37 protein-coding genes, 1 tRNA gene and 3 pseudogenes (2 of these 41 cut by a window edge) are annotated in these 57,671 nt (G+C 64.1%); 16 read left to right on the forward strand and 25 right to left on the reverse strand.

What is annotated here, in order from left to right; translation table 11 throughout:
• Nucleotides 1-116, forward strand: the final stretch of a protein-coding gene (serA, locus tag FHY19_RS08050; RefSeq protein ID WP_259164286.1) for a phosphoglycerate dehydrogenase. 1,126 nt of this gene lie to the left of the window's left edge; 116 of the gene's 1,242 nt are visible here — the last part of the coding sequence; the start codon falls outside the window, past its left edge; its stop codon occupies nt 114-116.
• 235 nt (nt 117-351) lie between these two features.
• On the opposite strand, the gene FHY19_RS08055 is transcribed toward serA, so the two are convergent.
• Nucleotides 352-900 carry an NUDIX hydrolase gene (locus FHY19_RS08055; RefSeq protein ID WP_259159799.1) on the reverse strand — a complete coding sequence of 183 codons (549 nt, stop codon included), beginning with the start codon at nt 898-900 and terminating at the stop codon, nt 352-354.
• Nucleotides 901-1,078: 178 nt separating this feature from the next.
• Here FHY19_RS08055 and FHY19_RS08060 point away from each other — a divergent pair, with 178 nt between their 5' ends.
• The 6 genes from FHY19_RS08060 to FHY19_RS08085 all read left to right on the forward strand — a co-directional run bounded on the left by FHY19_RS08060 (nt 1,079) and on the right by FHY19_RS08085 (nt 8,312).
• Nucleotides 1,079-2,551: an amino acid permease gene (locus FHY19_RS08060; protein ID WP_259159797.1), complete on the forward strand. Its 1,473-nt coding sequence runs from the start codon at nt 1,079-1,081 to the stop codon at nt 2,549-2,551.
• Between the two features lie 73 nt (nt 2,552-2,624).
• Nucleotides 2,625-4,055 (forward strand): amino acid permease, encoded by a 1,431-nt coding sequence (locus tag FHY19_RS08065; protein WP_259159795.1) that lies wholly within the window; start codon nt 2,625-2,627, stop codon nt 4,053-4,055.
• A 742-nt stretch (nt 4,056-4,797) separates the two neighbouring features.
• Nucleotides 4,798-5,451: a methylthioribulose 1-phosphate dehydratase gene (locus FHY19_RS08070; RefSeq protein ID WP_104615450.1), complete on the forward strand. Its 654-nt coding sequence runs from the start codon at nt 4,798-4,800 to the stop codon at nt 5,449-5,451.
• Nucleotides 5,452-5,487: 36 nt separating this feature from the next.
• Nucleotides 5,488-6,054, forward strand: a complete 567-nt coding sequence (locus FHY19_RS08075; protein ID WP_259164300.1) for an acireductone dioxygenase — start codon at nt 5,488-5,490, stop codon at nt 6,052-6,054.
• Between the two features lie 2 nt (nt 6,055-6,056).
• Nucleotides 6,057-6,755, forward strand: a complete 699-nt coding sequence (gene mtnC / locus FHY19_RS08080; protein ID WP_259164307.1) for an acireductone synthase — start codon at nt 6,057-6,059, stop codon at nt 6,753-6,755.
• Nucleotides 6,756-7,271: 516 nt separating this feature from the next.
• Entirely contained in the window at nt 7,272-8,312 is a 1,041-nt protein-coding gene (locus FHY19_RS08085; RefSeq protein ID WP_259166338.1) for a C13 family peptidase, read from the forward strand.
• Between the two features lie 427 nt (nt 8,313-8,739).
• Here FHY19_RS08085 and FHY19_RS08090 read toward each other — a convergent pair whose 3' ends face one another.
• From FHY19_RS08090 to hisS, 11 genes are all read right to left on the reverse strand, one after another.
• Complete coding sequence (locus tag FHY19_RS08090) at nt 8,740-10,326, reverse strand: calcineurin-like phosphoesterase family protein (RefSeq protein ID WP_259164309.1); 1,587 nt, start codon at nt 10,324-10,326, stop codon at nt 8,740-8,742.
• 442 nt (nt 10,327-10,768) lie between these two features.
• A complete protein-coding gene (hisIE, locus tag FHY19_RS08095; RefSeq protein WP_259159787.1) occupies nt 10,769-11,389 on the reverse strand; it encodes a bifunctional phosphoribosyl-AMP cyclohydrolase/phosphoribosyl-ATP diphosphatase HisIE in 621 nt (206 codons plus the stop codon).
• Nucleotides 11,379-12,155 carry an imidazole glycerol phosphate synthase subunit HisF gene (hisF, locus tag FHY19_RS08100; protein ID WP_259159786.1) on the reverse strand — a complete coding sequence of 259 codons (777 nt, stop codon included), beginning with the start codon at nt 12,153-12,155 and terminating at the stop codon, nt 11,379-11,381. Before hisF ends, hisIE begins: the two co-directional genes overlap by 11 nt.
• On the reverse strand, nt 12,149-12,883 hold the full coding sequence (gene hisA / locus FHY19_RS08105; RefSeq protein ID WP_259159784.1) for a 1-(5-phosphoribosyl)-5-[(5-phosphoribosylamino)methylideneamino]imidazole-4-carboxamide isomerase: 735 nt from the start codon (nt 12,881-12,883) through the stop codon (nt 12,149-12,151). The genes hisF and hisA overlap by 7 nt, the downstream gene beginning before the upstream one ends.
• Nucleotides 12,880-13,482, reverse strand: a complete 603-nt coding sequence (gene hisH / locus FHY19_RS08110) for an imidazole glycerol phosphate synthase subunit HisH (protein ID WP_259159782.1) — start codon at nt 13,480-13,482, stop codon at nt 12,880-12,882. The genes hisA and hisH overlap by 4 nt, the downstream gene beginning before the upstream one ends.
• On the reverse strand, nt 13,479-14,606 hold the full coding sequence (hisB, locus tag FHY19_RS08115) for a bifunctional histidinol-phosphatase/imidazoleglycerol-phosphate dehydratase HisB (protein ID WP_259164323.1): 1,128 nt from the start codon (nt 14,604-14,606) through the stop codon (nt 13,479-13,481). The genes hisH and hisB overlap by 4 nt, the downstream gene beginning before the upstream one ends.
• Nucleotides 14,603-15,691 carry a histidinol-phosphate transaminase gene (hisC, locus tag FHY19_RS08120; protein ID WP_259159779.1) on the reverse strand — a complete coding sequence of 363 codons (1,089 nt, stop codon included), beginning with the start codon at nt 15,689-15,691 and terminating at the stop codon, nt 14,603-14,605. Before hisC ends, hisB begins: the two co-directional genes overlap by 4 nt.
• A complete protein-coding gene (hisD, locus tag FHY19_RS08125; protein WP_259164328.1) occupies nt 15,688-16,983 on the reverse strand; it encodes a histidinol dehydrogenase in 1,296 nt (431 codons plus the stop codon). Before hisD ends, hisC begins: the two co-directional genes overlap by 4 nt.
• The gene (gene hisG / locus FHY19_RS08130) at nt 16,980-17,894 is read right to left on the reverse strand and encodes an ATP phosphoribosyltransferase (protein WP_259164335.1); all 915 of its coding nucleotides are present in this window, start codon (nt 17,892-17,894) and stop codon (nt 16,980-16,982) included. The genes hisD and hisG overlap by 4 nt, the downstream gene beginning before the upstream one ends.
• Nucleotides 17,895-17,903: 9 nt before the next feature.
• Nucleotides 17,904-18,230 (reverse strand): YerC/YecD family TrpR-related protein, encoded by a 327-nt coding sequence (locus FHY19_RS08135; RefSeq protein ID WP_259164336.1) that lies wholly within the window; start codon nt 18,228-18,230, stop codon nt 17,904-17,906.
• 292 nt (nt 18,231-18,522) lie between these two features.
• On the reverse strand, nt 18,523-19,932 hold the full coding sequence (gene hisS, locus FHY19_RS08140; RefSeq protein ID WP_259164344.1) for a histidine--tRNA ligase: 1,410 nt from the start codon (nt 19,930-19,932) through the stop codon (nt 18,523-18,525).
• Between the two features lie 247 nt (nt 19,933-20,179).
• Between hisS and FHY19_RS08145 the strand changes: the two genes are divergently transcribed.
• Complete coding sequence (locus FHY19_RS08145; RefSeq protein WP_259164355.1) at nt 20,180-20,803, forward strand: helix-turn-helix domain-containing protein; 624 nt, start codon at nt 20,180-20,182, stop codon at nt 20,801-20,803.
• Between the two features lie 210 nt (nt 20,804-21,013).
• Here the strand turns inward: FHY19_RS08145 and FHY19_RS08150 are convergent, their stop codons facing one another.
• Both FHY19_RS08150 and thrC read right to left on the reverse strand, forming a co-directional pair.
• The gene (locus FHY19_RS08150) at nt 21,014-21,757 is read right to left on the reverse strand and encodes a murein L,D-transpeptidase catalytic domain family protein (protein ID WP_259159771.1); all 744 of its coding nucleotides are present in this window, start codon (nt 21,755-21,757) and stop codon (nt 21,014-21,016) included.
• A gap of 103 nt (nt 21,758-21,860) precedes the next feature.
• Nucleotides 21,861-23,165 carry a threonine synthase gene (gene thrC / locus FHY19_RS08155; RefSeq protein WP_259159770.1) on the reverse strand — a complete coding sequence of 435 codons (1,305 nt, stop codon included), beginning with the start codon at nt 23,163-23,165 and terminating at the stop codon, nt 21,861-21,863.
• Between the two features lie 158 nt (nt 23,166-23,323).
• Here thrC and FHY19_RS08160 point away from each other — a divergent pair, with 158 nt between their 5' ends.
• Nucleotides 23,324-23,638 (forward strand): EthD family reductase, encoded by a 315-nt coding sequence (locus FHY19_RS08160; protein ID WP_259164358.1) that lies wholly within the window; start codon nt 23,324-23,326, stop codon nt 23,636-23,638.
• A gap of 74 nt (nt 23,639-23,712) precedes the next feature.
• On the opposite strand, the gene FHY19_RS08165 is transcribed toward FHY19_RS08160, so the two are convergent.
• From FHY19_RS08165 to FHY19_RS08185, 5 genes and pseudogenes are all read right to left on the reverse strand, one after another.
• The gene (locus tag FHY19_RS08165; RefSeq protein WP_259166339.1) at nt 23,713-24,687 is read right to left on the reverse strand and encodes a homoserine kinase; all 975 of its coding nucleotides are present in this window, start codon (nt 24,685-24,687) and stop codon (nt 23,713-23,715) included.
• 11 nt (nt 24,688-24,698) lie between these two features.
• On the reverse strand, nt 24,699-27,206 hold the full coding sequence (thrA, locus tag FHY19_RS08170) for a bifunctional aspartate kinase/homoserine dehydrogenase I (RefSeq protein WP_259164365.1): 2,508 nt from the start codon (nt 27,204-27,206) through the stop codon (nt 24,699-24,701).
• 591 nt (nt 27,207-27,797) lie between these two features.
• On the reverse strand, nt 27,798-28,298 hold the full coding sequence (locus FHY19_RS08175) for a TspO/MBR family protein (RefSeq protein WP_259166341.1): 501 nt from the start codon (nt 28,296-28,298) through the stop codon (nt 27,798-27,800).
• A gap of 237 nt (nt 28,299-28,535) precedes the next feature.
• Nucleotides 28,536-29,660, reverse strand: a pseudogene (locus FHY19_RS08180) (IS3 family transposase).
• A gap of 84 nt (nt 29,661-29,744) precedes the next feature.
• Entirely contained in the window at nt 29,745-30,200 is a 456-nt protein-coding gene (locus FHY19_RS08185) for a hypothetical protein (RefSeq protein WP_259164369.1), read from the reverse strand.
• Between the two features lie 557 nt (nt 30,201-30,757).
• Here FHY19_RS08185 and FHY19_RS08190 point away from each other — a divergent pair.
• Nucleotides 30,758-30,901, forward strand: a pseudogene (locus FHY19_RS08190) (transposase); the annotation flags it as partial.
• Between the two features lie 130 nt (nt 30,902-31,031).
• Here FHY19_RS08190 and FHY19_RS08195 read toward each other — a convergent pair.
• On the reverse strand, nt 31,032-31,700 hold the full coding sequence (locus FHY19_RS08195) for a hypothetical protein (protein ID WP_276580801.1): 669 nt from the start codon (nt 31,698-31,700) through the stop codon (nt 31,032-31,034).
• An 82-nt stretch (nt 31,701-31,782) separates the two neighbouring features.
• Between FHY19_RS08195 and FHY19_RS08200 the strand changes: the two are divergent.
• Nucleotides 31,783-32,891, forward strand: a pseudogene (locus FHY19_RS08200) (IS3 family transposase).
• Here the strand turns inward: FHY19_RS08200 and FHY19_RS08205 are convergent.
• From FHY19_RS08205 to FHY19_RS08220, 4 genes are all read right to left on the reverse strand, one after another.
• The gene (locus tag FHY19_RS08205; protein ID WP_259164379.1) at nt 32,858-33,349 is read right to left on the reverse strand and encodes a hypothetical protein; all 492 of its coding nucleotides are present in this window, start codon (nt 33,347-33,349) and stop codon (nt 32,858-32,860) included. The pseudogene FHY19_RS08200 and the gene FHY19_RS08205 overlap by 34 nt on opposite strands.
• Before the next feature lie 313 nt (nt 33,350-33,662).
• Nucleotides 33,663-34,124, reverse strand: a complete 462-nt coding sequence (locus FHY19_RS08210) for a hypothetical protein (protein WP_259164381.1) — start codon at nt 34,122-34,124, stop codon at nt 33,663-33,665.
• Nucleotides 34,117-48,333 carry a hemagglutinin repeat-containing protein gene (locus tag FHY19_RS08215; RefSeq protein WP_259164391.1) on the reverse strand — a complete coding sequence of 4,739 codons (14,217 nt, stop codon included), beginning with the start codon at nt 48,331-48,333 and terminating at the stop codon, nt 34,117-34,119. The genes FHY19_RS08210 and FHY19_RS08215 overlap by 8 nt, the downstream gene beginning before the upstream one ends.
• A 69-nt stretch (nt 48,334-48,402) precedes the next feature.
• Entirely contained in the window at nt 48,403-50,103 is a 1,701-nt protein-coding gene (locus tag FHY19_RS08220) for a ShlB/FhaC/HecB family hemolysin secretion/activation protein (RefSeq protein ID WP_259164393.1), read from the reverse strand.
• A gap of 760 nt (nt 50,104-50,863) precedes the next feature.
• On the opposite strand from FHY19_RS08220, the gene FHY19_RS08225 reads away from it, so the two are divergent.
• The 4 genes from FHY19_RS08225 to pgaD are packed head-to-tail and all read left to right on the forward strand — an operon-like array spanning nt 50,864 to nt 56,402.
• Nucleotides 50,864-52,822 carry a tetratricopeptide repeat protein gene (locus FHY19_RS08225; RefSeq protein WP_276580802.1) on the forward strand — a complete coding sequence of 653 codons (1,959 nt, stop codon included), beginning with the start codon at nt 50,864-50,866 and terminating at the stop codon, nt 52,820-52,822.
• The gene (gene pgaB / locus FHY19_RS08230) at nt 52,804-54,702 is read left to right on the forward strand and encodes a poly-beta-1,6-N-acetyl-D-glucosamine N-deacetylase PgaB (RefSeq protein ID WP_259164404.1); all 1,899 of its coding nucleotides are present in this window, start codon (nt 52,804-52,806) and stop codon (nt 54,700-54,702) included. The genes FHY19_RS08225 and pgaB overlap by 19 nt, the downstream gene beginning before the upstream one ends.
• Before the next feature lie 3 nt (nt 54,703-54,705).
• Nucleotides 54,706-55,959: a poly-beta-1,6-N-acetyl-D-glucosamine synthase gene (gene pgaC / locus FHY19_RS08235; RefSeq protein ID WP_259164412.1), complete on the forward strand. Its 1,254-nt coding sequence runs from the start codon at nt 54,706-54,708 to the stop codon at nt 55,957-55,959.
• The gene (pgaD, locus tag FHY19_RS08240; protein ID WP_259164421.1) at nt 55,956-56,402 is read left to right on the forward strand and encodes a poly-beta-1,6-N-acetyl-D-glucosamine biosynthesis protein PgaD; all 447 of its coding nucleotides are present in this window, start codon (nt 55,956-55,958) and stop codon (nt 56,400-56,402) included. The genes pgaC and pgaD overlap by 4 nt, the downstream gene beginning before the upstream one ends.
• 740 nt (nt 56,403-57,142) lie before the next feature.
• Here pgaD and FHY19_RS08245 read toward each other — a convergent pair.
• Nucleotides 57,143-57,219: transfer RNA gene (locus FHY19_RS08245), tRNA-Arg, on the reverse strand.
• A gap of 135 nt (nt 57,220-57,354) precedes the next feature.
• Here FHY19_RS08245 and FHY19_RS08250 point away from each other — a divergent pair.
• Nucleotides 57,355-57,671 carry the start of an aldehyde dehydrogenase family protein gene (locus FHY19_RS08250; RefSeq protein ID WP_259164423.1) on the forward strand. The gene runs 1,216 nt beyond the window's last position, so the window shows 317 of its 1,533 coding nt (coding positions 1-317); its start codon is at nt 57,355-57,357; the stop codon falls past the right edge of the window.

Genomic DNA, 57,671 nt, shown 5'->3' on the forward strand with positions numbered 1-57,671 from the left:
ACGCCAAGGTCGGCTACGTGGTGATCGACGTCAGTGCCAGCGAGGCGCAGGCCACCGCGCTGAAGGAAGGCCTGGCCCTGATCGAAGGGACCTTGCGGACGCGGATCTTGTACTGATCCGTTGGTGCACGCGCGGCCCTCATCCGGCGCTTTGCGCCACCTTCTCCCGCACGCGGGAGAAGGCAGTGCAGGTCGTCCTTCTCCCCCTTGCGGGAGACAGAGAGTGCAGGTCGCCCTTCCCCCGCTTGCGGAGGACAGTGGGTGCAGGTCGCCCTTCCCTCGCTTGTTCCCTTCTCCCGCAAGCGGGAGAAGGTGCCCGCAGGGCGGATGAGGGCGCGCACCTCAGCCCCCATCACACGCCTCGGGCCATCCACTTCTCAGCCATGCGCCGCATCGACGGGTCCAGCTCCGGCTCGGCCAGCAACTCGGCGATCGGGCGCCACGCCAAAGCGAGCGACTCTTCGCTGACCGTGAAGGTCTCATCCGCACCCGCGACCACCACATAGCGCGCGTCGTAATGCCAGTGCCCGGCCACCTCGCCGCGCGCGGGGATCCAGTGGCGGTCCAGGTCTAACAACGCGGCGTCTGCCAACCGCAAACCGGTCAGACCGGACTCTTCTTCGGCTTCGCGCAAGGCCACCTGCGCCAGATCGCGGTCGCCGTCGGCGTGTCCGCCCAGCTGCAACCAGCGCTGCAGCTTGCGGTGATGGGTCAGCAGCGTGCGGCTGCCGTCGGCGCTGACCACCCAGGCCGAGCCGGTGAAATGACCTTCGACACGCTCGCGCACGAACGGATCGGTGGCATCGTCCAGCAGCTGCATGAACTGGTCGACCACGTCGGCCTCGTCCGGCCAGCGGGCGCGGTAGGCAGCCAGGTGCTGCCGCAGGGTTGCATCCACCATCTGTCGTTCTCGGTTGCGCATGGATCAGCGACCATTATCGCCATTCATGCTGCGTACGCGCTTGTCGTGAGCGTGTAGCTTTGGCAAGGTAGGCCGCTTGCCTGTCCCATTGGGATGCGGCGCACACCTTTCGCCCAGGCGCGCGCGCCTTCCGTTCTGCCACTTAGGGATGTACCGAATGCTGAAGTCTCTGTTGAGGGTCAAACCGATCGAGCCCGCTGGACATGTGGATGCGGGCGAACCGGTCGAAGGCAGCCTGCAGGGCGAAGCGACGCTGCAAAGGACCCTCACCGCCAAGCACCTGATCATGCTCGGCATCGGCGCGGTGATCGGCGCCGGCATCTTTGTCCTGACCGGCCAGGCCGCGGCCAATCACGCCGGCCCGGCGGTGATGTTGTCGTTCGTCTTCGCCGGCATCGCCTGCGCCTTCGCCGGCCTGTGCTACGCCGAGTTCGCGGCGATGATGCCGGTCTCCGGCAGCGCCTATTCCTACTCGTACGCCACTCTCGGCGAAGGCATCGCCTGGTTCATCGGCTGGTGCCTGGTGCTGGAGTACCTGTTTGCCGGTTCCAGCGTCGCGGTCGGTTGGTCGGCCTACCTCATCAGCTTCCTGACCGGCACGCTCGGTTTGCCGTTCCCGGCAGAGCTGGCGGGCGCGCCATTGACCTGGGACGGCCACGGCTTTGTCAGCTCCGGCAATCTCGTCAACCTGCCGGCCGTACTGATTGTCGGCGCGGTGAGCATGCTGTGCTACGTGGGCGTCACCCAGTCGGCATTCGCCAACGCGATCGTGGTGGCGATCAAGGTGGTGGTGATCTGCCTGTTCGTCGGCTTCGGCATCGCCTACATCGACCCGGCGAACTGGCACCCCTTCATCCCGGAGAACACCGGGCCGGGGCAGTTCGGCTGGGACGGGGTGTTCCGCGCGGCCTCCATCGTGTTCTTCTCCTATATCGGCTTCGACGCGGTCTCCACCTCCGCCGGCGAGACCAAGGACCCGCAGAAGAACATGCCGATCGGCATCCTGGTGTCGTTGGCAATCTGTACCGTCATCTACATCATCGTCTGCGCGGTGTTGACCGGATTGCTCCCGTATACCCAGCTTGGCACCGCCAAGCCGGTGGCCACCGCGCTGGAAGCGCACCCGCAATTGAGCTGGCTCAAGACGGCGGTGGAGATCGGCGCGATCGCCGGCCTGTCCTCGGTGGTGCTGGTGATGCTGATGGCGCAGCCGCGCATCTTCTACACCATGGCCAAGGATGGGTTGATGCCCAAACTGTTCGGCAAGGTGCACCCGAAATTCCGCACGCCATACGTCGGCACCATCTTCGTCGGTGTGGTCGCGGCGCTGTTGGCCGGGGTGATCCCGCTGAACGTGCTGGGCGAACTGGTGTCGATGGGCACCTTGCTTGCCTTCGCCACCGTCTGCGCCGGCGTGATGGTGCTGCGCTTCACCAAGCCCGAGCTGCCGCGCCCGTTCCGGGTGCCGTTGGCGATGGTGATCTGCCCGCTTGGCGCATTGGCCTGCCTGTTCCTGTTCTTCCAGGCCTTCCAGGAACACTGGAAAGTGTTCGTGGGCTGGACCGTGATCGGCCTGTGCATCTATTTCGGCTACGGCATCCACCATAGCCGTCTGGCCCGCAAGGCCTGACCCTCTCAAGACCGGCGTCCGCGCCGGTCTTCTCGTTCAACGATCGCGCGCAGCGCCAAGCCGGAACCGCTCCATGTTCAAACAACTTTGGGCCACCAAACACCCGCACGCCAGCCATGAGGCGGCCGACGGGCTGGGCCTGCAACGCGCGCTCGGTCCCTGGGGGCTGACTGCCCTGGGCATCGGCGCGGTGATCGGCGGCGGCATCTTCGTGATTACCGGGCAGGCCGCAGCCGACCATGCCGGCCCGGCGATCGTGCTGTCGTTCGTGCTTGCGGCGATCTGCTGCGCGTTCTGCGCCATGGCCTACGCCGAATTCGCCGCCATGGTGCCGGTGTCCGGCAGCGCCTACACCTACACCTACGCCACCTTCGGCGAATTGGCGGCCTGGTTCATCGGTTGGATGCTGGTGCTGGAATACGGCGTCTCCGCCTCTGCGGTGGCGGTCAGCTGGACCGGCTATTTCCTCAGCCTGCTGGAACACTTCGGCATCCATTTGCCGGCCGCCCTGGTCAGCGCACCGCTGGACGGCAAACTGCAGCGCACCGGCGCGATCGCCAACCTGCCCGCTGCCGGCATCGTGCTGTTGCTGACCTGGCTGTGCTATGTCGGCATCCGCAAGTCGTCGGCGATGAACATGGCGATGGTGATCCTCAAGACCGGGCTGATCATCCTGGTCATTGCGGCCGGCTGGAAGTACGTCGACCCGGCCAACTGGCATCCCTTCATCCCCGCCAACGAAGCACCGGGCAAGTACGGCATGGAAGGCGTGCTGCGTGGCGCGGCGATGGTGTTCTTCGCCTATATCGGCTTCGAAGCGGTATCGGTGGCGGCGCAGGAATCGCACCGGCCGCAACGCGATCTGCCGATCGGCATGATGCTGTCGCTGGTGATCTGCACCGTGCTCTACATCGCCATGGCCGCAGTGATGACCGGCCTGGTGCCATTTACCCAGCTTGGCACCGATGAGCCGGTGGTGACGGCGGTGGCCGCGCACCCGCAGCTGGCCTGGTTGCGGGTGGTGGTGGAAGTCGGCGCGCTGATCGGCTTGTCGTCGGTGGTGCTGGTGATGATCATCGGGCAGCCGCGCATCTTCATGATCATCGCGCGCGACGGCCTGCTGCCGTCGATCTTTACCCGCATCCATCCCAAGTACCGCACCCCGCACATCAACACCGTGATCACCGGCGTGGGGATCGCCCTGCTGGCAGCGGTGTTCCCGCTGGACGTGCTGGGCGAGCTGACCTCGATGGGCACGCTGATCGCCTTCGCCGCCGTGTGCGCAGGCGTGCTGATCCTGCGTTACACCCATCCGGAACTGCCGCGTCCGTTCCGCATTCCGTTCGCCTGGCCGATCTGCATCGCCGGTGTGCTGAGCTGCCTTGCCCTGCTGTCGGCCATGACCCTGCACAACTGGATGCTGATGGGGGTGTGGACGCTGGTCGGGCTGGTGGTCTATTTCGGCTACGGCTATCGCCACAGCCGTCTGCGCGACGGTCGCTGAGCACGCGCGCGCGTCAGCAGCCACTGACAAAACGACCGCCCGCCGGTGTATGGCAGAGCGGGTGACAGGTCTTCGGCTCCTGGGCGGCTGATCTATGACTTGGCTGCAGGACCCTGATCTGCGGTTTGGTTGCAGGGCCCTTGCCCGCCCACCATCGCGGGACACGCCGTGAATCCGTCCATGGAGGCTCTTACGCGGCATCCATGCCGCGTAAGGTCCCGCGACGGTGGGCGGGCAAGGACCTGTCGAGATGGTCGGTGTGCATCGTTGAAAGCAAAGGATGAGGTGCGATGGTCGAGCCACCGTGTCTCGACCCGCTTCTCGCCACCTTCCCATCGCAAGCCGAGCAGCAGGCAAGCGTTTAAACGCGCAACCTGCAAACGTCTCGCCTGCCGCCGCAGGCCGAGCGACATGCTTTCAAGAAAACAGCCGATCAATTGTCTGGTGCGGTGTCCTCGCCGGTTGCGGGACCGTGTGGCGGCATGGATGCTGCCACCGAGCCCCCAGGGACGGGTTCACGGCGTGTCCCGCAAGCGGTGAGGGCACCGCGCCCTCGACCGACTCAGCGTTTCACCTGGCCCTCTGACTGCCTCCGACAAGAGGCGGCTAACAAAAACCATTGCGTTCACCGCCTGACGCGCGCTCTTCATCGTCTGTCAGCCATTCGCGACCCGGGCGTGGCAGCAACAAACCCTGCTGCGCTGCACCTGACCGTAATCCGGCGGGGCAGTAGAATAGGTCCATGAATGCGACCACTGCCCCCCTGCCCTATAGCGCCGCCCGTCTGCACGAGCTGGCGCAGTTGCTGATCGGCAACATCCGCGAGCTGGCCCAGGCCGGCTGGACGCCAGCCACCAGCAGCAATTTCTCCCATCGCCTGGACGAACAGCACGCCGCGATCACCGTCTCCGGCCGCGACAAGGGCCGCCTGGTCGAAGAAGACATCATGGTGGTGGACTTCGATGGCCAGGCCGTTGGCCGCCCGTTGCGCCCGTCCGCTGAGACCCTGCTGCACACCCAGCTGTATCGCCGGTTCCCGGAGATCGGCTGCGTACTGCACACGCATTCGCCGGTACAGACGATTGCGTCCCGCCTGTATGCAGGCAGCGGGGTGATCCGCCTGGAAGGCTACGAACTGCTCAAGGCCTTCGAAGGCAATACCACCCACGAAACCGCGGTGGACGTGCCGGTGTTCGCCAACACCCAGGACATGCAGGTGCTGGCCGCGCAGGTCGACGCCTTGCTGGACAAACAGAGCATGTGGGGGTATCTCATCGAAGGACACGGCCTGTATGCCTGGGGCCGCAACATGGCCGAGGCACGCCGCCATCTGGAAGCGTTCGAATTCCTGCTGCATTGCGAACTCGAACTGCTGAAACTGCGCGGCCCGCGCTAAGTACCGTCCGCCCCCCCATTCGTGAGCCAGACCGCCATGAGCCGACTGCGTATCTTTGCCGACACCAACCCGACCACCCCGGAATTCGACAGCCGCGACGGCGAGTCGATCGCCGCCGAGCTGGTCAAGATCGGCGTGACCTTCGAGCGCTGGAAGGCCAGCCAGCCGGTGGAACCCGGTGCCACGCCCGAGCAGGTGATGGCTGCGTACCGCGCCGACATCGACCGCATCAGCGCAGAGCGCGGCTTCAAGACCGTGGACGTGGTGAGTATCGCCCCGGATAACCCCAAGCGCGACGAAATGCGCGCCAAGTTCCTGGACGAGCATTTCCACAAGGAAGACGAGGTGCGCTTCTTCGTCGCCGGCTCGGGCCTGTTCACGCTGCATGTGGACGACAAGGTCTACGAGATCGAATGCGTGAAGGACGACCTGATCGCGGTGCCCGACAGCACCTTGCACTGGTTCGACATGGGGCCGGAGCCGCACTTTGTGGCGATCCGCTTCTTCACCGAGCCGGACGGCTGGGTCGGCCACTTCACCGGCACCGAAATCGCCAAACAATTCCCCCGCTACGCCCCCGAGAAACCTCACAAGGCCAGCTGACGATGACACGACCGCAAGCGATCCTCACCGATATCGAAGGTACGACCAGCAGCATCTCGTTCGTCAAGGACGTGCTGTTCCCGTATGCACGCCGTGCCATGCCCGCCTACGTGCGCGAGCACGGCAACCACCCGCAGGTGCGTCACTGGCTCAACCAGGTGGCCGACGAGATTGGCGAAGACGTGCCGGACGAGGTGTTGATCGCCACGCTGCAGACCTGGATCGACGAGGACCGCAAGCACACCGCGCTGAAGGCCTTGCAGGGGCTGATCTGGGGCGACGGTTACAAGACCGCCGACTTCACCGCGCACATCTATGCCGATGCGGCGATCCAGCTGCAGGACTGGCACGCACAGGGCATCCCGCTGTACGTGTATTCGTCCGGCTCGGTGCCGGCGCAGAAGCTGTTCTTCGCGCATAGCGATGCGGGCGATCTGAGCGGCCTGATCACCGACTGGTTCGATACCGAAGTCGGCCCGAAGCGGGAGAGCGCCAGCTATCGCCGCATTGCCGAGCGCATCGGCGTGCCGGGCGCGGAGATCCTGTTCCTGTCGGACGTGATCGAAGAACTCGACGCCGCCCGGCGCGCCGGCCTGCGCACCGTGCTGCTGGACCGCCGCGAGGATTATCCGACCCCGCGCTCGGCCGAGGACGTGGGCAACCACCAGCGCGTGGAAAGTTTTTCGCAGCTGGTGTTTTGAGCCGGCAGGTTCGCTGAGACATCGGCTGTCGCGGTGCGGCAGCCGATGAGGGTGCAGGAGCGATGCGTCTCACGCGCCGGACTCGGCACCAGCGAGCCTTCGAGCCAGGCCTGATGCGAGTGGTCGACTCGTCTGCGACCACCGATCGCGGTCGCACGAGGACATCTCTTGCAGGCAGCAAGGCGGTGTCGAAGCCACTGCAGCGAGCTCGCCCGGCGCACACAGATTGCCAACGCATGCATGCGTCAGTGGAGCTGCCCGTTCGCCAGCTCCTGCATGCGCCAACGGGTTGGGCGACGGTGCGCAGCGTCTCGCAGGTCTGGACGTTGCCTTCTGGTCCGCGCATCGCCGCTGCCGGCTTGCGCAGTCGCCGCATCTGCCTGCGGGCAACCGCAGTCGCCTGACGGCAAGGTTCGTTCGATCGCTCCACGTACTCCCCTTCCCACCATCATCGAGGCATCGGCGTTGTCCCCATCGCTCCAATCACCCTTGGCGTCGCACGTGTTGGTACGCCGGATGCTGGTGCTGCTGGCCGTGGTCTTGCTGGTTGCCGGCTGTCATCCCGATGCGGGCGCGACCTTGCCGGCGCAGACCGCGGATGACGCGGCGCAGGTGGACCCGGTCGACCAGGCCGCATTGAAGAAGGCGCTGGTCGCGCTGCAAGCGCAGCGCCCCGGCGTCACCGACCTGTATGTCGTCGGCTTTGCCGGCGATGCCAGCGACGACGTATTTCGCAACGAAACGCTGTACCTCAGGCAATTGTTCGAACAACGCTTCGATGCGCGCGGCCGCGTGGTCACGCTGGTCAACAACCCGGACAACCTGGGCGAGCAGCCGTACGCACCGCTGGCGACTTACGACAATCTCTACGACACGCTCGCTGCGATCGGCAAACGCATGGATCGCAAGCAAGATGCGCTACTGCTGTTCGTCACCACCCACGGCACCGAGGACCACACGCTCTACGTCCAGGTGGATCAGAACGAAGAGGATTTCATCAGCCCGCAGGACTTGCGCAAGGCGCTGGACGATGCCGGCATCGACAACCGCATCATCGTGCTGTCGGCCTGCTATTCGGGTGGCTTCATTCCGGCGCTGCGCTCGCCGGACACGCTGATCCTGACCGCAGCACGCGCGGATCGGCCATCGTTCGGCTGTGGCAATACGTCCAATGCCACCTACTTCGGCCAGGCCTGGCTGATCGACGGCATGAACCACAGCGACGATCCGCTGGCCGCCTTTGCCATGGCCAAGACCGCGATCACCGCGCGCGAGAAACAGGACGGCGAGCTGCCGTCATTGCCGCAACAATCGCTGGGCCGGCGCATTGCGCCGGTACTGGCACGCTGGCGCGCCGGGCTGCACATCGGTCCGGCAGTTGCCTACCCGTACCCGCCGCTGGAGAACGCCCCCAACGCCGATGTGGACACCGACGCGCACGGCACAGCTGACGCCGAACCGGCAAGCGATACAGCCGAATCAGCGACGCCGGCACGGCCTGCGTCCCGACGGGAGGCCTCGCCCGACCAGACATCTGCAGCGCCGCCACAACGCTGAGCACTGAGACTAATTCTCATTTCGTCAGCGATGACGCCGCGTCGCTACACTCGCGCAGCCAGCCAGCATTGCGCCAGCCAGCACCGATCTTCGCCAGCGCGCCTTTGCCTGCCAGCCCGGATCTCAAGACGCCTCCTTCGTGGAGGCGTTTGCGTTTGTGGAACCCGACAAGGATTCCCTAGCAGCGCGCCGGTGCACGACGGGCCTCACCGCCACACACTGCAACACCGCCTTCCCGTAGGAGCGCACTTGTGCGCGAGGGCCCCTACCGCAAGACACTGCCGCACCACCTTCCCGTAGGAGCGCACCTGTGCGCGACGGGCCTTACCGCAAGACACTGCCGCGCCACCTTTCCGTAGGAGCGCACTAGTGCGCGAGAGGCCTTACCGCAACCCACTGCCACACCGCCTTGCACGCCCGCATCCGCTCAAGGGTCGGCACGCTGCAGGCGGTACACCGCGCGTGCGCTGTACTGCCCTGTCGGCAACGTAGCGCGCACCTCGATCGCATGTTCGCCAACGTCGAGCGTGGTGGGCAACGCGCTACGCCACAGATGCGTCGACACGGTGGCCTCGGGCGAGCGGTCGTAACCACGCAGCCCGGGCGCTGCATCGTCGCGCGCGTTCTCCGCAAGCAGGCCCGGGTCCGCGCGCTCGACACGCTTCATCGCCTGCCACGGCCCACCATCGATACGCGACTCCACCACGGTGGTGTCCTGCCCCATGAACACGTTTGCGTACACCCCCCAGGCCGGATACGCGCCCTGCCTCAGCACCTTGGGCGCAGACAGCGACAACTGCACATCGTCGGCCGCGCGTGCGACGTGATAGGCCAGCGTGTAGTCGCCGCTGGGCGCAACCTTCACCACCGCATACCCGTTGGGCGTGCCGTCGCTCATCGTCGCATCGGGAATGCCGTCGGCATCCTTGACCCCGGACCAGAACGCACCGCAGGCCGCACCGACATTGTATTCGTGCAGCGGGCGCGCGCCCTGCCAGCCTTCGTCCGCGCCATGATCCACCTGCCGCTGCGTATGGCTGTGCGCGCTGAGCACCAGCACATGCGGGAACTCGCTCAGCAGCGCGAACAGCCGGCTGCGGTCGGCGTGCCGGAAGGTCTCCTGCCCCGGGGCCGCATCGAACAACGGAATATGCATGCCCAGCACCAGCAGGCGATTGCGCGGCAGCTGCGCCAGATAGCTCTGCAGAAACACGAACTGGTCCTCGCGCAGACCACCCACATACGCCGGCTTGCCGCCCGGCATGTAGATCACATCGTCCACAAACACGAAACTGGCATTGGCTTCTTCCACCGCGTAAGTGTCCGGCCCGTACACCGCACGCCAGCTGTCGAGCGACTGCAGGTCGTCGCCGGCATCGATATTGAGATCGTGATTGCCGGGCACATGGAACCACGGCACGCCAAGCTGCGTGGTGACCTTGTTCAAGGCCGGATACAGGCTCAGATCGTCGCTGACGATGTCGCCCAGCGTGGTGCCGAGCCGGGCGGCAGTCTTGCCGACCAGCGGCGCCACGATATCGCGCTGGTAGTAGCCCACATCGGTCAGGCTGGCGGTCTGGCTGTCGGCGAATACCAGCATGTCGAACCCGGCGCCCGACGCCTCCGCACGCGGCGTCAGCGCAAAATCCCAGCCGTGCGTCTTGCGGCCAGTGGCGGCGATGCCGCGGTATTTGTGCTTGGCAGAGCCGCGCGGTGCGTAATGTCGCCAGAACCCCGGCAATCCGTCAGCGGTTGGCACAAACCGGCGATCGCCCGGCTTGATCACGAACACCGTCTGCCCGTCGCGCACCGGCAGGCGGTAGCGGCCCTGCGCATTGGTACGCACGATCTGCTCGCCGTTGGACACCGCCACATCGGCAAGGCCGGGCTCATCGGCAGCGCGGCCGGCACGCCCGTCGCGCTCTTCGTAGACGATGCCATCGACCACCGCATCGCGCGCATAGGCGCTGCCGCCGAACCCCACCAGGACTAGAAGAGCGAAGCGAAGCTGCATGCGTGTTCCCGCGCCAAGACCAGCGGAAATTGTACCTGCCAGGGCAACCGGCACGGCGCAGGCGTGCAAATCGCACCACACCACATCGCAGGAGCGCACCCGGGCGCGACGGGGCCTTATCGGTAACGCGTCGCGCCCAGGTGCGCTCCTACGCGGAGGCCGGCGAAACCCATACCTGCCGCGGCCACGGGAACGACGCGGCGGGCGTGCCGCACACCACGTCACACTGTAGGAGCGCACCCGGGCGCGACGGGGCCTTATCGGTAACGCGTCGCGCCCAGGTGCGCTCCTACGCGGAGGCCGGCGAAACCTATACCTGCCGTGGCCACGCGAACGAAGCGGCGGGCGTGCTGCACACCACGTCACACCGTAGGAGCGCACCCGGGCGCGACGGGGCCTTATCGGTAACGCATCGCGCCCAAGTGCGTTCCTGCCGACCCACTTACTTGTGCCGCGACTCCAGCAGGGCCACCGCATCGGTCAGGCCAAGGCCGCGTGCGCGCAGCAGCACGATCAGGTGATACAGCAGATCGGCCGATTCGCCGAGCAATTCCGCATCGCCTTGCACCACACCGGCCAGTGCGGTTTCCACGCCCTCTTCGCCCACCTTCTGCGCAATGCGGCGGATGCCTTGCTCGAACAGTTTGGTGGTGTAGCTGCCATGCGGGCGCTCGCGCTCGCGCGTGGCGATCAAAGCATCCAGGCTGCCCAGGAACTGACCAGGCGCGCTCGGAAAACAACTGGTGCGGCCCAGATGACAGGTTGGCCCGTGCGGACGCGCCAACACCAGCAGTGTATCGGCGTCGCAGTCGGCCTCGATGGAAACCACGCGCAGCACGTTGCCCGAGCTCTCGCCCTTGGTCCACAGACGCTGCTTGCTGCGGCTGAAGAAGGTGACATTGCCGCCCTGCTGCGTTACTGCCAAGGCCTCGGCGTTCATGTAGCCCAGCATCAGCACGCGCAGGTTGTCGGCGTCCTGCACGACGACCGGCAGCAAGCCGTCGCCCTTGCTCCAGTCCAGCGCCTGCAGCGCGTCGTCGGTTGCCACGGTGTCACTGCCCATCACGTACCTCGATCTGTTGCGCACGCAGGAATTGCTTGAGTTCCGGGATCGGAATCGCGCCGCTATGGAACACGCTGGCGGCCAGGGCGCCATCCACATCGGCCTGGTCGAACACATCGGCAAAATGCTGCATCTGCCCTGCACCGCCGGAGGCGATCAACGGCACGCGACACAGCGCACGCACCTGGCGCAATTGCGCGATATCGTAGCCGCGCCGCACGCCGTCGTTGTCCATGCAATTGAGCACGATCTCACCTGCGCCCAGACGCTGCGCTTCGGCCACCCAATCCAGCGTGCGCATCGGCAGCGCCTGGGTCTTGCTGGGGTCGCCGGTGTAGCGACGCACCCGCCATTGGCCGTCTTCTTCGCGAATGGAATCGATGCCGACCACCACGCACTGCACCCCGAAGGCATCGGCCAGTTCGGAGATCAGTTGCGGGCGGCCCAGTGCCGGGGAATTGATGGAAATCTTGTCGGCACCGGCATGCAGCACCGCACGCGCGGTTTCGACATCCCGAATGCCGCCGGCCACGCAGAACGGAATGTCGATCAGCCGCGCTACCCGCTCCACCCAGGTGTAATCGACCGAACGCCCTTCCGGGCTGGCGCCGATGTCGTAGAAGACCAGCTCATCGGCGCCCTGCGCGCGATAACGCAATGCGAGTTCGACGATGTCGCCCATGTCGATGTGGTCGCGGAACTTGACGCCCTTGACCACGCGCCCATCGCGCACGTCCAGGCACGGGATGATGCGACGGCTCAACATGCCAATGCGTCCTTGAGATCCAGGTGACCTTCGAGCAAGGCCTTGCCCAGCACGATGCCGGCGCAGCCCGATGCCTTGGCCGCGGCGACGTCGGCCAGATTGCGCGCACCGCCGGACACCTGCACCTGCAGCTGCGGCGTCAGTGCACGCAGATGCGCGTACAGCTCCATGTTCGGCCCGGACAACATGCCATCGCGTGCGATGTCGGTGCACAGCAGGTGTTGCAGGCCGGCCTGCGCATAGCGCACCGCCAATTGATCCAGAGTGGCCTCGGCCGCTTCGGTCCAGCCGTGCACCGGCAACTGCCACACACCCGCTGCATCCTGGCGCGTGTCCAGCGCAATGGTCAGGCGGTCCGCACCAAATTCCTGCAACCATGCAATGACCGTATCGCTCTCACGCACCGCCAGCGAGCCGATCACCACGCGTGCCGCGCCTGCGTCGAGGATGCGCGCCACGTCGTCGCGCGAACGCACGCCGCCACCGGTCTGCACCTGCACGCCGGTGGCGCGCGCGATCTCGCCCAGCGTGCCGGCCAAGGTATAGCCGCCAGCCTTGGCCGCATCCAGATCCACCAGATGCATCCACTGTGCCCCGGCATCGGCAAACGCCTGCGCACGCGGCACTACATCGTCGCCATACTGGGTTTCGCGCGCGTAATCGCCCTGCAACAAGCGCACCACGCGCCCGTTGCGGATATCCAGCGCCGGGTAGACGGTAAAACTCATGGGAAGCTCATCTCAAGAAAATTGCGCAGGATGCGGGCACCGGTGTCGGCCGAGCGCTCCGGGTGAAACTGCGCGCCGCAACGCAGGCCCTGCTGTACCACGGCAGTGAACAGGCCGCCGTGGTCGCAGGCGGCCACGGTGTCCGGCGTGACCGGCGCGGCGTAACCATGCACGAAATAGGCGCTGGCGCGTTCGGGCAGGCCGGCCAGCAGTGCCGATTCGCGCATCGGCACCAATTGGTTCCAACCCATATGCGGCACGCGGATGCCGAGCGCCGGCGTCATGTGGCGCACCACGCCCGGCAACACGCCCAGGCATTCCACATCGCCTTCTTCGGAACGCTCGAACAGCAGTTGCATGCCCAGGCAGATGCCGATCAACGGCACCTGCAACTGGCGCAGCGGCTCGATCAACCCCTGTGCGCGCAGCCGTTTCATCGCTTCGGGTGCAGCGCCGACGCCGGGCAGGATCACCCGATCGGCGCCCCGCAAACCGGCCGCATCGCGTACCAGCCGTGCTTCCACGCCCAGCCGCTCCAGTGCGTAGCGCACCGAGCCCAGATTGGCGCCGCCAGCGTCGATCAGCGCAAGATCGGTCATAGCGCGCCCTTGGTCGACGGCAGCGCCGTGCCTTCGCGACGGATCGCCTGGCGCAAGGCGCGTGCAAGCGCCTTGAAACACGCCTCGACCTTGTGGTGATCGTTCTCGCCACGCACGTTCAGGTGCAGGTTCAGTCCGGACGCATCGCAAATGGAACGGAAGAAATGCGGCACCAACTCGGTGGGCATATCGCCCACGCGTTCGCGCTTGAATTCGCCATCGAACACGAAGTAGGGCCGGCCACTGAAATCCAACGCAGCGCTGGCAATGGTTTCATCCATGGGCAGAGTGAACCCATGTTGCGCACCCTCGCCCGCCGCAAGCCACGGGCTTTCAGGCGGATCGAACCCGTAACGGCCAATCCCGCGCTTGTTGCCCAGGGCTTCGCGCAGTGCCTGACCCAGCGCCAGGCCGGTGTCTTCGATGGTGTGATGCTCATCGATATGCAGGTCGCCGTCAGCGCGGATATCCAGCGCAAAACCGCCGTGCTTGCCGATTTGCTCCAGCATGTGGTCGAAGAACGGCAGACCGGTGGCGGTATGCGGTTCGGCCACGCGATCCAGGTCCAGCTCGACGCGTATCCTGGTTTCTTTGGTATTGCGCTGCACCGTTGCGCGCCGTGGCGCATCGGCCAGCTCGTGGGCGATGCCGGGCCAGTCCCACTCGCCGCCGAACTCGTCGGTGCGCAGCTGAAAGCCGCGGATGTTGAGGTTCTGCGCAAACTGGATATCGGTCAGGCGGTCGCCCACCATCGCCGAACGTGACCAGTCGATGTTGCGGTCCTGCAGGTAAGGCACCATCAGGCCAACGCCGGGCTTGCGCGTCGGCGCATTGTCGGCCGGCCAGCTGCAGTCGATCAGCACCTCGCGGAACTCGATGCCCTGGCTGGCGAAGATCTGCAGCATCAGGTTGTTGGGGCCATCGAACGCGGCGCGCGGATAGCTCTCGCTCCCCAGACCGTCCTGATTGGTGACGATGACGAACTGATAGCCGGCATCGCGCAGCTTGAGCATTGCAGGGATCACGTTGTCGACAAAGCGCAGCTTCTCGTAGGCGTCGATCTGGTAATCGGCCGGCTCGGCGATCAGCGTGCCGTCGCGGTCCACAAAAAGAATCGGGGTCATGCGGCCTCCTGCTTGCGCTGCAGCGCGCCGAGCACGCGTTGGTTCTGTTCGACCGTACCCAACGTGATGCGTAGTGCATCGGACAGGCGCGGCACTGCGCGTTGATCGCGCACTACCACCCCGGCTTCCAGTAGCGCCTGGAAAGCGGCCTCGGCATCGTCGAAACGCACCAGCAAGAAGTTGCCTTGCGACGCGTACACCTGGCGAACGCCGGCCAGCTGCGTCAAAGCCATGCGCACACGTTCGCGCTCGCTACGTACCTCGGCAATGCGCCGGCGCGTGACTTCCAGTGCCGGTGCAGACAGCGCCTGCTCGGCCATCGCCGCGCATGGCGTCGGCACCGGATACGGAGCCTGGCAGCGCCGCAACAACGCGATCAGCTCTGCATTGGCGATCAGGCTGCCGATGCGTGCGGCCGCGAGCGCATGCGCCTTGGACAACGTCCGCAGCACGGCAAGATTGTCGTAGCGGCCCAACAGCGCAACCGCAGACGGCACGTCCGAAAATTCGCCATAGGCTTCATCCACAACCACCAGCGCCTTGCCCTGCAGTGCCTGCAATGCGACTTCGATGTCCTGCAACGAAATCGCCGACCCCGCCGGGTTGGACGGCGAACACAGGAACACCAGCTTCGCCTTCGAGGCCAGTGCCGCCTCGACGATGGCGCCGATGTCTGCGTGGAATCCATCGCGACCATCGACCAAGGGCACTTCGACCAGCGGCGCATTCTGCAAGCGCGCGCACACCGCATACATGCCGAACACCGGCGGCGTGACCACCACCGCATCGCGCTCAGGCACGCACAGGCCGCGCACCAGCAGGTCGATCGCCTCGTCGCTGCCGCGGCCGATCAGCAGCTGCTCGGGCGCGCAGCCATACAGCTCGGCCAACGCCACGCGTAGCCCTTTGGGTTGCGGATCGGGGTAGCGCCGCGTGCTGCCATGGGGATCGGCCGGATTGCCCCAGGCCGACTCGTTGGCATTGAGCCAGACATCGCCCTGCAGCGCGCTGGTGCGCGCCGACGAATAGCCGGCAAACGCACGCAGGTCTTCGCGTACCAGTTCAAGAATCGATGGCGTGCTCATGCTGCCACTCCCATGCGCAATGCCACCGCATTGGCGTGCGCATCCAGGCCTTCGGCACGCGCCAGGATCAGCGCGCATTCGCCGATGCCGGCGATACCGGCCTTGCTCGCCGCCTGTACGCTCACCATGTTCTGGAAGCTGGCCACGCTCACCCCGCTATATGCGCGCGCAGCGCCGCTGGTCGGCAGCACGTGGTTGGTGCCGCTGCAATAATCGCCCAGCGCTTCGGGCGTGTAGTCGCCGAGAAAGACCGAACCGGCCGCTTCCACCTGGCTCAACCAGGCGCGCGGTTCGCGCAGCGCCAGAATCAAGTGCTCGGGGGCATAACGGTTGCTGATCGCAAACGCCTCGTCCAGTGTCTGCACCTTGATCAGCCGCGACTGCGCCAGCGCCTGACGGGCGATATCGGCACGCGACAGCTGCGCCAGTTGCGCATCCAGTTCAACTTGCACGGCTGCAATCACCGCATCGCTGTCGGACAGCAGCAACACCTGCGAATCCGGGCCGTGCTCCGCCTGCGATAAAAGATCGGCAGCCACGAAAGCCGGCTGCGCGCCGGCATCGGCAATCACCAGCACCTCCGACGGACCGGCCGGCATATCGATCGCCGCCGCGCCGGATTGCGCCACCTGCTGCTTGGCTTCGGTGACATAGCTGTTGCCGGGCCCAAACAACTTGTCGCAGCTCGGCACCGATTCGGAGCCATAGGCCATCGCCGCAATTGCCTGCGCACCGCCGAGTTTGAACACGCGGCGCACGCCGGTCAGCTGCGCGGCCACCAGCACCGCTGGATCCACGCTGCCATCCTTGCGCGGCGGCGTACACAGCACCACTTCGCGGCAGCCGGCCAGACGCGCGGGAACCCCGAGCATCAACGCAGTCGACGGCAACGGTGCGCTACCGGCCGGCACATACAGCCCCACCCGGCCGATCGGCCGCACGATCTTTTCGCAGATCACGCCAGGCGCGGTTTCCACCGCGTAGCCGTCGCTCATGCCGGCGCGATGAAAGGTGTCGATGCGCGCGACGGCGTCCTGCATCGCCTGGCGCAGTTCCGGCGCCACGGCGGCTTCGGCGGCGGCGAATTCGGCCGCGCTCACTGCAAAGCTGTCCAGCGACACGCCATCGAAACGCGCGGTGATCTCGCGCAATGCCGTATCGCCACGGGCGCGCACATCGGCGATCAAGCTGGCGACCGCCTCGCGCGTCTGTGTGGCCACGGTCTGTACCGGGCGCGTCAATGCGTCGGTGCGCGACGCGCCATCGAGTTGGGACCAATCGAGAATGTTCATGCCAGCGAGCGCTCCACCGTCAATACCATCAAGCCTTGCGCACCTGCGCGTTCGAGCTCTTCCAGCCGCTGCCAGGTCACCGCGCCATGGCACATGGTCTGCAGGCGCAACGCGCCGTTGCCATCGTCGGGGAGTTGCACCAGTGGGTCGGCATCGGGCAGCAGGCGGCGCAGCGCATCCACGTTGTCGTGCTCGGCGCGGAACATCAGCAGCTTGCTGTCGCGCAGCTTGAGAACGCCGTCCATGCGCCGCAGCAGCATCGCCAGCAACGCCGCGCGTGCATCGGCCGGCTCGCGCACGGCGCCGGCCAGCACAGCCTCGCTTTCCATGACCAGCTCGACCGGCTTGAGCTGGTTGGCCGCCAGCGTGGCGCCACTGGACACCAGGTCGCAGATCAGATCGGCGGTACCCAGACGCGGGGCGATTTCCACCGAACCGGAGAGCTCGACCACCGTCGCGTCGATGCCCTGCCGCTCCAGCCAGTCGGCCAGGATCGCCGGATAGCTGGTGGCGATGCGCTTGCCGGCCAGTTGCGCCACGCCCTGCCAGTCCCATTCCTCCGGCACTGCCAGCATCAGCCGGCACTGGCCGAAACCGACCCCGCGCACGGCGTGGTACGCGGCCGGCAAGCCGGCGCGGCGACGCGCCGATGCCTGCTCGTCCAGCTCGTTCTGGCCCACGATCCCCAAGTCGCAGACGCCATCGGCGATCAGGCCAGGAATGTCGTCGTCGCGCACCAGCAGCAGGTCCACCGACAGCGATTCGCCGTAGCAGAACAATTTGTCGCGGCTCTGCCGCCAGCTCAGCCCGCAGGCGGCCAGCAGGCTGCGGGCCGGCTCGGCCAGGCGGCCGTTTTTCTGGATGGCAATACGCAACCGGTCACGTGCCGGCGCTGCCGTAGAAGCACTCATCTTGTTCTCTCAGTGGGAATCGACAGGGCGCGCGGCTTGCTCGCGCAGGGCCGCGGCATAGCCGCCGGCGCCGTGTTCCAGCGTGCGCGCAACGCGCCCGATGGTGGTGACGCTGACCTGGGTCAACTCATGGATTTCGCGGTACGGCACACCCTTGATCAGCAACGGCACCACCCGCCAACGGTCGGACATGGCCTCCAGCTCGGCAGGCGTGCACAGGTCGCGCAGGAAGGCCTCGACCGCACCCGGTTCTTTCAGGCACGCCAGGGCATCGGCCAGCATCTTGAGGGAGGCAGTGACATCGGTGGTTTCGCGGGGGGCGGGTCGTTGTTTCATTGCGTTAATGTAATAGCGTGTTAGTACATTAGCGCAAACGACATGAATTGTCACCGGCTGGACGCGGTGTTTGAGTGGTTACCTGGGCTGAGACGGCGGAACGCCCCTCATCCGGCGCTGCGCGCCACCTTCTCCCGTCAACGGGAGAAGGACGTGATTCCTGGAGTTCAGACTCTCACTGGCCTGTCCCGCTCAGCAGCTGACGGGCGCAGCTCGTCCAAGCCAGCCCCCCCCTTCTCCCGCCTTGCGGGAAGAGGTGCCCGTCAGGGCGGATGAGGGGTGGCAGCGCCGTTCACATCACCTTGGCCTGCTCCAGCTCCACCTGCAGCGTACTCGCCAACTCCTCGCGCGCCACATCGAACTGCTGCTCACGCACGAGATCCTTGACCGCCACCACGCCGCGCGCCAGTTCGTCGTCGCCGGCCAGCACCACAAAGCGGATGCCCGCGCGGGCGGCGTACTGGAACTGCTTGCCGACCTTCTTCGGCTCCATCTGCACTTCAGTGTTGATGCCGCCGATACGCAGGCGGCGCGCGATATCCAGCGCGTCGTCCAGGCGGGTTTCGTCCATCAGCGCCACCATGGCCTGCACGCTGCTCTCGGCGATGCCCTGGATCAGGCCGGCCTCGCGCAGCTGCCAGAACAACCGGGTCAGGCCGATCGAGATGCCCACGCCCGGCAGCCTGGACTTGGTGTAGTGGCTGGCCAGGCTTTCGTAGCGGCCGCCCGAGCAGATCGAGCCGATCTGCGGGTGATCGGTCAGCGTGGTTTCGTAGACGGTGCCGGTGTAGTAATCCAGCCCGCGCGCGATCGAGAAGTTCAGGCAGTACGCCGTCTCCGGCACGCCCAAGGCCTTGACCAGCTCCAGCACCTCGCGCAATTCGGCGATGCCCTCGCCCAGCGTCGCGCTCGCGCCTACCGAGGCTTCCAGCGCCTGCAGCTGCGCCAGCGCATCGGCATGCCCAGTCGAGCGCACCGCCACGAAGGCCAGGATCTTGTCGACCTGCTCGGCGGCGATGCCGAAGCCCTCGCCCACCAGCGTGTCGCGCACGTAATCGGCGCCGCGCTTGTCGATCTTGTCGACCTCGCGCAGCACCGCCAGCTGCAGCTCACCCTCGGCGACGCCCAGGCTTTCGAAAAAGCCGCGCAGCAGCTTGCGGTTGTTCAACTGCACCTTGAACTCGCCGATGCCCAGCTCGGCAAACACCGCGTGGATCACCGCCAGCACTTCGGCGTCGTAGCGGATGCTCAACGCATCCTTGCCGATCACATCGATATCGCACTGGTAAAACTCGCGGAAACGCCCGCGCTGGGCACGCTCGCCGCGGTACACGCGCTGCATCTGGTAGCGGCGGAACGGGAAGCTCAGGTCGTGCTCGTGCTCGGCCACATAGCGCGCCAGCGGCACGGTGAGGTCGAAACGCAACGCCAGCTCCGGCAGGCCGCCGCTCTCGGCACCCTCGTCGGCAGCGGCGGCGGCATTGGCCAGCGCGCCAGTGGACTGCACGAAATACACCTGGCGCTCGGTCTCGCCGCCGGACTTGGTCAGCAACACGTCGGACAGCTCGAACACCGGGGTTTCGACCGGCAGGAACCCGAACCGCTCGTAATTGCGGCGGATGACGTCCAGCATGCGCTGGAACGCGATCTGCTCGCGCGGCAGCAATTCCATGATGCCGGGCGGCGTACGGGGCTTGATCACGAGCGAAACTCCTGCAGGACGACTGGGCGAGCCGGCAATTCTACCGGCTGGGCGGCCATGCTGACCGCATGGCGTATCATCGATCTGCGTCCCAGGCAGTGCGTGACTCATGTACCGGCAGCTTTCAGACCCCAGCACGACCTGTCCGGCGCCCGGCACGGCAGCGGGCAGCGATGCGCGCGGCTCCGACTGTGCGCTATGCGCGGTCCGCGGCCGCGCGATCTGCGCGGCACTGTCGCCACAGGAAATGGACGCGCTCGATCAGGCCACCACCGCGTCCAGCTACGCACCCGGCAGTACGCTGGTGCGTGCCGGCGATCTGCGCCAGCATGTCTACACCGTCACCTCCGGCGCCTTGCGCATGGTGCGCACGCTGGCCGACGGCCGCCGCCAGATCACCGGTTTCGTACTGCCCGGCGACTATGTGGGGCTGACCGAAACCGCGCAGCACCGCCACGATATCGAAGCCATCGTCCAAACCCGCGTGTGTCGCACGCCGCTGGCACAGATGCGCCAGTTGCGCGATCGCTCCCCGCAGCTGGAACGCAAGCTGCTGCAACGCGCCAGCATGGAACTGGCTGCCGCGCAGGACACCGGCCTGCTGCTGGCGCGGCTGCAACCCAGCGAACGGCTGGCGCACTTTCTGTTGCGTCTGGCCGCCCGCTCCACCGAGCCTGGCGCCAGCGGCGACACCGTGGCGCTGCCGATGAGCCGCGGCGACATCGCCGACCATCTCGGCCTGACCATGGAAACGGTGAGCCGCACCTTCACCAAACTCAGGCAGCAGCAGCTGATCGCGCTACCGCAGCTGCAGTTGGTGCAGATCCTGGATTACGCCGCCCTGCGCCGCCTGGCAGGCGATACGGCCTGAGCGCTGTCTGGCCGATGGCGGTCGAACGGCTGGCTGGATTGCATGACCGCCCCGCTGCGCGGTGGCAACGCCGCAATGTCAGCAGTGGCGTTGAACACCCCCATGCGCCGCCCCGGTGGCGGCACCCAACGCGGCAGCCGCGCAGAGGCGCTCGAGTCACGCCAGTTGCGGTCTCAACTGCAGTCCCGAATCAACCCGCAGCGCCATGCATCAGCGGCCGCCCACCGCACTCGCCACCGAGGCACCGCAGCCGCTACTGAGTAGTTGCGACTGCCGCAGCCAGGCGCGGTCCGGGTAATAAGCGAAGACGAACGCACCTTCGCGCAAGGTATCGATCAGCTGCCTGGCCACGGCCGGCCGCACTGCGGGGCAACCCAGGCTGCGCCCGAGCCGGCCCTGGGTGCGGATGATGGCCTCGCTGACATAGGGCGCGCCGTGGATGACGATGGCGCGGTCGCGTGCGTGATCGTTGAAGCCCGGCTCCAGGCCTTTGAGCCGCAACGAGTAGCCGTTGTGACCGGTATACGACTCCTGCGCGGTGAACGCGCCCAGGCTGGACTGGAAGCTGCCGTCGGCGTTGGAGAACTTCGCGGCCAGGTTCTCGCCGGTGTTGCGCCCGTGCGCCACCCATTCCTGAAACAACAAACGCTGCTTGGCCAGATCGAACACCCAGAGCCGGCGTTCGGTCGACGGCCGGCTGTAGTCGATGACGCTGAGCACACGCTCGGCGCCCACCTGCTGACGCTGACGCGCGCATTGCAGCGCCTCGGCCGCCAGCGCCAGCACCTGGCGGTCCAGCGACGGCGCCTGGCGTGCCAAGGCATCGATCAACCCCGCACGCGGCGCGCCCAAGGGCGACACCGGGGACGCAACCATGGCGTCGGCCGCCATGGCCGCACCCGCCACTACGCAGCCGCACAAGGCGGCAGCAACGGCAATCACTCGATAAGACATGCAGCAACCCACATCGAACGCGGCGCCACGCCGGGGCCGCACCCCGATAGAGATAGCCCCATGCGCGGCACTTTCCAACCCCGGCTGGCTGAACGCGTTTGGCTCAGACCGCATCCGCAAGCAGACGCCGCCGGAATGCCGCGTAGTCCGGCGCCAGCGCTTCGGCATGTGCGGGACGCTGCAACAACGCTGCCAGCGCCGGCGGCACATCGACCGCCCGGCCGATCAACGGCTCCACCACGCCCTCGAACTTGGCCGGGTGCGCAGTGGCCGCCACGGCCCAGTCCCCGGTGACGCCCTCGGCACCTTCGGCACGCAGTTGCTCCAGCACATGCACTGCGGTGGCGGTATGCGGGCAATGCACCTCGCCGTAGCGCGCATACCGCTGCCGGATGGTGTGGCTGATGGCTGCATCGTCAACCGACAACGCCCGGAACGCCTCGCGCAATGCCGCATCGTCGCCTTGGTACAACCAGCGCAGCCGCTCGAAATTGCTCGGTGCGCCCACGTCCATGGCATTGGCCAGGGTCGCCACGCTGGGCTGCGGCGCGTAATCGTCGCCGGCGAAGTAATCGGGCAACACGTGGTTGGCATTGGACGCCAGCGCGATCTTGCCCAACGGCACCCCGAGCGCACGCGCCAGGATCGCCGCCAGCCCGTTGCCCAGATTGCCGGTAGGCACCACCAGATTCAGCACACTGCCTGTGGCGGCCTGGTGCTGCAGGCCCGCGTGCGCGTAATAGCTCATCTGCGGCAGCAGCCGGCCCAGGCTGATGCTGTTGGCCGAACTCAGCGGCAGCTGCGCCTGCAGCGGCGCATCGTTCAGGGCCTGCTTGACCATCGCCTGGCAATCGTCGAACGAACCGGCCACGCGCAGGGCCTGGATGTTGTCGCCAAAGCAGCCCAGCTGATGCGCCTGCCGTGGCGACACGCGGCCATCCGGATACAGCACCACCACGCGCAGGCCGGGCTGGCGATGAAAGGCGGCGGCCACCGCAGCGCCGGTATCGCCGGAGGTGGCCACCAGGATGGTGAGCGGGCGGTCTTCGGCCCGGCGCAGGCGGGTCAGGCAGGCCGCCAGGAAGCGCGCACCGAAATCCTTGAATGCGGCAGTGGGGCCATGAAACAGCTCCAGCGCGTAGTCGCCGGGCGTGGCCAGCGGCACCAGAGGCGCCGGGAAATCGAACGCTTCGGCGCAGATGGCCGGCAACTCGGGTGCCAACGCATCGCCTTCGAAAAACGGCTGCAGCAAGGTGGCGGCGGTCGCAGCCAGATCGGCACCGGCGGCCAGCATGCGCGCCGGCGGCAAGGCCTGCGGCACATACAGTCCGCCATCGGGGGCCAGGCCGGCGGCAATCGCCTGACTCAGGCTTGCGGCGGGTGCGCCGCCACGGGTGGAGATGAACATCAACGTGACTCCAGGCAAAGACAGGACCGGGTGTTACCCGGCAATGAAATGAGCGAAGGAATGGACATGGTTGGCACGGTCGCTGCGTTCCGCCGGATGGTCCCCTGCACCCACTGGCACGGCGCTATGCTGCGCGCACCTTTCCGTGGAGTCGGCAGATGATCAAGGTCAGCGTGATGTACCCCTACCGCGACGGTGCCCGTTTCGACCACACCTACTACCGCGACCAGCACATGCCGCTGGTAAGCGCGCGCATGGGCGCGGCCTGCCTGCGTTACACGGTGGACAGGGGACTCAGTGGCGGCGACCCCGGCAGCACGCCGGCCTTCATCGGCATGTGCCATATCTTTTGCGACTCGGTGGAAGCGTTCAACGGCAGCTTCGGCCCGCACGCAGCGGAGATCCTGGGCGACATCCCCAACTACACCGACCTGAGTCCGGTAATGCAGATCAGCGAGGTCGTCGTGGAATGAGGTACGTGCAGCGTGTTGCATGGCCCGCACGCCGCACGCTGCATCGTTCCGAACTGAGAGGTGCAGATGCCGGGTCATTCGATCAGCCGCGCGGCCGGGCTGGCGATCGGCGATACCCAGAACTGGCTATCGAACCCGGCAGCGGCAAAGGCAGCCTGTACCGCAGGCGCGGCGGCGTGCGCGGCGGCGCGCGTTTCGAACCAGGCAAACACGCTGGGGCCGGCACCGGAAATGCTTGCACCCATCGCGTCATGCGCCAACGCCGCCTGCTTGGCGGCTGCAAAGCCGGCGATCAACGGCGCACGGCGTGGCTCCACCAGCACATCGCGCAGGCCCGCGCGCACCAACCCGGCATCGCCGGCATGGCAGCCCGCCAGTACCAACGCAAGATTGGTGCTCTGCGCGACGAACTCGCGCAACTGGTAATCGCCGGCCAGGGCCTCGCGCGCGCGCCGGGTTTCCAGCACCGCGTCCGGGTGCACCAGCAAGCTGTGCCAGGCCGCCGGCACTGCGACCGGCACCAACCGCTCCAGCGTGCACACCACCAGACCGCCTAAAAACAGCGGCCCCAGATTGTCGCCATGCCGGCTCCCGCTGGCGACGGCTTCGCCATCGAGCGCATGCTGATACAGCTGCGCATTGCCCAGCGGCGTATCCAGCAGCGCGTTTGCCGCCACCAGCGCAGCCACACACGACGCTGCCGAGCCCCCCATGCCCGAGCTCAGCGCAATGCCTTTGTCGATCTCCACTTCAAAACCGTATGGCAGATCCAACGCAGCGCGCAGCGACATCAAGGCCGCACCGGCGGTGTTGCGCTCGGCATCCAGCGGCAACGCGACGGTTGTGCCGCGAATGGCGGCGATGCGTACCACTGGCGCATCGACACGACGCACGGTCACCGTGTCGCCCACGCCATCGACCGGATATCCCAACAGGTCAAAGCCCACCGCCACGTTGGCAACCGATGCCGGGGCGAAGGCGCGCGCCTGGTGCAGAGCGTGCGCGCCGCGCGCCGCGCCTTGCGCATGCGCGACTGCCGATTGACCGATCACCGCCTGGCTCACAACCGCGCCCCCTCGCCGGCCGCCACGCGCAGCAGGTCGGCGAACACGCCTGCTGCGGTCACTTCCGGCCCGGCGCCCGGGCCCTGCACCACCAACGGGTTCTCGCAGTAGCGACGCGTAGTGAACTGCACCACGTTATCGGTCAGGCGCAGGTTGGCGAAGGCATGATCGGCAGGCAGTTCCACCAGTCCCACGCTCGGTGCGCGATCAGGCGGCAGCTGCGCGACATAGCGCAGCACGTTGCCGCGCGCACGCGCGTCGGCCAGGCGCTGCGCGAACGTGGCATCCACTTCATGCAGGCGCGCCATGAAATCCTCCACGCTGGCCTGGCGTAATGCTTCGGGTACCAGGCTTTCGACCTGCACATCTTCCAGGCTGATCGCACGCCCTGCTTCGCGCGCCAGGATCACCAGCTTGCGCGCCACATCCACACCCGACAGATCGTCGCGCGGATCCGGCTCGGTATAGCCCATGCCACGCGCCTGCGTCACCAACTCGGCGAACGGCACGCTGCCGTCGTACTTGTTGAACAGCCACGCCAATGTGCCGGAGAAGATGCCTTCGATCGAGGTCACCGCATCGCCGGTATCGACCAGGTCGCGCAGCGTGGTGATCACCGGCAGGCCCGCGCCCACGGTGGCCTCGTAACGGAAGCGCGCGCCGCTGGCATCGGCCGCCGCACGGATCGCCTGATACCGCTGCAACGGGCCGGAGCCGGCCTGTTTGTTCGGCGTCACCACGTGGATGCCGGCAGCCAACCAGTCCGCATAGCGGTCGGCCACTTCCGCGCTGCCGCTGCAATCGATGATCACCGTGTGCGGCAGATGTGCGGACAACAGGTGCGTGGTGAAACGTTCCAGATCGGTCGCGGTGGCTGCGGCGGCGAAGGCATCGCGCCAGTTGCCGACCAGGCCGCGCTCGTCGAGCAACATGCGGCCGCGCGAAACCACTGCGCGCAGGCGAAGATCTATATTGGCCTTGCCCAGCAATTGCGGCTGCGCAATACGCAACTGGTCCAGCAACGCCGCGCCCACATTGCCTGGCCCGATCACGCCTACCGAGAAGGTCTGCGGCGACAACCAGAAGCCGGCATGCGCCGCACGCAAGGCCTTGGTCGCATGCGCCGCATCGATGGCCACCGAGATGTTGCGCTCCGACGAGCCCTGCGCGATCGCCAGGATATTGACCTGCGCGCGCCCCAGCGACTCGAACAACCGTGCCGCCACGCCCGGCTGGCCGGCCATGCCATCGCCCACTGCCGCCAGCACGCTGATGCCGGTGGTCAGCTGCACACGCTGCACCTGGCCAACCGTGAGTTCATGCGCGAAGGCCTGCAGCAAGGCGTTGCGCGCGCGCTCGGACTCATGCTGTTTGACCACGCAACAGATCGAATGCTCCGACGAGCCCTGCGAGATCATCACCACCGATACCTGCGCCGTGCGCAGCGCCGCGAACACGCGCTCGGCCGTACCCGGCACGCCGATCAGGCCTGTGCCTTCCAGATTCAGCACGGCCAGGTCGGGGCTGAGCGTCAGCCCCTTGATCGGCCCGCTCACCGCGCTGCTGGCAGTGATGCGCGTACCCGGATGTTCGGGCTGGAAGGTGTTGCGGATGATGATCGGCAGGCCGCGTTCGATCGCCGGCGACATGGTCTGCGGATGCACCACCTTGGCGCCGAAATACGCCAGCTCGCAGGCTTCGTCGTAGCTCAGCGTTTCCAGCTGCACCGCTTCGGGAACCACGCGCGGGTCGGCCGAGAGCACGCCATCCACGTCGGTCCAGATATGCAGCTCATCGGCATCGAACAAGGCCGCGAAGATCGCGCCGGAATAATCGCTGCCGTTGCGCCCCAACGTGGTGATGCGGTCGGCGCGGTCGCGCGCCACGAAGCCGGTGACCACCACGCGCGTCTGCGGATACGCCTGGCGCCAGGTTGCAAGGCGCTGCGCGCTGGTGTCCCAGTCCACATCCACGCCGAGTTCGCCGCGATTGACCACCAGCACATCGCGCGCATCCAGCACCGCGCAATCTTCGCCAAGCGCGCGGAAATGGTCGCCCAGCAACTGCGCCGAATACACCTCGCCCAGGCCTTGCACGCGGTCGAGCACCTCGCGCGGCAACTCGCCGATCACCGCCAATGCGCCGAGGATTTGCGACAGGTGCTCGAAGCGCTCGTCCAGCCACTCCACCGTCGGCCCCGAATGTTCGCCAAGCAAGGCCACCGCCGCACCGCGATGACGCGCGCGCGTCTCATGCCAGCGCTCGCGCCACTCCGGGCGGTTCTGTGCGGCCAGCTCGGCCAGTTCGATCAAGGCATCGGTCACGCCCTTCATCGCCGAGACCACGGTGACCTGCACCGACTCGTCGCGTGCCAGCAACAGCTGCGCCACGTGCCGGTAGCGCTCGGCATCGGCCACCGAGGTGCCGCCGAATTTATGCACGACGGTGCGTGCGGACGATGCGGCAACAGCAGCGGGTTCGAGCGAAACGACAGACGATGACATCGACAGACCTCGTTAGGGAGGCCCCGTCCGCATCAGATGAGGGAGGAAAGCCCCCGCATCCTGATCCGGGTGCGGGGCCGTTGTTTTCGGAAGTTACGCGAAGACGACGGGCCGCACCGGGCGAATGGTGACGGTGGTAATGGTGGTGGTAATGCCGGCCACGCCCGCACCCGGCCGCAGTAGCGGCTGGCAGAGAAGCGAAACAGTGGCGGAGGCGTTATCCATGCATGCAAAAGACATCACAGGGCCGAGGCCTGTCAAGCATTGCGTGAATGGGCAGGCGCACGCGCTCGGGGCGCGAAACAGAAAACCTTGCTGCTCAGGGATTTAAGCATCGCGCGCGCAAGCAATTGATTGCCATGGAAACTTTTGGAACCACTTTGGAGAGCCGCCCTGCGCAGGTTTCGAACCTCGATTGGTAGTGTCATGCGCTCAGATGACGCGATACAACTGACTAGACCGCTTGCGGGCGAGGTGTCGCTTCGCTGCCCGCATCAGTTCGCAGCAAGCAACAGGCCACTTCGCACCAAGCAACAGATCGTCGCTATTGCCGCGCCGGTGAGTACGTGCCACCAAGATCAGCAGCGGAGATCAGCCGAGTACCTGGGGATTGAGTTGCCAGACCGAAAAGTTGAGCGCCGCCGCGAAGCTCACCCACGCCAGATACGGCACCAATAACCACGCCGCCAGCGCCCGCCGCTTCGAGAACACGGCAATCGTTCCGGCCAGCACCAGCCACAGCGCCACGATATCCGCGAATGCCCAAGCCCCCAGATGCCACGCAAAGAACAGCCAGCTCCACAAACCATTGAGCGTCAGCTGCAGCACGAACAGGCCCAGCGCCGGACGCGTTCCCGCCCGGCTGCCGCGCCGCCACACCAACCAGACCGACACCGCCATCATTCCGTACAACACTGTCCACACCGGTCCGAACAACCAGCCCGGCGGCGCCCACGCCGGCCGCGCAAGTTCTGCATAGAAGCCGGCCGCCTGGATGGATGCCATCGCACCAAGCCCAGCGACCGCATAGCACAGCGCCAACCAGCCGAAGAGGCCGAACCATTGCGACTTTCTTGAAATACCTTGCGTCATAACTGCCGTGAAGTCTTGTCGGTGCTCAGTAGCGTGGCAGAGCATCTGTGCAAGCCGCGACTACGCGGATGAACGGACCGAGTTCAGTCAATCCGCTAAGGGTGTGAGGAAACCGGCAGGTAGACCCATCAATCGAACTTGACGAATTCTTCAGCAAACCCTTGGTGTATCACTACGGAAAGCTTACGAGGCTTTTAGTAAAAAGCGCGACGCCCCCGTCCTGAGTAGTGGGCGGGTTTAGAGTCCTGTGCTGATGTTATCCATCTCGCCAGCCAACTGCGCGGCGTACTGGGCGGGCGTCAGTCCGCCAAGTGCTCGTTTAGGCCTTTCTTCGTTGTAGTCACGCCGCCAGCTTTCGATACTGGTCCTGGCATGGAGCAACGTCGGGAACCAATTCTCGTTCAGACATTCATCGCGCAGCCGCCCGTTGAAGGACTCAACGTAAGCGTTTTGGTTCGGCTTGCCCGGCTCGATCAGGCGCAGGGCAATTCCCTTCTCGTGAGCCCACGCCACCATCGCTTTGCCGCAAAACTCCTTGCCGTTGTCTGTCCTGATCACTTGCGGCAAACCGCGCTGAACGGCCAATCTGTCCAGCACCCTGGCAACGCCCTGCCCGGAAATAGCCCGTTCCACCTCGATGGCCACGGCCTCGTGGGTGGCGTCGTCAACGATGGTCAGGCACTTGATTACTCGGCCTTCCGCGGTGCGGTCGAACACAAAATCCATCGACCACACCTGATTGGCGGCGGACGGGCGCAGCAAGGGCTGACGCTCACCGACAGGCACCTTCTTGCGCTTCCTGCGACGCACCTGCAGACCCGCTTCCTGATACAGGCGTTCCACGCGCTTGTAGTTCACAACAAGCCCCCTCTATCGCAATTTCAGATGGATCATGCCCACGCCGTAACGACGATGCCGGTGTGCCAGTACAGCGATCTGCTCGCGCAGTTCAACATTGTGGTCAGGCCTGGGCTTGTAACGCAGTGCGCTGGCGCTCATGCGTGCAACCACCAACGCGCGCCGCTCGCTCAGCCCTTTCTCGACCATGCTCCGCACCAGCAACCTGCGCGCCGGTGCGGTCACCACTTTTTTCGCAACGCATCCTTGATGACGTCGTTCTCGAACACCTGCTCGGCCAGCAACTTCTTCAGGCGTGTGTTCTCGGCCTCCAGATCCTTGAGCCGCTTGGCGTACGGGCACGCTCATGCCACCGAACTTGCTGCGCCATAGGTAGTACGAGGCCTCACTGAAGCCATGCTGGCGGCATAGGTCCTTGATCGGCATGCCCGCCTCGGCCTCGCGCAGGAAGCCGATGATCTGTTCTTCGGAAAAGCGCTTCTTCACGTCCAATCTCCTTGTCATTGAGGATTGGACTCCAAACCGTCGCGCTACTCAATCTCGGGGGGACGTCGACCCCTTTACTTCTCACCCGCGCCTTACTGTCAATTAATATTTGGACGTCATACCAATTCTACCAGCAACATAATCTGTTAATAAATCAATGTCCTTATAGGCCCCTAAAGACAACATAGCATCGTTCTTGGAAATGCAATCCCTCATCGAGATATCTGACGAACTAGCAAAATTCTCTGCCGCAAAGAAAAATGACGGTGCAATTATCCAATTAGTATTTGGCATCACCTCTCGGAGATGACCTCTCATCACCCAATCCACTACACCCTCATATCCCGCAACAAGATCCATGAGACTTTTAACAACAATAAAATCCTCTTTTACAAATCTAAAGGCCACATATGGGGGATATGTTGACATATCCTTTTTCTCGAAATAATCTCCATTCCAGACCCTGGCCTCACGCGACTGATAACGCCTCCACTCAAGAGGGCTCATCCAATCGATTACATTGAGCAATCGCCCCTCTCTGGCCTCAATAATCTTCATAATTATTTTCCAAATCCTTTCAAATTTCTTAAAATTTGCAAACCACCCGGATTTATCCCTTTAATATGCCGCTCCCAGTCACCCTTAGGTATAGGAACATTAGAGAGCCTTGGATCATACACGTAACGCCCATCCGTATAACCTGATGATAGAACTGATCAGGCTCCAATACGCCGTTTTCGTAGACATTCCGCTAACGGGGGTCAGATTCACTTCCTCCGCAAATTGCAGTCTACGGCGTCAGCTCTTGCAAGGTTCCCTGCATATTAGCACCGATGTCTGTTTGCGAGTCTTGTGCGACGGCCAGATTTGCACGCATTGAACTCGCCGGTGTCCCGCAGCAGATTGTGCAGCCCGGGAACAACGCTTGCCATGCTTTCTGGACGATGGCGAGCGATTGCGCTATCTGCACCTGATGCACGAGGCCTTGTGTCGACTCCCCGTAATTCAATGCCATCTAAAATTAGAGGTCAGCGGTTGATGACCTCCTCCCTATAACTTGGACCAGCCAGACCTTGAAAATTCGGCGACACTCAGACCCAAGGAGGCCCGTCGCTATGAAGAACTCGAAGTTCACCGAAGAGCAAATCGCATTCGCCCTGAAGCAGGCCGAGACCGGCACGACAGTCTGCCGCAAGATGAGCATCAGCCAGGCCACGTTCTATGCGTGGCGCAAGAAGTTCGGTGGGCTCGGCGTTGCCGAGGAGAAGAACTCAGCCTGACGAAGTCGATTCAGGACCGCTATCACATAAATTTTGTACAGGCCTGTCCGGGCGGAGCTCTTAATTACCTCCCTCCCCTTTTACCCCCTAACCACTTTAATCGACTGGATTAAGGCGCTTCCGAATACCTAGGATCTTCTCGCATAAGCCTTAAAACTTCTGCCCAGTTCCAGAGTATCCCTGCAACACTAGTCGGCCGGACGGATTTCCCGCGTGACGAATTGAGAAAATCATCCATTGCTCGACTGCAATTTTCATAGAATAAATTAAAACAATTAATGTCAACGTCATCTAATATAACAAAACTCTGCCCCTCATCATCTAAAGATTTATAAATTTTTTTAATGCAACCCATACTCTCGCAAGAAAAAAGCTCTCTCGTTGACTCTATTATACAATCAAACATTCCGAAAGGAAGCGTCCAGCCCACCTTATTGCTAATTGAAATGTACATCCCCATACACCACCTCATTATAGTAATAATACCTTTTTGGATTTCGTCAAGGTCATTTATCCAGCCATTAACAACAACCCGGTTTTCCGGCGTGAGATTTCTATAATCCAATGGCACTATATCAGCTTTATCCAAATGCCGAATAAGATGACCCTTATTCTGCTCGGAATTAATTAAGAAGAATTTATTTACTTGTTCCGCCTTGGAATAATCGGACCACATAAAGTCAACTTTTTTTCCACCACAAGCACCACTTGCAAAAACAAAGTCAGGGTTTGTCTGGCCTGAAACCTCAGGGTCAGATTGACTTATTGATAACGCCAGACCCTACTTGTCGACTCCCCGTAAAATTGATCCATCCATAGTTAGAGGTCTCCGGACACACTAGCCACCGAGGAGACCAATGATGCGCAAGAGCAAGTTCACCCAAAGCCAGATTGTCGCCACGCTGAAGCAGGTTGAGGGCGGCCGCCAGGTCAAGGATGTGTGCCGTTAGCTGGGTATTTCTGACGCGACCTACTACGTCTGGAGGTCCAAGTACGGCGGCATGGAAGCCTCCGACGTGCAGCGGCTGCGTGATGTTGAAGCCGAGCACGCCAAACTCAAGCGGATGTATGCCGAGTTGGCGATGGAGAACCATGCGTTGAAGGATCTGATCGCAAAAAAGCTGTAGACCCGGCGCATAAGCGCCCGCTCCTTGCCTGGCTCGTCGAGCAGCATGGCTGGAGCGAGCGCCGGGCCTGTGCGGTCGTTGGCGTGGCGCGCTCGACAGCGCGCTATCGGCGTCGTCCCGATCGCGACGAGGAGGTCATTGCGCTGTTGTCCGAATTGGCCGAGCGCTTTCCCGAGCGTGGTTTTGGAAAGCTGTTTCAGATCATCCGCCGTCGCGGACATGTGTGGAATCACAAGAGGGTTTGGCGCGTGTATTGCCTGATGAAGCTCAATAAGCGTCGTCGCAGCAGGCGTCGGCTCCCTACGCGCTATCCACAACCGTTGGCATGCGGAGCACGCCCCAATGCCGGATGGTCGATCGACTTCATGTCCGATGCGCTGTGGGATGGTCGACGCTTCCGCACGTTCAATGTCATCGACGATTTCAGTCGGGAAGCCTTGGCAATCGAAGTGGACTTGAATCTTCCAGCCGCCCGCGTCATCCGCACGTTGGAACGCATCGCAACCTGGCGCGGCTATCTCGCTAAGCTTTGCCTGGACAACGGACCGGAATTTGTCGCGTTGGCCTTGGCCGAGTGGGCCGAGCGCAAAGGCATCGCATTGGATTTCATCGAGCCGGGGCGGCCGATGCAAAACGGTTTCATCGAACGCTTCAACGGCAGCTACCGGCGCGGCGTGCTGGACATGCACATCTTCCGCACGCTGAGCGAGGTCCGCGAACAGACCGAACACTGGCTGGCCGACTACAACCAACAGATCCCGCACGACAGCCTGGGCGGGCTAACGCCCGCCGAGTTCAGTGATCAACATCAACCGCAGACCTCTAGTTTTAGCTGGCATTGAATTACGGGGAGTCTACAGTAGAAGCCATCGTCCAGGCGGGTCTGGGTCCACTCCGGGTCCACGCCCAGCTTGTCCAGCAGGAAGTCGCTGCTGATGAAGTTGTCGTAGTTGACGAAGCGCGGGTCGGTCTCGATCAGGTAGCGACGGCCCGGGCCATTGCTGCGCCAGGCGTTGATGCCACCAAGGCCGGTTGCTGCGCGACCCATTGCCGTGCGGTCAGTCGCCGTGCCATTGGACAGGCGATACAAGCCGCCAATGGGCAGATCGATCTGCGTCAGCGAGGTCTGGCCACCGCCAGCAATATTAGCGACCGGAATGGTGGCGGGGTCGACACGCGTGCGGGTTTCGTTCGCACCTGCCGTGACACCGGTACCAGCTGCGGTGGGTTGCACGTTTGTCTGATCGACGGTGCTGCGTACCAGGCCGCTGTCGTTGGACATCACCGGTGCGACCGACATCTTGACGATGCCGCCCGACGTGGCGAGCGTGGCGTCCTGCGTGTTGGCGCCGACCTGAGCGCCTGCACTACCGGCAGTACCGGTTGCAACACGGATGCTGTCTGCGCGGCAATTGCAGCGACCTGGAAACTGCAGGGTCAGATTGACCTATTAATTACACCTGACCCCGTTCTTCAGTTGTCTGCCCGCAAGGCGGCGCTGCCGTCGGCTTGCACGCGGGTGCCGGTCAGCGTCATACAGACGCCAAACATCCGCGACGAACTTGTAGCGGGACAGTCGAGACAATTAATCACTCAAATCATGAATTTATTCATCAAGTCCCAAATGAAAAATCCACATCCCAAAGAGATCTAAAATTCGAAATATCATCCAATCTACCCTTGTCAAAAAAAACCTTCATCAAGTCTTTGGCCAAATCCAAATCAGACAACCAACCTCTCGGATCCCACTTCTGATCCAGATAGCTTACAAAATCAACTCCACTACAACCTTCACCTTTCCCCCACCACTTCAAAATTTCACGCTTCGGGTCCTTCGAATCAATCCTTAGCAAAATTCTATACATTCCTTTAACCCCCTCCATAACAACAGCTTTAATTTTCTCACTTGAATCATCAACTCCATGATAATCATGCATGATAAGAGATGCTCGCCCGCCATCTACAAAGACAGATTCAATTCCCGCAACAATTCTTTCCCATGCGGGATCTTCGGTGCAAACAGCACGCATACCGGGAACGCCGAAGGAAAGTATAAATTCGTACTTATTATCCACCAGTAGCCCTCTTCAGCTCGACCAGACCGTCACCAATTTTCCGCCTACTCCAAATCCAAGTTTTCCCAGTAGTAGCATCATAGACAGTCAACGAACTTAGCCCGGACCTCTCGGCGGCAGCCGCCAAGTTGGTTGATTGACTACAATAAGAACAAATTTCCTGCCCCCTCACTACCATTGACATTTCCTGCCCTTGCGTCAAGCCCGAATCGTAAGCTCGTTGGATAGTAGCAATTTCCGCATGGGCATTGCTCATATTTGAATTAGGAGCGCCCGGAGGAATTAAATCGGCAATCAACGTAGACTTCGAACTATCTGCAATTGCTGCGGGACGTGCCATCTGATTCGTATCTATAATTTTCTTACCTGCCACACTCGCCTCAGCGGTGACTTTGACAGTCTCCCGGCCTGGCTCAAGTATCCGTCCAATCAAGGGATCATGAGTCTCTCTTCTCATCAAATCCTTTAAAATGTTGGCAGCTGCTGCAGCATCTGCTTTTCCATCAGCCTTAAGCGGAATAAGCCTTCTATAAGCTAGTACAAGATCATCTACCGTAAACCCAGGGCTAGCCAATAAATCATCAAATTTCTGCGCCGCAACTGAGCCAAGCGCCCCTCCCCCATAAATCGCAAGAGAGTGTCCACCGGTCCACTCGGTTGCGATCGCGTCGAGCGCACCGACTACTAGTCGGCCACAGGCAACAAGATTTAATGCGCACGCCCCGCCACCTACCGCGGCGACGCCGATCGCGGCTCCCGTTGCTGGAACAGCGACGGTTAGGCGGCTGTCTCTGCCAATACCCTTCCCGGCATAAGTCAACAGCTCCGGCTGGTACAGCAACTGCAGCTCGTCCTTTTTCAGGCCTGCGGCACCAAGCGCATCGAAGACTTCCTTGAAATTCTCCGGCGTGCCTGCCAGTTTTTTGCCGTAGAGGTGGAAATTGTCTCGATCGCTCGTATCGAAGGCTTTTACACCGTCGTATTCGTTGTTGTTCGTCTTGAGGTATTCGACGGCCGCCGCATTCATCGGCACATCCTTCAGTGCCGACTGAATCGTCGCATCTACGTACGACGCTGCCTCGATGAGCAGGATCTGCTTGGCACTCTCTTCAGAGATGCCCTGCTGATAGGCGAATCCCGCGGCATTGTCCTTGATCCACTTCACTTCGTCCGGATGCAGCTGCCGGTTGAACTGATCGCCGGCCAACGCAGTGTTGGCTCCTGCAACACCGCCCAGCGCTCCACCGATGGCCGCGCTTCCGAGTTCCATGAGGGCTCGGTAGGTTTCGCTATCACTCGCGATACCCTGATCCCTGAGGTACCCGGCCATCGCCAGCTTCGCCTTCTCGGCACCAGCGGCAGCGAGCGCGCCTCCCGCCACATCGCCGCCGCCCAGCGCGGCCACTGCGGCGCCGGTGAGACCATGAAGCAGTGTCTTGTTCAGGCCCCCGTCGGCCCAGCTGTCCATCTTCGCCTGGGCGTCAGCCATTCCTTGCGGATTGTTCGTGCTGTAGGCAGTCGCGTACTCGCTGAGCGCACGTCGTTGCATGGTGCTGGCGATATCACCCGCTGCCCGGAACCCGATCGCTCCAGCCAGCCCCATCAGCTCTTTTTGATCTTCGATCTTCTTCTGATCAAAGATCTCCTTCAGGCCAGACTGCTGCAACTCGGTCGCACTACGATCCAATCCTGCAAGCGCAGATTCATCTCCATTGCGGATCTGGATCGATCCGGCGGCGATGTCGCTCTTGGTCGTGCTGCTCGAACTGTCGCTGGCGTTGCCCAACATACTCAGTCCGGCACCAATGGCTACGCTGGCCATGCTGCTGCCCGTACCACCGGCCACGGAGACGCCGCTGGTCTTGTACTCGGCCTTGTTCTGCAAGTCCTCGACCGTCAGGCTGCCGGTGGACAGCCGATTGAGGCTGGCATCGGCCGCACTTGCAATGGCACCGCCGACCAAGGCCGTGTTGCCGCCCACCGTTATGTCGAAGCCGCCATTGCCGGCCTGGATGCCACTTTGCTCGGTCACGCTGGTGTAGCTGCTGTTTACCTTCTGCTGGCTGTAGCTGCCGCCGCTACCAGAGCCGGTCGCCAGGGTCAGGCTGGCCTGCTGTTGCTTGCTCTTGTACTCGTTGGTGTCCTGCTCGCTTTTGATCAGCAGGTCACCGCCAACATTGGCCAGCACTTTGTTGCCAATGGCCTGTGCGCCTTGGATCGTGGTGTCGTTGCCACTCACCAAGGTCAACGTGTCGTTGGCCGTGACCACGCTTTCCGCGCGCAGATCGCTATTACCCTTGGCACTGCCCTTGCCCGCGGTGACCGAAAGGTAATAGCCCGTGACCGCGCCGACACTGATGCCGATCTCGCCACCGGCGTTCTTGTTCTCCGATTTGGTGGTATTGGTTTCCTTGTTGCTCAGCAGGTTGAGATTGTTTGCAGCGGCCAGGGCCACATTTTCGCCGGCGATCTTGCTGCCGATGACGTTGAGGTCGCCACCGGTCGCGGCGATGGTGATATCGCCGTTGCTGAGGATGCGGCTACCGCCGGTGGTTTCCTCATGCGTGGTCGTCTTGCTCGACGAACTGCTGGCGCCGATGCCAAGGCGCAAGCTCACGCCCGCCGCATTGGCCGCACCTTGCGCGCCATCCGCTGCAGCAGTACCTGCCTTGGTCGTGTTTCCTGCAACCGCTTGGCCGTCGTAGCCCTTCAGGCCATTGTTGACCAACCCCACGGTATCGCTGACCGCATAGCCCGCCTTGGCGGCGTAAAGCGCCTTCAAGCGGTCGTCTTCGACCTCCGAGCCACGCTTGACAGCGCCGTAGATCGCCTGCGCGGCATCTACAGCCCCACCGGTCAACCCCAAGGTGATGCCTGCACTCTGCTGCTTGGACTTTTGCACCGTATCCACGGTGTTTTCCGCCGAGGCGATAGTGACGTCCTTGCCCACGATGGTGGTGCTGGTGGCACTCAGCACATCGCTACCGGTAATGGCCACCTTGTTGCCGGCAGTCATCGTCACCGCGCCGTCAGTGCTGCCGACCAGGCTGCCGGTGTTGGTGACCTCGGTAACGTCCAGACCATCGGTTTTCTTGGTGACACCCAGTGCGACGCTGAATCCGCCGCCGCCGTATAGACCGGACTTCTTGACGGTCTTTTCGTGTTCCTCGCTGTGCGTGTTCTGCACCGTGTCCAACGTGAGGTTGTTGCCAGCGGCCAACACCACATCGCCGGTGCTGGCGACCTGTGCACCCTGCGACAGCAAGTCATTACCCGCCGCGATCTGCACCGTGTCGCCACTGAGCGTGGTGGTGACCGCCACGTTGTCGTGCCACTCGTCATGCGTCGTCGTCGTCTTGCTGGAGAACGTGCCCTTCTTCTTCTTGGTCATGTCCTGCACGGCATCGTGCTGCTCGCTGGCGGCGAGCAGGTTGACGTCGTTACCGGCGGCCAGGGTGATGCCGCCTTCCTTGGCGGTGGCCGTGGCGGCGGTCAGGGTGATGTCGTTGCCCGCCTGCATCGCCAGGTTGCCACCGGCACTGAACTCGGTGCCGTGGACGGTTTCGTCGCGGGTAGCGGTGGTCTGCTTGAAGCGCTTGCGCGTTTCCAGGACATCGCTGGTGTCTACCGTGGTCAGCGTGCTGGCGTTGATGTCGTTGCCCGCGCTGATGCCCAAGCCCTTGCCAGCGTCCAGCTTGGCCGCGACCAGGTTGACGTCGTTGCCGGCGCTGAGGATCAGGTTGCCGCCGGCAGTGAGCGCCTGTTGGTCGATGGTCTGCGTGGTCGTGGTGGTGCTGACACGGGTCTTGCCGTTGCGGCTCTTGTAGCTATTGGTTTCGGTCTCGTTGAGGACGGATTCGACGTTGAGGTTGTTGCCTGCTGCTGCGATGAGATCGCCGCCTGCTTTGACTTCAGCTTGACGGATGGTCAGGTCGTTGCCTGCAGTCAATTGCAGGCTGTCGCCGGTGCTGATGTTGGTGCGCGTGGCGACCTTGCCGTCGAGACCAGTGGTCGGGGTCAACGAGAGGTTATTGCCCGCCTGCAGTGCGGCGCCACCGCCAGCGTTGATTGTCACGCCATGCAGTTGCAGGTCGTTGCCTGCAAACATCACCAGATCCTTGCCAGTGGTCACCGACACCGCATCGCCACCGCGCAGCAGGCCGTTGTCGTTGCGCAACGCGCTTGGGGTAAGGCTGAGGTTGTTGCCTGCGATCAACGCCGCACTGCCATCGGCCTGCACGCGGGTGCCGGTCAGCGTCATGTCGTTGCCGGCGAATAGTTGCAGGGTGTTACTGGCACTGATGCCGGACAGGATGCCGACGCCATTGATGGCCTTGGCCGCTTCGCTGACCAGATTGTTGCCGGCCGCCAGCCCGACGTCACGACCCTCGATCTGGCCCTGGTTGAGCAGGTCGTTGCGCGCTTCCAATGCCACGGTGCCGGTGCCGCTGATACGGCCCTGGTTGAGCAGGTTGCCGGCGGTGACGCTGACATCGGCACCGGCGATGACGCCCTGGTTGCTCATGGCGTTGGTGGCGTTGAGCTCGACGTTGCCGCCGGCGATCAAGGCGCCGTTGCCACGCAGTTGCAGCGAGTTGGAGGCCAGGTAGACCACCGGCACCAGCACCTTCTGGCCCTGGTAGTCCTGTTCGACCATCCACACGATGTCTTGCGTGAGCGCGGCGGCCTGCGCGGCGGTGAGGCCCACGCCCATGCTCAATTGCAGTTGGCCTGCAGCAGCCACGCCGGACTCGAGCAAGGCGCGGTACTGCGCCACGCCATCGGCGTAGTTGCCCAGGTAGCGACGACCGGTGAGCTGGGTGATCTGGTCCAGCACCAGGCGCTGTTCGTAGAAGCCATCGCCCAGCCGGGTCTGGGTCCACTCCGGGTCCACGCCCAGCTTGTCCAGCAGGAAGTCGCTGCTGATGAAGTTGTCGTAGTTGACGAAGCGCGGATCGGTCTCGATCAGGTAACGACGGCCCGGGCCATTGCTGCGCCAGGCGTTGATGCCACCAAGGCCGGTTGCTGCGCGACCCATTGCCGTGCGGTCAGTCGCCGTGCCATTGGACAGGCGATACAAGCCGCCGATAGGCAGGTCGATCTGCGTCAGCGAGGTCTGGCCACCGCCGACAATATTGGTCACCGGGATGGTGGCCAGATCGACGCGGCTACGGCTTTCGTCAGCGCCCGCAACGACGCCGGTCTCGGTGGCCGCGACCTGCACGTGTGCCTGATCAACAGTACTACGCACCAAGCCACTGTCATTGGACATGACCGGTGCGATCGACATCTTGACGATACCGCCGGATGCCGCAAGCGACGCATCCTGCGTACCCGCATCAACCTGCGCACCCGCGTTGCCGGCGGTGCTGCCCACCACGCTGATGCTGGCCGCCCCCCCATTAGCCCGACTGATGACGGCTTGACCACCGACATTTGCCGCGGTTTGCCGCGTGCGACCGCTCAATCCACCTTGTGTGCCGACGCCATTGAGCGAGGCGCCGCTGACGATGCGGCCATCGCTGCCGACGGCGCCGTTGCTGATGTTGGCACCATTGATGCTGACGCCTTGACCGCCGGTCATGCTGGCCCCAAGAGCGGTATAACTCGTATCTATAGTGCCTGACCCAATCTGGGTCGTTTCTACATGATATGTGCAGCCTCTATTCTCGATTCCTTGACCGCAATCGGTATTCTCGTCCAGAACGTACGCATCTTGATAATCGGCATAATTGGTGACCTGTTTTAGTGCGAGAGCCTCATTAAACACCTGCTCGCCATTATTAAACATTTGATCAGAAAGCCCCCCCATCCCTCTGGTGTTGAGAAACAGATTCGATCCGGCCGCGATAAGTGACGCAGTGTTCCTGACACTGCCAGAGAGCGCAACATTTCTACCTGCGATAATTCGACTCTCGGCGCTAGCGCTTATCAGGCGCTCGCGCTCTCTTACGTCATAAGTGCGATATGACCCTAGAAAGAACCAGGACCCAATATTCTCTCCATTCGGATTTTCGGGAATTGGCCCACCAGCTTCCAGCTGTTGATTCGGCAACTCTGCATTGGCCGCCGCACGCTCCGATTCCGACAATGCTCCAGTGACCGCATTTATAACGCGCCGCCGATTATTCAGCTGGTTGGCCGCAATCAAGATGCTCCCATCCGCCTCGATGCTGCCCGACAGGTTGTTCACCACACCCGTACGCGACACCAAGGTACCGCCTCCATCCTGCGCGCCGCCGATGGCGATATTGCCCAGGCTGAAGATACGTGCGTCGCGATTGAGCAGCTGATCGCGCACGATCAGGTTCATGTTGCCGGTGGAACCGAGCAACGCCGAGCCATAGGCAGCATTGCCCGTCGCACCGCCAAAGTCCGCGCCGTTGACCAGGGTGCCGGTATTCACCGAGACGTTACCGCCGACGATGCTGCCGGTGTTGTAGATGCTGTTGGCGACAAGCGACAACGCGCCGTTACCGGAAATGCTACCGGCGTTGTCGATGGCATTGCCGCCGTTGAGGCGGGTGTCGTTGGACAGGATGTTGGCACCGGCGCGGTTGGCGATGCTGCTGGCAGTGATGTCCAGGCGACGCGCGGCCTTGAGGGTGGCTTCGTTGACCAGGTTGCCGCCCACGCGCAAGTTGAAATCGCCATTGCTGACAAGGTCTGCGCCGGCGCGATGCGTGTAGTCGCTGCGCAAGGTCAGATCCAGCAGGTTCTGCGCCAGGATGCTGCCACCACCGTCGAAGCCGACTGTATCGATCACTACATCGCCGGCACCGCCGATCGCGCTGCCGGCACCGATCTGGCCGCCCGCGTTGTTCAAAGTCTGCAGATTCAGGCGGACCGCCTGCTCGGCCTTGATCCTGCCGTTCTGGTTGTCCAGCGTGGCGCCTGCGCGTTGCAGCAGGAAGCTCGCGCCGGCATAGATATTGCCGCCCTGGTTGTTCAAGCCATTGGTGTTGGCGATCAGATCGCCGCCGGCCACCAGCTGGCCGCTGTTGTTGGCGATGTTGGCCGCATCGATCACCACGCTGCCGCGCCCGCCCAGATTGCCGCTGGTATTGGTCAGGGCTCCGCCGGTGGTGATGCGGGTCAGGCCGCCACCGTTGTTGACGATACTTCCCTGCGTATTGTCGATTCGCCCACCGGAGGCGGTGAGCGTGTTGCCGGCATCGAGCTGGCCGCCGCTGTTGAGCAGTGCTCCGGTAACGGCGACATTGAGATCGCGGCCGGCACTGAGCTTGCCGCCCTGGTGATTGTCCAACTGGCCGCGCGCGGTGACGCTGAGGTCGCGTGCTGCTTGCAGGCTACCGCCGGTGCTGCTGATGTTCTCCGCAGTGATCACCCCATCGGTACTGGCGCCGATGACGCCGTTGCCGTTATCCAGGCCACGGTTGAGTTCCACACGCAGGCCGCCGCCTGCCCCGCCGCTGGCAACCGCCTGCACGAGGCCGCCGGCATTGCTTAGGCTGTCGGCACGCAGCGTCAGCGCGCCGCCGCTGGCTTGCAGCAGGCCGTTACGGTTATCGGTGGCACCGCCCGTCTGTACGTTCAGGCCGCGTGTGGCGACCGAGCCACCATTGTTGTTGAGGCTAGCGGCCGTCAACGTTGCATCGCCGGCGGCAGCGATGGTGCCGCCCTGATTGTTCAAACCTCCGCTGGCACCGAGGGTCAGCTGGCCCTGGGTCAGGATGCGGCCACTGCTGTTACCGAGCGCGCCGCGACTGGTGACCGACAGGTTGCCGGCGCCGGCATGCTCGATTCGTCCTTGCGCGTTCTCCAGGCTTGCGGCCGTGATGGTCAGGTCCTGACCATTACTCGCCACGGTGCCGGCGGTGTTGTCGATGGCGCCGCCGATGCTGACACGGGTCAGGCCGGCGCCGCTCTGTACCAGGCGACCGCCGGCATTGTTCAAACTGCCACCGTCGATGCTGAGCTGGCTGGCCTGCATCTGGCCGCCAACCGCATTGAGCCGGCTGTTATCGATGGTACCGCCGGCCTGGACGGTCAAGCTCCCACCGGCGAGCAGATCGGCGCCCCGATGATCGAGGCTTCCGGCAGTGGTGAGGACCGCATTGCCGGTGGCACGCGTGTTGGCACCGGCAAGGCCCAGCTGACCGCCCTGCAGCAGGAGATTGCCTCCTGCCAGCAGCTTGCCGGACACGCCCAGTTGGCGGTCTGCGACCAGGCTCAGGGTGCTTCCCGTCCCCAGATTGCCATCGGCCGCAATACCCGCACCCACGGTGCCGGCAACGCTGATATCGCCGGCACGCAGACTCAGGTTGCCGGCTGCAGTGGTCTGTCCTGTGTTTTCGATACGTGCACCTTGCAGACCCACTGTTGCGCCACTGACGACACCTTGCTGGCGCAGCACCGCATCGCTGTTCAGCGTGGTCTGTTGACCCGACACCTGTCCGGCAATCGTGAGATCGCCCTTGGAGTGCAGGTCCAAAGTGCTGCCCGCACTCAGGCTGCCGCTTTGCGCCAAGGCGCCATCGGCCTGCGCCGAGAAGGCGCCAGCCGCAGCCAGACTACCGTCCAGCTGCAGGTTGCCGCGGCTGATCACGGCGACATCGCCGCGCTCGCTACCCAGCTGACCGCTGCTGCTCAGCTGCCCGGCCTCCACGCGCAAGCCGTTGCCGCCGATCAGGTCACCGCGATTGTCCACTGCCCCCGATGCTGTCAGGCCCAGACGCTGCAGGCCGTACGCCTGCCCGGTCTGGCGCAGCGCGCCAACGCCGAGCGTCAGCAGATTGCCTGCGCGTATCGCGCCGGCATTGTCGAGCAACCCTGCGATGGTCAGCGTGGTATCGCCTTGCGCAAGCAATACGCCGGTACCGGTGTTGCTTGCACTGGCGGCGGTGACGCTCAGGTTCTGACCAGCAACGACCTGCGCTGCATTGACCAGCGTACCGGCAGCGCTCAGCACCACTGCGCGATCGGCTTGCGCAACGCCGGCAACGGCTAGGTTGCCGGTACTACGCAAGTTCAAGTCGGTGGATGCATCGAGGGCGCCGCGGCTATCGATCGCCGCGCCATCCAGACTGATTGCGCCACCGGCCTGAAGCACAGCCGCTTGCGCCGTGCTGATGGTTGCAGCGCGCAGGGTGGCATCGCCAACGCTGGACGCCTGCCCGTTCAATGCGAGCGTGCGCTGCGCCTGCAGGTCCAGCTGAGAGCCGGACTGCAACGTACCTGCCGCGACCAGGTCGCGCCCAGCATGCAGTGCAACCGACTGTGCCTTCAGCGAGCCGCCTTGCTGCAGATCGCCAGCCGCGGTTGCCTGCAACGTGGTCGCAGCGGCAACCACGCCTTGCAGCGTCATCTCGCCACGGCTGGTTAGATCGACATTGGCTGTCTGGCTGCCGAGCTGGCCGCTGCTGCGCAGGTTACCTGCATCCACGACCAGGCGGTCGGTGGCGATCAGGCTGCCGCGATTGTCCAGCAACCCGGTGACACTGGCGGTCAACGCCTTGCCGGCATTTGCCGAACCGCTCTGATCGAGGCTGGCTGCGGTGATGCGAAGGTCGCCACCGCTCTGCACGCTACCGGCGTTCTGCAGCGCACCGGTCGTCAGCGTGACAACGCCTTCGGCAGCCAGCGCGCCGGACGCGGCGTTGGTCACTGCGCCTGCCTGCACCGAAAGATCGCGGCCAGCAATCACCTGAGCCGCATTGCTGAGACCACCTGCGGCGTTGAGCACCACATCGCGGTTGGCTTGCGCCACCCCTGCCAAGGCGAGTCCACCGGTACTGCTCACGCGCAGATCGCTGCCCGCATCGAGCGTCCCGCGACTGTCGATGGCTGCGCCGTCCAGGGTGATCAAGCCGGCGCCTTTCAGCACGGCGGCCTCACCGGTTGTGATGCTGCCGCCACGCAAGGCGGCAGCACTACCCGCCTGCGCCTGGCCGTTCAAGGCAAGCATGCGCTGCGCCTGCAGATCCAGCGTGGAGGCCGATTGCAGCGTGCCGCCGGCAGTGAGGTCGCGCCCCGCCTGCAAGCTGACGGTTTGTGCACTGAGGGTGCCCGTCTGCAGCAGGTCGCCAGCCGCGTTGGCCTGCAGAGCAGTGGCAGCAGACACGACGCCGCGCAGGTCGATGGCGTTCTGGCTGGTCAGCGTCAGTGCGCCCGTCACCGAGCCAAGCTGGCCGTTGCTGACGATGTTGCCCGCCCCGATGGTCAGGTCCTTGCCGGACACCAGTTGGCCGACATTCTCGAACGCTCCGGTCGAGGCGATGGAAATCGCGTCGCCGCTATAGAGACGGCCACGCTGCAGCAACGTGCCCGTCGACAGCGCAAGCCCACGCTCGCCATGCAGGGTGCCGTTGTTCTCCAGCGTGCCGGCAACATCCAGGCGCAGATCGCGCAATGCCCCCAGGGTCGCATTGGCTGCATTGTCGACACTGGCCGCACGCACGCCGAGATCGCGGGCGGCGATCACTTGCGCGGAATTGCGCAAGGCACCGTCGGCCGCCAGGATGACATCGCGTCCGGCCTGGGCCACACCGCCCAACGCAAGATCGCCTGCGCTGCGCACGCTGAGATCGGCGGCTGCATCGAGTGCACCGCGGCTATCGATGGCGCTGCCGTCCAGGGTGATGTCGGCGCCGCTCTTTACCACAGCTGCGCTGCCGGTAGTGATGGTTGCACCTGAGAGCGCGACGTTGCCCGTGCTCGATGCCTGCCCATTCAACGTGAGCGTGCGCTGCGCCTGCAGATCCAGAGTGGACGCAGACTGGACGGCGCCATTAGCCACCAGGTCGCGCCCTGCCTGCAGGGCAAGCGATTGCGCCGTGAGCGTGCCGGCTTGCTGAAAGTCACCACCGGCGGTGGCGCGCAATGCGGTCGCGGCAGCCACCACGCCGTCCAACTGCATGTCCGCCTGGCTGGTGAGCGTGACATCGGCACGCTCGCTGCCAAGCTTGCCGCTGCTGCGCAAGCTTGCTGCATCGACCAGCAGCGCATCCCTGGCGACCAAGGCACCGCGGTTGTCCAGCGTACCAGCCACCGCAACATTCAAGGCCTTGCCCGCGGAGACGCTGCCACTTTGATCCAGCGCTGCCGACGTGAGCTGTACATCGCCGCCGGCTTGCACGCGGCCTGCGTTGGCGAGCTGCGCCACCGTGGTCAGCGCCACAGCGCCCTCGCCAGCCAGGACGCCGGCAGATGCGTTATCCAGTTGCTGCGCCTGCACGGTCAGGTCGCGTCCAGCCACGACATGCGCAGCGTTGCGGACCGCATTGGCCGCGGTGAGATGCACGTCTCGCCCACCCTGGGCCACGCCAGCCAGCCCAAGATCTCCCTGGCTGCGGATCTGCAGATCGCCGCCCGCATCCAGCGTGCCGCGGCTATCGACAGTGCCGCCTTCCAGCGTCAAGGCGCCACCAGTTTGCAGCACGGCGTCCTGGCGCGTGGTCACGCTGCTCGCGCGCAAGGACGCATCGCCCTGCACCTGGCCTTGCGCAGCAAACGTCAGCGCACGCTGCGCCTGCAGGTCCAGCATCGATGCCTGCACTGTGCCGGCCGCGGTGAGGTCCCGCCCAGCCATCAATGCGACCGACTGTCCCGTCAGCGCGCCCGCCTGCTGCAAATCGCCACCGGCACTGGCCTGTAGCGCAGTCGCCGCTGCCGTTACGCCCTGCAGCCGCATGTCGCCCAGGCTCGCCAGCCGGACGCTGCCCGCTTCGCTGCCGAGTTGACCGTCACTGCGTAGGCTGCCGGCGTCGATCTGCAGCGCGTTTCGGGCAACCACATTGCCGGTGTTGTCGAAGGTGCCGTCAACCGTTGCGGTCAGCGTGTTGCCGGTACCAATCCGACCGCTCTGGAGCAGCGTGCCAGCCGCAAGCTGCAGTGCACTCGCGGCGTAAAGGCTGCCAGCGTTGTCCAGCGCACCGCGGGTTCTTACAACTGCATCGGCGTTGGACGAGAACGCCGCGCCCTGCGCATTACGCAGCGAAGCCGCATCGACCTGCAACGAGCCGTTAGCAACGACGCTTGCGCGGTTTTCCAGCGCATTGCCCGCTTGCAGCGTGGTAGTGCCTGCGCTCTGCAATGTGCCGTTCAACGCCAGATCGGTGGCGCTTGCAATGCGCAGATTGGCACCGGCATCGATCACCCCATCGTGCTCGACCGTGCCACCGCGCAGTTGCAATGCGCCGGCGCTACGCAGCTGGCTGCGCTGGCGCAGTGCGCCGTCCGCCTGCAGGTCGATCGCGCCCGCAGCGCTGACGAGCGCATCGTTGACCAGCTCACCGCCGGCAACCATGGCGACGTCGCCGCGTGTGGTCTGCAAGCTGCCCGATACCTCGGCATTGCCGCCGCTGCGCAAGGTCACGCTCGCGGCGTTGACCGCCCCGGCGAGTTGCGCGGCGCTGCCGGCATCCACTGCCAGCGCCCCACCTGCCACGGTGTTGCCGCCCAGTGCGATCCCACCGCGGGCGCGCAAGGTCGTGTCGCCACGCTGGCTGCCGATATCGCCACGGCTGTCCAGTTGAGCGGCGTCCACCGTCAATGCGTTTCCAGCCACGACGGTACCGCTGTTGACGAAGTCTGCGGCGACGACGACCTGCGCGTCGCGCGCAGCGGTCATGCTGCCAGCGGTGACCACGCTGCCGGCCTGGAGCAACAGGTCGCGACCGGCGTAAACGCTGCCCGCATTATTCAGCGCAGCGGCGCTGCGCAGATCCAGATCGGCGCCCGCAGACACCGCAGCGCGCTGCGCAAGATCGATCGCGCCGGCACTCAACGCAACCGCATCGGCAGCGACCAACTGCCCCTGCAGCCCCAGCCGGCCACCGGCCTGCACCTGCGCGCCCTGCCCGGCCTGCGCCAGCCCGCCCATCCGCACATCGCCGTTACCGATCACTCGCAATGCGGTCGCTGCATCCAGCGTACCAACCGCGTCGATCGTGTTTGCGTTCAATGCAATCGCGCCGCCGCTCTGCAAGGTGCCCGACAGCGCGATACTTGCCGCGCGCAGATCCGCGCCTGCGCCGCCATACGCAACACCGCCGCTGCGCAACAGGCCATCGGCTCCCAGCTCCAGTGCACCGGTGCTATGCAGGCTGCCGTCGGCATTCAACTCCGAACCAAACAGGCGAATCGAGCCGGCGCTGCTGCGGCCGGCATGCCGCAAGGTGCCGCTGGCCTGCGCTGTCAACGCTCCGGCGGCCACCAGATCGCCAGCCAGGCGCAGCTGCGCCGCTCGCAAGCTGACATCGCCCTGCTGCGAGCCGAGCACGCCGCGTTGGTCCAGATCGCCGTCTGCACGTACAGTCAAACCATCGCGTGCCACTGCAGTGCCGCTCAGACTCACCTGCCCGGCGCTGTCGATCTGCAGGTCACCGCTCTGCGCGGCCAGGGTGCCGCGGCTGACCACGCCCACGCCGGCTTCGGTAGCGATCAGGCGAATGCGGTCGGCATACATGCCGCCCAGCTGCGCAACGTCGATGCCGATCGACGGCGCGGCGCCATCGGTACCGGGCAGCACGTCGAGCAACATGCCGTCGTAATTGACGCGCCCTGCGCCCGCACTCGCGACCAGTTCCTTGGTCCAGATCGACCCATTGACGCTGAGCTGGCGCGACAACAGATCCAGGCGATCCACATTGAAGGCGTCAAGACCATTGCTGCCGATGCTGAGCGCACCGCCGGTGATCGTGAAACCATTCAAGGCGCCATCGCCGCCGAGGTTTGGCGTGCCGGTGGTCAGCGTGACGCGCGAGGTATTGAGAAATCCGCAGCCATCGCAGGAAATCCCGTTGGGATTGGCAATGACCAATTGCGCCTTGGCGCCGGCGATTTCGGTGTAACCCTGCAAGCGGCTGGTGGCGGAGGTGACCTCGTTGAGGATCAACGATGCCGAACCGCTGCGCTGCAGATTGTTGTTGCCCGCAACATAGCCGCCCAGCTCGGTTTTGGAGATCTGCGCGCTGTTGTTGAGGATCAACCCGTTCGGGCCGACATTGAAATTGCTGTAGCGGTTATGCGAGATGCCGCGCGCATTGGGCGCGACGATATCCACCACCGGTACGCCATTGGCGGCGACCTGCTGACCGGGTGTCTGCCCGCCGGGGTTCGGCGTTGGCGCAACCTGTGCCCACGCCGGAAACGATGTCCAGGTGACCGTGCAGCACAGCAGCAACGCAAGCGCGCGCTTGCTTTGTTCGGCCAGGTAACCACGCAGGTTCATCGTTTCGGTGTCCATCGTTTCTCTCTCGCCACTCGTGGGCGTCATCAATCAACGGCGCGCTGCCGGCTGGCGGCGCGATCCATGTCAGAACTGGTAGATCACACGCGCGCCATACGCCGGCTGCGCACTTCCAAAACCATCGGGGCGATGGATCGCCCAGCCGGCAAATGCATCGATGCTGGCGCCGAACCAACCGCCGCGCAGACCTACCGCGCCGCCCACCAGACTGCGACCGCGCAGACCGCTGGCACTGGTGCCATCGATGCGCCCGGCATCCAACCCCAGATACGGCGTCAGCCCGATCTGCTTGATCGGAAAACTCAAGGTATTCCGCCAGTACGCGCCCTTTTCCGCGCCCAAGGTCGCTTCGCCATCGAAGCCGCGCACGCTGTAGCGCCCCCCGATGGTGACGAACTCCGAGCCAAGCAACAGCTCACCTGCGGTCTGTGCACGCAGGCTGCTTTCCCACGCCATCGGCACCGTGCCCAGCTTGAACGGCAGGGCCGTGCTCACGTCCAGCGTGGTCACGCCATAACGGAATGTCGGGAACCCGATCTGCGGGTCGTAACCTGTCCACTGGCTGTTGAACCAAGGCGTGCCACGCCGATGCGCGATGCGCACGTCCAACTGCATCGCGCCCAGATAGCGACGATGGGTGAGGTAGAACTCCGCGCTGCTGGTGTCGCGACGCTGGATGCCGATCTCCACGCCATCCAGATAACTACGCGCCCGCCGCCTGCCCACCGTGACACCGGCAGAGGTCTTGCTGGTGCCATCGCGGTGCAGTACACGCTGGATATCCAGCTGCGCGTTACTGGATTCGCCGCTGGACTGAAAGGTCTGCAAAAATCCGTCCACGCGCTGGTGATAGCGGTACGAAGAGGCCGACAACGCAAACGTCCACCAGCCCCATGGCAGGCTGTAACTGAGACTATTGCCGCGCGTGCCGCGTTCTTCGTCGCGCGTGGCCAGGTCATGGCTGTAACCGATACTGAGCAGATCGTTGAGGCCGAGCGGGTTGTCCAGCGAAAAATCCAGCCCGCTCTGCGCGCGCCCGGTGGCTTCCACGCCAGAGTCGTCGGCATTGGCCACGCCGCGCCAGCGCCGACCGTGCTGCAAGGTGATCACCAGATCCGACTCGCCCGGTGCCTCGCCCGGGGCGATATCGATCTTGGCATCTTGCGATGGCAGTCGCTTGAACTGCTCAACGGCCTGCTCGATCGCGCGCAGATCCAACAGATCCCCGCTGCGTAACGGCAAGGCCGTTTTCCAATGCGCGCCATCGGTATCGGAGGCCACACGCACCGCACGCAGACGTCCTGGCATCAATTCAAAACGCAGTTCGCCACGCGACAGATCCTGCTCGGGCACACCGATACGGGTGGTGACAAAACCACGTGCCACCAGGCGATCCAGTGCGCGGCGGCGAATGATGTCGATCCCCGCGCGGCCGATGCAGCGGCCCTCGTAACGGCGCAACGATTTCCACAACCAGGCAAAACGGTCCGCTGCATCGCCGGCACCGGAAAGACGCACGCGCGTGATGGCAAAACACAGGTCTTCCCTGGGCAATGCAGTGCTGCCTGCATCCACGCGGTCGGCCTCCTCGCGCGGGCCGGCGAAGGGCGCCTGGCGCTCCTGTTCCTGCCTGCGCTGGATCTCTTCGGCCTGGCGCAGTTGTTCCTGCCGATCCAGGCTGGAAGGTGCCGATTGTTGTGCAGCCGCCAGCCCGGCGACCGCCCAAAGGCAAGCCGCCAGCGCCAACGGCGCCGATCGCATCCACATCTTGTCCTGCCCCCTGTGCGGTGGTCGCGCCTTCCGCGCGCCGCCGCCCGCATCACCGTGCCTGGCCACCAACATGGCGGCGCAACCCTTCAGCTCGGCAGAATGCGGCGCAACTTTGCTGCAACGTTAAGAACGGGTCAACGCGCCGTGTAGGGGCCACCCTGTAAGAAAAACCCGACCATTTCGTTTATGTGATGGATATCACTTAAATTCCGGACGCAGCGGATGGGCGGCTGTAGGTGCTGGATGCAACAAGGGTCTCGTCAGACAGGAACGTCGGGCAACTAGCCGCTAAGTTGGGCAATTCTAGTGATGTCTAAAAGAGCATAGCGTGGAGCCGACAACACGCTCGCCAGCGCGTCCCGCGTGACAATGAATTTTCTTCATTCGAAGGAGATACGCACAAGAACGCGTTATCAGTCCTATTTCCGGCAATAAAATCGCCGCGGGAATCATTGCCTAGTTTCAAAAACGAACTGAAGCAATGAACATCGCATCGACATTGTGATGACATGCATTTTACATAGGCATACGCAGTATCGCCGAACTTCATAGCCGGGATCGCTTGTGAACTTCCTCCCCCAGTCGTTCAAGCAATTACGTGCGTCGCGGTTGTCCTGACCGCACGAGCGCACTCACACCTCTGCTCAGCCTCGCCTTGTTGTCTGCGTGTGCGCCCCAGGCGCACAGTGGGCAACTGCGGTCTGCAGATGTGCGTGATGCCTCCGATGTGCATGACGCCACCATCGTCCTTACACCCATGCAGCAGGCCGAGCAGCTTCGCGGCCAGCAACGCTATGCGGACGCCCTGGCCATCTACGAGCGGGTGCTGCGTGCAGACCCGCGCGACAAGGGCGCCTACACCCTGCGTGCGCTCACACTGAGCGACCTGGGCAGCGCACAGCTCGCAGCCGAAGCGGTGTGGCGGCATCCGGACTGGTTCTCGCAGCAGGAACGCGAACGCATCGACAACGATCGCGTCGCGCGCATGATCGGCTGGGCAAGTGCCGAACCGGTGGACGCCGCGCATCACTACGCCGAGACCGATCAAGCGCTGGTCAACATTGCCCGTATCGAGCGCGACGCGCCGCCCCAGGTGGCATGGGAAGCCACACGCCTGCGCGTGGACGGCCTGATCGCGCTCAACCAGCGGCAGCGTCACCGCGATGTGGTGGCCGGGTACCAGGCGCTGCGCGCGGAAGGCATCGCGGTTCCCGGCTACGTGCTGCCGACCGTGGGCGACTCGCTGATGGGGTTGCGCCGCCCTGCCGAAGCCGAAGCCGTGCTGCGGCAGGCCTTGCAACACGACCCGGACGATTTCAATACGCAGCTGCTGCTGGGCTATGCCTTGCTGGAGCAGGAGCGCTTCGATCAGGCGATGCCGTTGTTCGAGAAGCTTGCCGCAACCCAGGTGCCGTGGCCACGCCGCGATGGAGCCACCAGCGGCTACGAGAACTGGGACCGCTTCAGCGCAGATATCGCGCTGGCGACGGCCCGCTCGGCGGCGAACGACAACCGGGGTGCGCACGCCCTGCTGCGCGAGCGGGTGGCGATCGGTCCGGATAATGCGGAACTGCAGGCCGCGCTGGCATCGATCGAGCAGCGGCGCGGACACATCAGCCAGGCATTGCAACGCAACGCAATGGCACTGACGCTGGATCCGCATCAGAAGCAGGCGCGCAGCGGCAGCGTGGAAGCGCAACGCGACCTGGATCGCCTGGATCTGGCCGATGCCGCATTCGCGAGCCTGCACAAGGAGTATCCGGACGACGCGGGCCTGCAACGCCTCGGCGCATCGCTGGAGCGCCAACGCGGCTGGCAGGTGCATCTGAGCCATGCATGGGGACGCAGCGACAACGATGACCGCGCCGCCGCAACCTCGCCGCTCGGCAACCATTTCGGCAGCTCGCTGCTGGAAGCCGAATCGCCGCTGCTGGGCGAGCGCTGGCGCGTGGGCTTGCGCGCGCGCGACGATTGGGCCGATTTCCAGAACACGCGCGTGCGTTATCGCAGCTTCTGGCTGGGCACGCATTACCGCTACGACCGGCTGGATCTGAGCGCCTATGGTGGCCGCGCACTCGATGATTTCGACCGCGACAGTACCGCCTGGTCATTGGACGCGGGCTGGCGATTTTCCGATGCGTGGTACGGCAGCGTCGCCTGGCGGACACGCGACCCGGAGGCCTCGTTGCAGGCGCGTCGGTTGGGCATCACCGGCGACAGCATCGGCGCTGCGGTGCGCTGGACCCCCAGCGACGAAAGCCGTTGGGAACTGCAAGCGCGCCAGCTGCGTTACAGCGATGGCAATCGGCGCAACCAGCTCGATCTATCCGGCAGTCAACGCCTGTGGGCAAGCCCGCATGTGCTGATCGATGGGCTGTTCTCGGCATCCGCCGGACGCGCCGAAGACGACCGCGTTGTCGATTACTTCAACCCGCGCCACAGCTCGGGTGTGGCCGCGGGTGTGCGGATCGAACAGATCGGCTGGCGTCGTTATGACTATGCATTCCGGCAGCGGCTGGAAGTGACCGCCGGGCCAACGTATCAGTCCGGCTTCGGCAGTCGCTGGGTACCTGCCGTGGCCTATCGCCACCTGTGGTCGCTGGGCGATGGCGGCGCAGTGAGCTACGGCGTGAGTTGGTCGCGCCCGGTCTACGACGGGCAGCGCGAACACCAACTTGGATTGGACCTGGATTTCCGATGGGGAGGTACGCCGTGATCCGCCTGCCGCTGTTGCTGCTCGCGCTGCTGTTGATGACCTTCGCTTCGTCCGCGCATGCAGGCCTGCTGGTGCTCAGCTACCACGATATTCGCGACGACGTCGCCGCCAAGGGCGATCCGGATCGCTATGCGGTGTCCACCAGCAACTTCGCCGCGCATCTGGACTGGCTGCGCTCGCACGCCTACCACCCGGTCAGCGTGCAGCAGGTGCTGGACGCACGTGCCGGCCGGCGTGCCCTGCCCTCGCGGCCGGTATTGCTCACCTTCGACGATGGCTTGCGCAGCGTTTATACGCGGGTATTTCCGCTACTGCAGGCGTATGGCTACCCCGCACTGGTCGCGCCGGTGACCAGTTGGGTCGAGTTGCCTGCGGACAAGGTCGTACCCTATGGCCCGCGCGATTTCACCCGCGATGACTTCGTCACCTGGGCGCAGTTGCGTGAGATGCAGGACAGCGGCCTGGTCGAGATTGGCTCGCATAGCGATGACTTGCATAAAGGCATCGCCGGCAATCCGTTCGGCAACCAGACGCCGGCCGCTGTTACGCGTCACTGGGATGCAGGCAAGGGTTACGAAAGCGAAGCGGACTATCGCCAACGCATCCAGACCGACCTGCGCCATAGCCGCGACGCGATCGTGGCGCATCTGGGCAAGCCGCCACGCGCCATGGTGTGGCCGTATGCCGCCTACAATCGCGCCAGCAACCAGATTGCCGCGCAGTTGGGCATGACGCTCAGCTTCGATCTGGAAGGCCGCTCGCACGAGGCCGATATCGGCCAGCAGGGCCGCGATCGCGTGGATGGGCAATCGCTGGCCAGCCTTGGCCGCCTGTTGCTGTTCAACAATCCCGATGTGCGTGATCTGGCCGGCGAACTGCGACGCGACCTGTCGCGCGATGGCCTGCGTGCGATCCAGATCGATCTGGATTACGTCTACGACCCGGACCCGGCGCAGCTGGAACGCAACCTCGACATCCTGGTCCAGCGCGTCAAGGACATCGGCCCCAGCCACGTCTTTCTGCAGGCCTTTGCCGACCCGGATGGCGATGGCGCGGCCGATGCGCTGTATTTCCCCAATCGGCATCTGCCGATGCGCGCGGACCTGTTCGGGCGCGTGGCCTGGCAGCTGCGCACCCGCGCCGGTGTGCGCGTGTTCGCCTGGCTGCCGGTGCTCGGCTTCCACCTGCCCGACGCGCAGCAACAGGCGGCACTGCAGATCCGAGCAAACGATCCGAAGGATGTGCCGCGTCTGGATCCGGGCAACCCGCGCACGCGCCAACTGGTGGCCGACGTCTACGAAGACCTGGCCGCCAATGCCTACTTCGAAGGTCTGCTGTTCCATGACGATGCCTACCTGCGCGATGACGAAGTGCCGGCCTACGGCGGCGGCGATCCGGCCAGGCGCACGCAGGCGCTGATCGGCTTTACTCAGCAGCTCAAGGTCGCCGCAGAACGTTGGCGCCCCAAGCTGGTCACGGTGCGCAACCTGTTCGCGCAGCCGGTGCTGGAGCCGCACAGCGAAGCGTGGTTTGCGCAGCGCCTGGACGCGTTTGCTACCGCCTACGACTACACCGCGCTGATGGCGATGCCGTACATGGAACAAGCCGACGATCCGCAGCAGTGGCTCACGCAACTGGCGACGCGTGTCGGTCAGCAACCACGCGGTTTCGACAAGACCATCTTCGAACTGCAAACCGTCGATTGGCGTACCGGCAAGCCGCTGCCTGACGGCGCATTGCTCGCACACTCCAAGCTGCTGCTGGCGGCCGGCGTGCGTCATCTGGCGTATTACCCCGACGATTTCATTGGCGGCCATCCGTCCCTGCCCGAAGCGCGCGAAGCCATTTCGGCCCGCCAATTCCCCTATATCGAGCGATGACCGATGACGACCAGCCTCTTACTGGCCGCCCTGTTCAACTTTGCGTTTTACTACCCGATCATCATGGCGTTTTTCTGGATGATCGGCGGCATCTACTACTACCTGCGGCGCGAACGCGGCACGCCGGGGCCATCCAAGCCGCCGCCGATGGCCAGCGAGCCGTTCGTATCGTTGCTGATGCCTTGCTACAACGAAGCCAAGCATGTTGCCGAAACCATCGAGGCGATGAGCGCGCAGCACTATGCAGACTTCGAGATCATCGCAATCAACGATGGCAGCACCGACCGCACTGCCGAAGTACTCGACGATCTCACCCACCATCATCCACGGTTGCGCGTGGTGCATCTGGAGCAGAATCACGGCAAGGCCAACGCACTGCGCGTCGGCACGCTGGCCGCACGCTCGGACTACCTGGTGTGCGTGGATGCCGATGCGATTCTCGACCCCAACGCAACGCGCTGGATGGTGGGTCACCTGATTTCCGGCCCGCGCGTCGGTGGCGTCACCGGCAACCCGCGCGTGCGCAACCGCACCACCCTGATGGGCCGTATGCAGGTCGGCGAGTTTTCCGCGATCGTGGGCCTGATCAAGCGTGCCCAACGCGTCTACGGCCGCCTGTTCACCGTGTCCGGTGTGATCTGCGCGTTTCGTCGCTCGGCCCTGCACCACGTCGGCTTCTGGTCCGACAACATGGTCACCGAAGACATCGACATTTCCTGGCGGCTGCAGCTCGACGGCTGGGATATCCGTTACGAGCCCAACGCGCTGTGCTGGATCCTGATGCCGGAAACCTTCCGCGGCCTGTGGATGCAGCGCCTGCGCTGGGCGCGCGGTGGCGTGGAGGTATTGCTGAGCCATGGTCGACGCGCATTGGCGTGGCGTAGCCGGCGCATGTGGGCGGTGCTGCTGGAATACGCGCTGAGCCTGATCTGGGCCTACGTGATGTTGTTCATCATCGTGTTGTGGGTGCTCGGCAAGTTCATCGCGATGCCGCCGGCGTTGTATGTCGACACCATCCTGCCGCGCTGGCACGGCCTGGTGCTGGCAGTGGTCTGCCTGCTGCAGTTCGGCACCAGCCTGATCATCGAACGTCGCTACGAAAAAGGCCTGGCACGCCAGTTCTTCTGGGTGATCTGGTACCCGGCCGCCTTCTGGATGATCGGCATGCTCACTGCCGTCATCGCCTTCCCCCGCGCCCTCATCGTACGCCGCAACCAACGCGCGCGATGGAAGAGCCCTGACCGAGGAATCCAATGACTCCGCCCATCATCAACCTGCCGCAACGCCTCGGCCGCTCGCGCCGGCTCGCCTATGGCGCCGCCACTGCCGGCGCCTGGATGGTCTATTTCTATCTCTGGGCACCGCTGGCCACGCTGATCGCCTGGTTCTTCGGCCTGCGCAGCGCGTATACCGAGCTCTACCTGCGACACAACGCCATCGACCCATTCGCCCTCGGCGCACTGCCGGTCATCGCCCTGATGGCGGCCATCACCACCGTCGGCTGGGCCGAGTACAACCGCCTGCGCTTCGCCAATGCCGACAAGCGCAAACGCCCGCGCACCGTGGCAGAGCTGGAGGTCGACCAGCGCCTGGGCGCCACCGAACAACTCGGCACCCTGCTCCGCCACAGCCGCATCTCGTCGGTGGCGATGGACAAGTTTGCAAGGCCGGTGGGAGTGCGGGTGGTGCGGCATCGGTGAGAAAGGTAGCGTTGCGCAAAGACAAACGAACTAGTGCCTGTCTTGTGCGGGCAGGCCTCGGCGCCCTGAGCACTGGTCACAAAGGTATCGGCACACCCTCACCGGTGACGCCCCGAATCCTGGCAACAACACGCTCAGCGTGTTCTCTCGCCTCACGTTCATTACGAACTGAAGCCACGCAACCAAAGCATATGACGTGCCCGGCCTTCGAGGCGCCTAATCAAAATGCCGGCCACGGGCTTCCCCTTTTCATCAATCTCCACATGGGCGGAAACTGTCCATCCACCAATTTCGCGCATAGCCATCTCCATCCCTCCTTAGATGCAGCGGCACCTGCCTGGCCGCACCGCAGCAAATCAAGCAACTCGCGGTGCGCTAATTCGCTCGCTAGCTTCTGCGTGGCGCAAGTGCCTACTTCCCCTGGCACCAGAGCGGCGTATGTCACCGCATCTCACTCGGCCCTAATGAGGCTGAAGAAATACGAGCAGCGAAAGAAGCTGAGTTGACGCATGGCGTACGCATCCGTGCGCGCACGCCACTGGTAAGCGCTTACCTTGTGGTACCTGGATTGGTACGCGCCCGAGCACCACCACAGCAGGCAAGGCGCGAAGCGCATTGAAGCGTGTCACCGCCAAGTTCGGCCAAGCGACGGCGCTTGTGGCAACTGTGGCAGTCGGCTGTGGGTATGTCTCTCAATGTGACAAGACCTGAAACGAAATCGGCGCTAATTCTTTGATTTCTGGTGACCCCGGCCCGATTCGAACGGGCGACCTTCCCCTTAGGAGGGGGACGCTCTATCCAGCTGAGCTACGGGGCCAAGGGCGACATTGTCGCATGTTCAGCCAGCTTGCCAAGCCGGCCGGGGGTGGGTGGAGCCTGCTAAAATCGGCGGCTACCCGTCTCGCTGCCGGCCTTGGCTGCTGCGCGACCGCCACTGTTTCCAGGAGATTCCATGTCCGCTGACCTGCTCAAGGCGCTCGACCTCGCCGCGTCCAATTCCGGTACCTATCTGGGCGAGGCGACCTGGTCGCAGGCCACCGGTGCCGGGGTGCTGCAGCCGCTCAATCCGACCACCAATGCGGTGATCGCCGATGTGCAGGCCACCACGCCGGAAGACTACGAATTGATCGTCCAGCGTGCGCAGGCCGCCTTCAAGCTGTGGCGAACCACGCCTGCGCCGCGCCGTGGTGAGGCCGTTCGCCTGTGTGGCGAGGCGCTGCGTGCACACAAGGATGCGCTCGGTTCGCTGGTGGCGCTGGAAATGGGCAA

This window comes from Xanthomonas sp. 4461 (assembly GCF_024806475.1).
Taxonomy (GTDB): Bacteria; Pseudomonadota; Gammaproteobacteria; order Xanthomonadales; family Xanthomonadaceae; genus Xanthomonas; species Xanthomonas arboricola_F.

Excerpts from the sequence above, each read along its gene's own strand:
- FHY19_RS08055 (WP_259159799.1), bottom strand. The coding sequence starts at position 900 with ATGGTGGATGCAACCCTGCGGCAGCACCTGGCTGCCTACCGCGCCCGC.
- FHY19_RS08060 (WP_259159797.1), top strand. The coding sequence starts at position 1,079 with ATGCTGAAGTCTCTGTTGAGGGTCAAACCGATCGAGCCCGCTGGACAT.
- FHY19_RS08065 (WP_259159795.1), top strand. The coding sequence starts at position 2,625 with ATGTTCAAACAACTTTGGGCCACCAAACACCCGCACGCCAGCCATGAG.
- FHY19_RS08070 (WP_104615450.1), top strand. The coding sequence starts at position 4,798 with ATGAATGCGACCACTGCCCCCCTGCCCTATAGCGCCGCCCGTCTGCAC.
- FHY19_RS08075 (WP_259164300.1), top strand. The coding sequence starts at position 5,488 with ATGAGCCGACTGCGTATCTTTGCCGACACCAACCCGACCACCCCGGAA.
- mtnC (WP_259164307.1), top strand. The coding sequence starts at position 6,057 with ATGACACGACCGCAAGCGATCCTCACCGATATCGAAGGTACGACCAGC.
- FHY19_RS08085 (WP_259166338.1), top strand. The coding sequence starts at position 7,272 with ATGCTGGTGCTGCTGGCCGTGGTCTTGCTGGTTGCCGGCTGTCATCCC.
- FHY19_RS08090 (WP_259164309.1), bottom strand. The coding sequence starts at position 10,326 with ATGCAGCTTCGCTTCGCTCTTCTAGTCCTGGTGGGGTTCGGCGGCAGC.
- hisIE (WP_259159787.1), bottom strand. The coding sequence starts at position 11,389 with ATGGGCAGTGACACCGTGGCAACCGACGACGCGCTGCAGGCGCTGGAC.
- hisF (WP_259159786.1), bottom strand. The coding sequence starts at position 12,155 with ATGTTGAGCCGTCGCATCATCCCGTGCCTGGACGTGCGCGATGGGCGC.
- hisA (WP_259159784.1), bottom strand. The coding sequence starts at position 12,883 with ATGAGTTTTACCGTCTACCCGGCGCTGGATATCCGCAACGGGCGCGTG.
- hisH (WP_259159782.1), bottom strand. The coding sequence starts at position 13,482 with ATGACCGATCTTGCGCTGATCGACGCTGGCGGCGCCAATCTGGGCTCG.
- hisB (WP_259164323.1), bottom strand. The coding sequence starts at position 14,606 with ATGACCCCGATTCTTTTTGTGGACCGCGACGGCACGCTGATCGCCGAG.
- hisC (WP_259159779.1), bottom strand. The coding sequence starts at position 15,691 with ATGAGCACGCCATCGATTCTTGAACTGGTACGCGAAGACCTGCGTGCG.
- hisD (WP_259164328.1), bottom strand. The coding sequence starts at position 16,983 with ATGAACATTCTCGATTGGTCCCAACTCGATGGCGCGTCGCGCACCGAC.
- hisG (WP_259164335.1), bottom strand. The coding sequence starts at position 17,894 with ATGAGTGCTTCTACGGCAGCGCCGGCACGTGACCGGTTGCGTATTGCC.
- FHY19_RS08135 (WP_259164336.1), bottom strand. The coding sequence starts at position 18,230 with ATGAAACAACGACCCGCCCCCCGCGAAACCACCGATGTCACTGCCTCC.
- FHY19_RS08145 (WP_259164355.1), top strand. The coding sequence starts at position 20,180 with ATGGACGCGCTCGATCAGGCCACCACCGCGTCCAGCTACGCACCCGGC.
- FHY19_RS08150 (WP_259159771.1), bottom strand. The coding sequence starts at position 21,757 with ATGTCTTATCGAGTGATTGCCGTTGCTGCCGCCTTGTGCGGCTGCGTA.
- thrC (WP_259159770.1), bottom strand. The coding sequence starts at position 23,165 with ATGTTCATCTCCACCCGTGGCGGCGCACCCGCCGCAAGCCTGAGTCAG.
- FHY19_RS08160 (WP_259164358.1), top strand. The coding sequence starts at position 23,324 with ATGATCAAGGTCAGCGTGATGTACCCCTACCGCGACGGTGCCCGTTTC.
- thrA (WP_259164365.1), bottom strand. The coding sequence starts at position 27,206 with ATGTCATCGTCTGTCGTTTCGCTCGAACCCGCTGCTGTTGCCGCATCG.
- FHY19_RS08175 (WP_259166341.1), bottom strand. The coding sequence starts at position 28,298 with ATGACGCAAGGTATTTCAAGAAAGTCGCAATGGTTCGGCCTCTTCGGC.
- FHY19_RS08185 (WP_259164369.1), bottom strand. The coding sequence starts at position 30,200 with ATGAAGATTATTGAGGCCAGAGAGGGGCGATTGCTCAATGTAATCGAT.
- FHY19_RS08205 (WP_259164379.1), bottom strand. The coding sequence starts at position 33,349 with ATGTCGGTCGCACCGGTGATGTCCAACGACAGCGGCCTGGTACGCAGC.
- FHY19_RS08215 (WP_259164391.1), bottom strand. The coding sequence starts at position 48,333 with ATGGACACCGAAACGATGAACCTGCGTGGTTACCTGGCCGAACAAAGC.
- FHY19_RS08220 (WP_259164393.1), bottom strand. The coding sequence starts at position 50,103 with ATGTGGATGCGATCGGCGCCGTTGGCGCTGGCGGCTTGCCTTTGGGCG.
- FHY19_RS08225 (WP_276580802.1), top strand. The coding sequence starts at position 50,864 with ATGCAGCAGGCCGAGCAGCTTCGCGGCCAGCAACGCTATGCGGACGCC.
- pgaB (WP_259164404.1), top strand. The coding sequence starts at position 52,804 with ATGGGGAGGTACGCCGTGATCCGCCTGCCGCTGTTGCTGCTCGCGCTG.
- pgaC (WP_259164412.1), top strand. The coding sequence starts at position 54,706 with ATGACGACCAGCCTCTTACTGGCCGCCCTGTTCAACTTTGCGTTTTAC.
- pgaD (WP_259164421.1), top strand. The coding sequence starts at position 55,956 with ATGACTCCGCCCATCATCAACCTGCCGCAACGCCTCGGCCGCTCGCGC.